The 56431-nt window shown below is 61.7% G+C and carries 50 protein-coding genes, 9 tRNA genes and 1 riboswitch (1 of these 60 cut by a window edge); of the genes, 27 read left to right on the top strand and 32 right to left on the bottom strand.

Annotated features, from left to right (window positions below; all coding sequences use genetic code 11):
* Both OKB87_RS13655 and OKB87_RS13650 read right to left on the bottom strand, forming a co-directional pair.
* Window positions 1–736, bottom strand: partial view of a methyl-accepting chemotaxis protein gene (locus OKB87_RS13655; protein ID WP_270827749.1) — the 5' end (the start) only. The gene continues 911 nt to the left of window position 1, outside the view; only the first 736 of its 1647 coding nucleotides appear in the window; it begins with the start codon at window positions 734–736; its stop codon lies off the left edge, out of view.
* A 132-nt stretch (window positions 737–868) separates the two neighbouring features.
* Entirely contained in the window at window positions 869–2776 is a 1908-nt protein-coding gene (locus tag OKB87_RS13650) for a methyl-accepting chemotaxis protein (protein ID WP_010635967.1), read from the bottom strand.
* Window positions 2777–3023: 247 nt separating this feature from the next.
* Between OKB87_RS13650 and OKB87_RS13645 the strand changes: the two genes are divergently transcribed.
* The gene (locus OKB87_RS13645) at window positions 3024–5282 is read left to right on the top strand and encodes a patatin-like phospholipase family protein (protein WP_270827748.1); all 2259 of its coding nucleotides are present in this window, start codon (window positions 3024–3026) and stop codon (window positions 5280–5282) included.
* 228 nt (window positions 5283–5510) lie between these two features.
* Window positions 5511–8108 carry a bifunctional aconitate hydratase 2/2-methylisocitrate dehydratase gene (acnB, locus tag OKB87_RS13640; RefSeq protein WP_045788912.1) on the top strand — a complete coding sequence of 866 codons (2598 nt, stop codon included), beginning with the start codon at window positions 5511–5513 and terminating at the stop codon, window positions 8106–8108.
* A 98-nt stretch (window positions 8109–8206) separates the two neighbouring features.
* On the opposite strand, the gene OKB87_RS13635 is transcribed toward acnB, so the two are convergent.
* Window positions 8207–8998, bottom strand: a complete 792-nt coding sequence (locus OKB87_RS13635) for a hypothetical protein (RefSeq protein WP_270827747.1) — start codon at window positions 8996–8998, stop codon at window positions 8207–8209.
* 168 nt (window positions 8999–9166) lie between these two features.
* Here OKB87_RS13635 and OKB87_RS13630 point away from each other — a divergent pair, with 168 nt between their 5' ends.
* A complete protein-coding gene (locus OKB87_RS13630) occupies window positions 9167–10099 on the top strand; it encodes an IS5-like element ISKpn13 family transposase (protein ID WP_004235553.1) in 933 nt (310 codons plus the stop codon).
* Between the two features lie 135 nt (window positions 10100–10234).
* On the opposite strand, the gene OKB87_RS13625 is transcribed toward OKB87_RS13630, so the two are convergent.
* A complete protein-coding gene (locus tag OKB87_RS13625; RefSeq protein ID WP_270827745.1) occupies window positions 10235–10885 on the bottom strand; it encodes a hypothetical protein in 651 nt (216 codons plus the stop codon).
* 623 nt (window positions 10886–11508) lie between these two features.
* Between OKB87_RS13625 and OKB87_RS13620 the strand changes: the two genes are divergently transcribed.
* The 3 genes from OKB87_RS13620 to mdtD all read left to right on the top strand — a co-directional run bounded on the left by OKB87_RS13620 (window position 11509) and on the right by mdtD (window position 15552).
* Window positions 11509–12903: a D-arabinono-1,4-lactone oxidase gene (locus tag OKB87_RS13620; RefSeq protein ID WP_270827742.1), complete on the top strand. Its 1395-nt coding sequence runs from the start codon at window positions 11509–11511 to the stop codon at window positions 12901–12903.
* Between the two features lie 71 nt (window positions 12904–12974).
* Entirely contained in the window at window positions 12975–14102 is a 1128-nt protein-coding gene (locus tag OKB87_RS13615) for a CobW family GTP-binding protein (RefSeq protein WP_270827741.1), read from the top strand.
* Between the two features lie 61 nt (window positions 14103–14163).
* Entirely contained in the window at window positions 14164–15552 is a 1389-nt protein-coding gene (gene mdtD / locus OKB87_RS13610; protein ID WP_029302083.1) for a multidrug transporter subunit MdtD, read from the top strand.
* Window positions 15553–15561: 9 nt separating this feature from the next.
* Here the strand turns inward: mdtD and OKB87_RS13605 are convergent, their stop codons facing one another.
* The 3 genes from OKB87_RS13605 to folB all read right to left on the bottom strand — a co-directional run bounded on the left by OKB87_RS13605 (window position 15562) and on the right by folB (window position 17046).
* On the bottom strand, window positions 15562–16044 hold the full coding sequence (locus OKB87_RS13605; protein ID WP_270827739.1) for a YbaK/EbsC family protein: 483 nt from the start codon (window positions 16042–16044) through the stop codon (window positions 15562–15564).
* A 121-nt stretch (window positions 16045–16165) separates the two neighbouring features.
* The gene (gene folK / locus OKB87_RS13600; RefSeq protein WP_270827738.1) at window positions 16166–16675 is read right to left on the bottom strand and encodes a 2-amino-4-hydroxy-6-hydroxymethyldihydropteridine diphosphokinase; all 510 of its coding nucleotides are present in this window, start codon (window positions 16673–16675) and stop codon (window positions 16166–16168) included.
* A complete protein-coding gene (gene folB / locus OKB87_RS13595; protein ID WP_270827737.1) occupies window positions 16675–17046 on the bottom strand; it encodes a dihydroneopterin aldolase in 372 nt (123 codons plus the stop codon). The genes folK and folB overlap by 1 nt, the downstream gene beginning before the upstream one ends.
* Before the next feature lie 176 nt (window positions 17047–17222).
* Here folB and plsY point away from each other — a divergent pair, with 176 nt between their 5' ends.
* The 6 genes from plsY to OKB87_RS13565 all read left to right on the top strand — a co-directional run bounded on the left by plsY (window position 17223) and on the right by OKB87_RS13565 (window position 19939).
* Complete coding sequence (plsY, locus tag OKB87_RS13590; protein ID WP_016352149.1) at window positions 17223–17885, top strand: glycerol-3-phosphate 1-O-acyltransferase PlsY; 663 nt, start codon at window positions 17223–17225, stop codon at window positions 17883–17885.
* 47 nt (window positions 17886–17932) lie between these two features.
* A tRNA-Phe gene (locus tag OKB87_RS13585) sits at window positions 17933–18008 on the top strand.
* A gap of 52 nt (window positions 18009–18060) precedes the next feature.
* Window positions 18061–18136 (top strand) — tRNA-Thr (locus OKB87_RS13580).
* A 3-nt stretch (window positions 18137–18139) separates the two neighbouring features.
* A tRNA-Phe gene (locus tag OKB87_RS13575) sits at window positions 18140–18215 on the top strand.
* 45 nt (window positions 18216–18260) lie between these two features.
* A tRNA-Asn gene (locus OKB87_RS13570) sits at window positions 18261–18336 on the top strand.
* A gap of 259 nt (window positions 18337–18595) precedes the next feature.
* Entirely contained in the window at window positions 18596–19939 is a 1344-nt protein-coding gene (locus tag OKB87_RS13565; protein ID WP_270827736.1) for a potassium channel family protein, read from the top strand.
* A 27-nt stretch (window positions 19940–19966) separates the two neighbouring features.
* Here the strand turns inward: OKB87_RS13565 and OKB87_RS13560 are convergent, their stop codons facing one another.
* On the bottom strand, window positions 19967–20299 hold the full coding sequence (locus OKB87_RS13560; protein ID WP_270827735.1) for a hypothetical protein: 333 nt from the start codon (window positions 20297–20299) through the stop codon (window positions 19967–19969).
* 111 nt (window positions 20300–20410) lie between these two features.
* Here OKB87_RS13560 and OKB87_RS13555 point away from each other — a divergent pair, with 111 nt between their 5' ends.
* Window positions 20411–20926 (top strand): ClbS/DfsB family four-helix bundle protein, encoded by a 516-nt coding sequence (locus OKB87_RS13555; protein WP_270827733.1) that lies wholly within the window; start codon window positions 20411–20413, stop codon window positions 20924–20926.
* Window positions 20927–21269: 343 nt separating this feature from the next.
* Window positions 21270–22442, top strand: a complete 1173-nt coding sequence (locus tag OKB87_RS13550) for a CD0519/CD1768 family membrane protein (protein ID WP_270827731.1) — start codon at window positions 21270–21272, stop codon at window positions 22440–22442.
* A 60-nt stretch (window positions 22443–22502) separates the two neighbouring features.
* Here the strand turns inward: OKB87_RS13550 and OKB87_RS13545 are convergent, their stop codons facing one another.
* Window positions 22503–23516 (bottom strand): chemotaxis protein, encoded by a 1014-nt coding sequence (locus tag OKB87_RS13545; protein WP_011707542.1) that lies wholly within the window; start codon window positions 23514–23516, stop codon window positions 22503–22505.
* Between the two features lie 206 nt (window positions 23517–23722).
* Between OKB87_RS13545 and OKB87_RS13540 the strand changes: the two genes are divergently transcribed.
* On the top strand, window positions 23723–24442 hold the full coding sequence (locus tag OKB87_RS13540; protein WP_270827730.1) for an SDR family NAD(P)-dependent oxidoreductase: 720 nt from the start codon (window positions 23723–23725) through the stop codon (window positions 24440–24442).
* Here OKB87_RS13540 and OKB87_RS13535 read toward each other — a convergent pair.
* Both OKB87_RS13535 and OKB87_RS13530 read right to left on the bottom strand, forming a co-directional pair.
* On the bottom strand, window positions 24429–26495 hold the full coding sequence (locus OKB87_RS13535) for a tRNA(Met) cytidine acetyltransferase TmcA (RefSeq protein ID WP_270827729.1): 2067 nt from the start codon (window positions 26493–26495) through the stop codon (window positions 24429–24431). The two genes, OKB87_RS13540 and OKB87_RS13535, sit on opposite strands and share 14 nt — an antisense overlap.
* Window positions 26492–26803, bottom strand: a complete 312-nt coding sequence (locus tag OKB87_RS13530) for an HlyU family transcriptional regulator (RefSeq protein WP_011707539.1) — start codon at window positions 26801–26803, stop codon at window positions 26492–26494. Before OKB87_RS13530 ends, OKB87_RS13535 begins: the two co-directional genes overlap by 4 nt.
* Window positions 26804–26940: 137 nt before the next feature.
* On the opposite strand from OKB87_RS13530, the gene OKB87_RS13525 reads away from it, so the two are divergent.
* The 4 genes from OKB87_RS13525 (at window position 26941) to OKB87_RS13510 (ending at window position 30624) form a co-directional block, all read left to right on the top strand.
* On the top strand, window positions 26941–27147 hold the full coding sequence (locus OKB87_RS13525) for a bacterioferritin-associated ferredoxin (RefSeq protein WP_016352142.1): 207 nt from the start codon (window positions 26941–26943) through the stop codon (window positions 27145–27147).
* A gap of 142 nt (window positions 27148–27289) precedes the next feature.
* On the top strand, window positions 27290–27769 hold the full coding sequence (bfr, locus tag OKB87_RS13520; RefSeq protein WP_011707537.1) for a bacterioferritin: 480 nt from the start codon (window positions 27290–27292) through the stop codon (window positions 27767–27769).
* Window positions 27770–27971: 202 nt separating this feature from the next.
* Window positions 27972–30077, top strand: coding sequence for a DUF885 domain-containing protein (locus tag OKB87_RS13515; RefSeq protein WP_270827728.1), 2106 nt, complete (start codon window positions 27972–27974; stop codon window positions 30075–30077).
* A gap of 88 nt (window positions 30078–30165) precedes the next feature.
* The gene (locus OKB87_RS13510) at window positions 30166–30624 is read left to right on the top strand and encodes a methylglyoxal synthase (RefSeq protein WP_010635987.1); all 459 of its coding nucleotides are present in this window, start codon (window positions 30166–30168) and stop codon (window positions 30622–30624) included.
* A gap of 60 nt (window positions 30625–30684) precedes the next feature.
* Here OKB87_RS13510 and OKB87_RS13505 read toward each other — a convergent pair whose 3' ends face one another.
* The gene (locus OKB87_RS13505; protein ID WP_010635988.1) at window positions 30685–31272 is read right to left on the bottom strand and encodes a superinfection exclusion B family protein; all 588 of its coding nucleotides are present in this window, start codon (window positions 31270–31272) and stop codon (window positions 30685–30687) included.
* Between the two features lie 195 nt (window positions 31273–31467).
* Window positions 31468–31575: riboswitch (yybP-ykoY riboswitch) on the top strand.
* Window positions 31576–31663: 88 nt separating this feature from the next.
* Between OKB87_RS13505 and OKB87_RS13500 the strand changes: the two genes are divergently transcribed.
* Window positions 31664–32650, top strand: coding sequence for a sodium:calcium antiporter (locus OKB87_RS13500; RefSeq protein ID WP_043126998.1), 987 nt, complete (start codon window positions 31664–31666; stop codon window positions 32648–32650).
* Window positions 32651–32740: 90 nt separating this feature from the next.
* Here the strand turns inward: OKB87_RS13500 and ansB are convergent, their stop codons facing one another.
* The 3 genes from ansB to OKB87_RS13485 form a co-directional block, all read right to left on the bottom strand.
* Entirely contained in the window at window positions 32741–33799 is a 1059-nt protein-coding gene (gene ansB, locus OKB87_RS13495) for an L-asparaginase 2 (RefSeq protein ID WP_270827726.1), read from the bottom strand.
* A gap of 132 nt (window positions 33800–33931) precedes the next feature.
* Entirely contained in the window at window positions 33932–34126 is a 195-nt protein-coding gene (locus OKB87_RS13490; protein WP_011707532.1) for a heavy-metal-associated domain-containing protein, read from the bottom strand.
* 67 nt (window positions 34127–34193) lie between these two features.
* Window positions 34194–35144: an AEC family transporter gene (locus OKB87_RS13485; protein ID WP_077095217.1), complete on the bottom strand. Its 951-nt coding sequence runs from the start codon at window positions 35142–35144 to the stop codon at window positions 34194–34196.
* A gap of 139 nt (window positions 35145–35283) precedes the next feature.
* Here OKB87_RS13485 and treR point away from each other — a divergent pair, with 139 nt between their 5' ends.
* From treR to OKB87_RS13465, 4 genes are all read left to right on the top strand, one after another.
* A complete protein-coding gene (gene treR, locus OKB87_RS13480; RefSeq protein ID WP_043160588.1) occupies window positions 35284–36231 on the top strand; it encodes a trehalose operon repressor TreR in 948 nt (315 codons plus the stop codon).
* Window positions 36232–36422: 191 nt separating this feature from the next.
* Complete coding sequence (gene treB / locus OKB87_RS13475) at window positions 36423–37853, top strand: PTS trehalose transporter subunit IIBC (RefSeq protein WP_270827725.1); 1431 nt, start codon at window positions 36423–36425, stop codon at window positions 37851–37853.
* Window positions 37854–37921: 68 nt separating this feature from the next.
* Window positions 37922–39583 (top strand): alpha,alpha-phosphotrehalase, encoded by a 1662-nt coding sequence (treC, locus tag OKB87_RS13470; protein ID WP_270827724.1) that lies wholly within the window; start codon window positions 37922–37924, stop codon window positions 39581–39583.
* Window positions 39584–39586: 3 nt separating this feature from the next.
* Window positions 39587–40192: a sugar O-acetyltransferase gene (locus OKB87_RS13465; RefSeq protein ID WP_270827723.1), complete on the top strand. Its 606-nt coding sequence runs from the start codon at window positions 39587–39589 to the stop codon at window positions 40190–40192.
* 119 nt (window positions 40193–40311) lie between these two features.
* Here OKB87_RS13465 and OKB87_RS13460 read toward each other — a convergent pair whose 3' ends face one another.
* The gene (locus tag OKB87_RS13460; protein WP_215783410.1) at window positions 40312–40770 is read right to left on the bottom strand and encodes an Lrp/AsnC family transcriptional regulator; all 459 of its coding nucleotides are present in this window, start codon (window positions 40768–40770) and stop codon (window positions 40312–40314) included.
* A gap of 103 nt (window positions 40771–40873) precedes the next feature.
* On the opposite strand from OKB87_RS13460, the gene OKB87_RS13455 reads away from it, so the two are divergent.
* Both OKB87_RS13455 and OKB87_RS13450 read left to right on the top strand, forming a co-directional pair.
* Entirely contained in the window at window positions 40874–41740 is an 867-nt protein-coding gene (locus tag OKB87_RS13455; protein ID WP_270827722.1) for an EamA family transporter, read from the top strand.
* A 335-nt stretch (window positions 41741–42075) separates the two neighbouring features.
* A complete protein-coding gene (locus OKB87_RS13450; RefSeq protein ID WP_016352131.1) occupies window positions 42076–42408 on the top strand; it encodes a hypothetical protein in 333 nt (110 codons plus the stop codon).
* Window positions 42409–42564: 156 nt separating this feature from the next.
* Here the strand turns inward: OKB87_RS13450 and OKB87_RS13445 are convergent, their stop codons facing one another.
* The 7 genes from OKB87_RS13445 to nhaC form a co-directional block, all read right to left on the bottom strand.
* Window positions 42565–43995, bottom strand: a complete 1431-nt coding sequence (locus tag OKB87_RS13445; protein WP_270827721.1) for a gamma-aminobutyraldehyde dehydrogenase — start codon at window positions 43993–43995, stop codon at window positions 42565–42567.
* A 29-nt stretch (window positions 43996–44024) separates the two neighbouring features.
* A complete protein-coding gene (locus OKB87_RS13440) occupies window positions 44025–44840 on the bottom strand; it encodes an ABC transporter permease (RefSeq protein ID WP_019840685.1) in 816 nt (271 codons plus the stop codon).
* Window positions 44841–44847: 7 nt separating this feature from the next.
* Window positions 44848–45816, bottom strand: coding sequence for an ABC transporter permease (locus OKB87_RS13435; RefSeq protein ID WP_270827720.1), 969 nt, complete (start codon window positions 45814–45816; stop codon window positions 44848–44850).
* The gene (locus OKB87_RS13430; RefSeq protein ID WP_270827719.1) at window positions 45813–46826 is read right to left on the bottom strand and encodes an ABC transporter ATP-binding protein; all 1014 of its coding nucleotides are present in this window, start codon (window positions 46824–46826) and stop codon (window positions 45813–45815) included. The genes OKB87_RS13435 and OKB87_RS13430 overlap by 4 nt, the downstream gene beginning before the upstream one ends.
* A gap of 72 nt (window positions 46827–46898) precedes the next feature.
* The gene (locus tag OKB87_RS13425) at window positions 46899–48044 is read right to left on the bottom strand and encodes an ABC transporter substrate-binding protein (RefSeq protein ID WP_024944803.1); all 1146 of its coding nucleotides are present in this window, start codon (window positions 48042–48044) and stop codon (window positions 46899–46901) included.
* 199 nt (window positions 48045–48243) lie between these two features.
* Window positions 48244–49167: a LysR family transcriptional regulator gene (locus OKB87_RS13420; RefSeq protein ID WP_043127025.1), complete on the bottom strand. Its 924-nt coding sequence runs from the start codon at window positions 49165–49167 to the stop codon at window positions 48244–48246.
* Window positions 49168–49272: 105 nt separating this feature from the next.
* Window positions 49273–50682 carry a Na+/H+ antiporter NhaC gene (gene nhaC / locus OKB87_RS13415; RefSeq protein ID WP_017409482.1) on the bottom strand — a complete coding sequence of 470 codons (1410 nt, stop codon included), beginning with the start codon at window positions 50680–50682 and terminating at the stop codon, window positions 49273–49275.
* A gap of 300 nt (window positions 50683–50982) precedes the next feature.
* On the opposite strand from nhaC, the gene OKB87_RS13410 reads away from it, so the two are divergent.
* A complete protein-coding gene (locus OKB87_RS13410; RefSeq protein ID WP_011707516.1) occupies window positions 50983–51192 on the top strand; it encodes a hypothetical protein in 210 nt (69 codons plus the stop codon).
* On the opposite strand, the gene OKB87_RS13405 is transcribed toward OKB87_RS13410, so the two are convergent.
* From OKB87_RS13405 to rsmC, 9 genes are all read right to left on the bottom strand, one after another.
* Window positions 51187–51459 (bottom strand): late competence development ComFB family protein, encoded by a 273-nt coding sequence (locus OKB87_RS13405; protein WP_181014716.1) that lies wholly within the window; start codon window positions 51457–51459, stop codon window positions 51187–51189. The genes OKB87_RS13410 and OKB87_RS13405 overlap by 6 nt on opposite strands.
* Before the next feature lie 109 nt (window positions 51460–51568).
* Window positions 51569–51654 (bottom strand) — tRNA-Leu (locus OKB87_RS13400).
* Window positions 51655–51698: 44 nt separating this feature from the next.
* Window positions 51699–51784, bottom strand: a tRNA-Leu gene (locus tag OKB87_RS13395).
* A 55-nt stretch (window positions 51785–51839) separates the two neighbouring features.
* Window positions 51840–51925: transfer RNA gene (locus tag OKB87_RS13390), tRNA-Leu, on the bottom strand.
* Between the two features lie 44 nt (window positions 51926–51969).
* Window positions 51970–52055: transfer RNA gene (locus OKB87_RS13385), tRNA-Leu, on the bottom strand.
* A gap of 55 nt (window positions 52056–52110) precedes the next feature.
* Window positions 52111–52196 (bottom strand) — tRNA-Leu (locus OKB87_RS13380).
* A gap of 116 nt (window positions 52197–52312) precedes the next feature.
* Complete coding sequence (glgA, locus tag OKB87_RS13375; RefSeq protein ID WP_270827717.1) at window positions 52313–53773, bottom strand: glycogen synthase GlgA; 1461 nt, start codon at window positions 53771–53773, stop codon at window positions 52313–52315.
* Window positions 53763–54980, bottom strand: a complete 1218-nt coding sequence (gene glgC, locus OKB87_RS13370; protein WP_011707513.1) for a glucose-1-phosphate adenylyltransferase — start codon at window positions 54978–54980, stop codon at window positions 53763–53765. Before glgC ends, glgA begins: the two co-directional genes overlap by 11 nt.
* Before the next feature lie 149 nt (window positions 54981–55129).
* Entirely contained in the window at window positions 55130–56158 is a 1029-nt protein-coding gene (gene rsmC / locus OKB87_RS13365) for a 16S rRNA (guanine(1207)-N(2))-methyltransferase RsmC (RefSeq protein ID WP_270827716.1), read from the bottom strand.
* Window positions 56159–56431: the final 273 nt, after the last annotated feature.

Raw genomic sequence — 56431 nt, 5'->3', positions numbered from 1 at the left:
GCTGGGCACGGGAATCCAGCGCCAGGTGTTCGGCGGCATAGCCAATGTACTGCTGCAGGAAGCTGACGCGATTGCGCAGGCCACGCAGTACCAGAAAGGAGACCAGCAGGCAGATGACGAGTGCGCCTCCTATGATGGCGAGCATCTGGCTTTCGCCCCGTGCGAAGCTCTGCTGACTGATGGCGTGACGCTGCTGGGCCAGCTTCATCAGTTCGTCGAGCTGGGTATTGGCACTCTTGCGCATGGTGCCGTAGGTCACCGCGTAGCGCTCCTTGTAGATGCGCCGTGCACTCTCCATGTCACCCTGTTCCATGGCGGCCAGCATGGGCTGCAACTCACTCTTTTCCATCGCTTCGAATTGTTCGAACAGCTGCTGGGCATTTTGCCGCGCGGCAGGATCGACCTGGGCGTTGACCGCCAGCTGCATGGCCTGGCGCATCTCGGGGATGTCCTCTTCCCGTGTCTCCTTGACCCGGGTCAACACCCCTTTTTCATCCTTGAGCGAGGTTTCTTGTAACAGCATCATGTCGAGCCCCACCCGCATACGGGGGATGCGCGACACTACCTCTGCCATGGCCCGCATCGGGGTGGCGGTGTTCTCGTAGAGCTCGGTGGCCTGTCGTTCGATAGCGCCCATGCTGCGAAGGCTGGCGGCGCCCACCAGCAGCAGCGCCAGACAGGGCACGGCGACAGCCAGTATCAACTGGCTCTTGATTGTCAGTTTACCCTCTAGCATGGGCTCTCCTCGCTGATCATGACGATGTGAATTATCACAGTATAAATCGACGGATCTGGCGCCAACTTGAGCCTTTGTTAACAAACGGCCAACAAAAAGGGGCGCCATGCGCCCCTTGTGATGTCAAAAGCCTCAAAGTCGGAAGTTGCCGACCAGCTTGTCCAGCTCGCCGGAGAGGTGCTGCAGGCTGCGGCTCGACTCGGTCAGCTGGTGGGCGATGTCGGCGGTCTCCATGGTGAGCTGGTTGATGTCCTCTACGTTGCGATTGATCTCGCCCACCACGCTGGACTGCTCCTCGGTGGCGGTGGCAACCTGGATGTTCATGTCGCTGATCTGGGTGATGTGGGCGGTGATCTGGCCGAGAGCGCCGTTGGCGGCATCGGCCTGGGTGACCACTTCCAGGCTCTGGTTGCGGCCCTGGGCCATGGCGCTGACGGCGCGGGCGCTCTGCTCCTGCAGCCGGTTGATCATGCCCTGGATCTCGGCGGTGGAGGCGGCGGAGCGGCTGGCGAGGTTGCGCACCTCGTCGGCCACCACCGCGAAGCCGCGGCCCTGCTCGCCGGCACGGGCCGCCTCGATGGCGGCGTTGAGCGCCAGCAGGTTGGTCTGCTCCGAGATGCTGCGAATGGTGTCGAGGATGCTGCCGATGGAGTCGGTCTGGCTGGCCAGCGACTCGATGACCCCGGCCACCCCTTCAATCTCGCCGGAGAGGCCGACGATGCCGTGGCGGGCCTGGGCTACAACCACGGCGCCGGCGTCGGCCTGCTCGTTGGCCTGCTTGGCCACGTCAGCCGCCAGCGAGGCATTGCCGGCGATTTCACTCACGGTGGCCCCCATCTCGTGGATGGCGGTGGCTACCTGCACGGTGCGATCCCGCTGGGCGGTGCAGTTGTGCTGGGTGAGCTGGGCCTTGGCGGCCACCTCGTTGGCGGTGGCGGCGAGCTGGCGGGAGTTGTCGGCCACCTGCTCGATGGAGCCGTGGATCTTGGCGACGAAGTTGTTGAAGCCGGTGGCCACCTGGGCCAGTTCATCCCGCCCTTCCACCTTGAGGCGCTGGGTCAGGTCGCCGTCACCGCTGCCGAGTTCGCGGAACAGGCGGGCCAGCTGGTTGAGCGGGCGGCTCACCGAGCCGGCCAGCAGCATGCCGAGCAGGCCCATGCCGGCGGCGATGGCCAGGCTCACCAGCAGGATGTGCAGGCGGGCCCGATCCAGTTCGGCATAGATCTCCGCTTCCGGTACCTGGGCCACCAGGTACCAGTCGAGCAGGGGGATGTAGCTGCTGGCCAGCACCACCGGCTGACCATCCACCTCGGCGTGGGTGGCGGCAAAGGGCTGCTTGGCCAGCAGGTTGCCGCTGTCGCTTGCCAGCTGGGTCAGGCTGTCCCGGTCGATGCGGCTGGCGTCGGGGTGCAGCTTCACCTTGCCGCTGCCATCGGTCATGAAGACGAAGCCGCTGTCACCGATGCGGAAGTTGGCGAGCATGCTGACCATGCTGTCGAGGGACTTGGCGAGACCGGCGAGGCCGCGGCCATTGAGTTGCTGGAAGTTGACGAACAGCTTCACCTCGCCGTTGCTCTCGCGAAAGATGCTGAGCATCAGGTCTTGCTGGCTCTTGGTGTAGCCGTAGAACCAGGCGTCCTGCTCCGGGGTGAGGTTGCGCAGGAAGCCATCCTGGTTGTAGTAGGCTGCGCTCTGGCGATCGGCGAAGGAGGCGGTAACCAGACCATACTGGCTCGTCATGTCCTTGAGCTGGTTGATGAGGATGGACTCCTGCTCCTTGGGCATGCCGCGCTCGACCCAGTCCAGCACGAAGCGATCGTTGGCCAGTTGCCTGGCGGCACCGGCGACCGAGGTGAGATCCTTCTCGATCTCCTTGCCGATGCGCTGGGTCAGGTTGGGCAGCTCCTGCTCGAACATGCGGGTTTCGATCAGTTGCTGGGCCGAGCGCTGGCTGAAGTAGCCTACCAGCAGGCAGGAGAGCACCACGGCGAGGGTGACCGTGGCCAGGATTTTCTGTTTGAGTGTCAGGCTTGCAAGCATAAGAGTGACTCGGATGGATGAACGCGGGATTGAGCACATATTAGCGGCAGCCCGGCGCCACCCTTGATAGGCCGGCCCACTTTATTGATGGATTACGTTTGCGCTCACATCGCTGCCTGGCTGGGTCGTACCCGCCTGCGTCGGAATGCGCATCGATAACCCCTGCCAACTGTTGCGGTTCGCTTTGCGCACCTTATAGTAGGCTTCACTGCCTAGCTGGCTCGCCCTGGATTCAATGGAAAATCATATGCGCATCTTTCGTCGAGGATGGAACCCACTGTTCCTGATTTTGCTGGCCTGTCTGCCGCTGATGGCGGCGGCCCAGCCCGAACGGCCCAAAATTGCCCTGGTACTCAGCGGCGGCGGCGCCAAAGGGTCGGCCCACATCGGCATCCTCAAGGTGCTGGAGCAGAAGCGCATCCCGGTCGACATCATAGTGGGCACCAGCATGGGCTCCTACGTGGCGGGCATGTACGCCATGGGGCTCAGCGCCGAAGAGGTGGAGCGCACCACCCTGGCCATCGACTGGAACAAGGGCTATCAGGACAAGGTAGGGCGCGACGAACTCTCCCTGCGCAAGAAGCAGCAGAGCGAACAGTACCAGCTGCGCACCGACATCGGCATCAACGGCGACTCGGTCCAGTTCCCCGACGGCTTCTTCCAGGGCCAGTCCATGGCCAGCCTGCTGCGCCACGCCACCTCCAACCTGCCGGTACAGAAGAGCTTCAACGATCTGCCCATTCCCTACCGCGCCATGGCCACCGACATGGAGACGGTGACCCCCTTCGTGCTGGACCACGGCAGCCTGGCCAAGGCGATGCAGGCCTCCATGTCCATTCCCGGCGCCCTCAAGCCGGTGGAGTGGGAGGGGCACATCCTGGCCGATGGCGGTACCGTCAACAACATGCCGGTGGACGTGGCCAAGGCGATGGGGGCCGACGTGGTGATCGCGGTGGACATCAGCGCCAGGCTGCGCACCCGCGAGTCTCTGAAATCGGGGCTCGCCATGATCGACCAGCTCACCACCTACATGACCCAGGTCGGCACCGAGAAACAGAAGGCGTTGATGGGGCCAGACGACATTCTGCTGACGCCCGAGTTCGGCAACATGGGCATTGCCGACTTCGCCCTGATGCCGGAGGGGATCAAGCTCGGGGAGGAGGTGGCCAACCGCGCCTCGGCCCGGCTCGACAAGCTCTCCCTCTCGCCGGCCGCCTATGCCGCCTATCGCAACCAGAAGTTGAGCCGGCGTGCCGAGCGCAGCGGCCAGCCCGCCTACTACATCGACAAGGTGGAGATCATCAACAAGTCCCGTCTCTCCGACGAGACGGTGCGCGCCATGCTGAAAGTGCGCCCCGACAAGATCCAGACCAACGAGAGCCTGGAGGCGGGCATTCGCCGGCTCTATGCGCTGGAGTCGTTCGATCGCATTACCTACGAGGTGGTGGAGCGGGGTGGCGAGAACGTGCTGGTGGTCGACGCCAGCGAGAAGAACTGGGGGCCGGGCTACCTCAACTTCCAGTTCGGCTTCTCCGATGACTTCGAGAGCAGCTCCAACTACAACGTGGGCATGTCCTACACCCTCACCAACGTCAACGACTGGGGGGCCGAGTGGCTGACCGAGGCATCGCTCGGTACCGCCAAGCACTTCAAGACCGACTTCTACACCCCGCTGGAGCCCTCCCAGACCTTTTTTGGCGAGGCGAGCCTGGCCTACGACAAGACCCAGCGTCGCATCTTCATTCCCGAGGAGACGCGGGCGGCGAATGAGGTGAGCTATGTCGACGCCGAGTACAACTTCACCAACGTCGATCTGGCGGTGGGCTGGAATCGTCAGCCCTGGAGCCGCCTCTCGCTCGGGCTGGAAGGGAAGGTGGGCGACATCGACGTGCGCAACGTGGCGGATGCCAAGGTGGATGCCTCCTCCTGGGGCCCCTATGTCCGCTTCGAGCACGATACCCTCGACAGCCGCTACTTCCCCTATCAGGGCGTCTACTGGGACATCAAGGGGGGGTACTCCGCCGTCCGGCTGGATGACAACGACACGCTCAACGAGCGCTATGAGGGGGTCAACTACCACCTGGCGATGGTCAAGCCCTGGTCCTGGGACAGACACAGCCTGAACCTGTTGCTGGAGGGCGGGGGCTCCACCTCCCAGGAAGAGCTGCCGCTGTTCGTGCAGGATCTGGGCGGGTTGTTCCGCATGTCGGGCTTCCAGCGCTATCAGCTGAGCGGCCGCTACAGCCTGTTTGGCGGGCTGCGCTACATCTACCGGGTGGCGGACAACGACTTCGGCGCGCTGCGGGCGCCACTCTATCTGGGGGGCTCCCTCGAGCAGGGCGGGGTATGGGACAAGGGTGAAGACATCAGCATGGAGAGCTCCTTCACCGCCGGCTCCGTCTACGTGGGGGTGGAGAGCTTCCTCGGCCCCATCTTCCTCGGCTACGGCATGGCGGAGGGGGGCAACGACATGTTCTATCTGCAATTGGGCAGCACATTCGAATAACGGCCAAATGATGCCTTTTTGTTAACTTATTTTTGGCGCGCCATTTATCTGTTTGTAAAACACCAGCAACTTTAGATGGTTATGTTGTTTTGATGAATATCTGTACAGGCTTTGGATTTTAATTAGTCGTTAAAACTTATATAGTGGGGGGCACCCTACGGGTGTCCCGCAAGGACGATCGCCGCGAGCGTGGGCGAACCCCAAAAAAAGACCAAAGAGGAATTAGTCGTGCTTGAAACATACCGTAAACACGTCGCAGAACGTGCCGCCGAAGGCGTGGTTGCCAAACCTCTGGACGCAGAGCAGGTCGCCGCCCTGGTTGAGCTGCTCAAGAACCCGCCCGCCGGCGAACAAGACTTTCTGAAAGAGCTGTTGTCCTCCCGTATTCCCCCTGGTGTTGATGAAGCGGCCTATGTCAAAGCCGGCTTCCTCACCGCCGTCGCCAAGGGCGAAGCCCACTCTCCCATCCTGAGCGCTGCCGAAGCCGTCGAGCTGCTGGGCACCATGCAGGGTGGTTACAACATTCAGCCGCTGATCGACCTGCTGGACCACGCGACCCTGGCTCCTCTTGCCGCCAAGGGCCTCTCCCACACCCTGCTGATGTTCGACTCCTTCCACGACGTGGAAGAGAAGGCCAAGGCGGGCAATGCCCACGCCAAGCAGGTGATGCAATCCTGGGCCGATGCCGAGTGGTTCCTCTCCCGCCCTGAACTGGCCGAGAAGATCACCGTCACCGTGTTCAAGGTGACCGGCGAAACCAACACCGACGATCTGTCGCCGGCGCCGGACGCCTGGTCCCGCCCGGATATTCCGCTGCACGCGCTGGCCATGCTGAAGAACGCCCGTCCCGGTATCACCCCGGACAAGGATGGCGTCATCGGCCCCATCAAGACCATCGATGCGCTGAAAGAGAAGGGTTTCCCGCTGGCTTACGTGGGTGACGTGGTCGGTACCGGCTCTTCCCGCAAATCTGCCACCAACTCGGTGCTCTGGTTCATGGGCGACGACATTCCGCACGTGCCGAACAAGCGCGCCGGCGGTGTCTGCCTCGGTGGCAAGATTGCCCCGATCTTCTTCAACACCATGGAAGATGCCGGTGCTCTGCCCATCGAAGTGGATGTCTCCAAACTGGAGATGGGCGATGTCATCGACATCTACCCGTTTGCCGGCAAGATCTGCAAGCACGGCACCGACCAGGTGCTGGCGCAGTTTGAACTGAAAACCGACGTGCTGATCGACGAAGTGCGCGCCGGTGGCCGTATTCCGCTGATCATCGGCCGCGGCCTGACCGACAAGGCCCGCGAAGCGTTGGGTCTGCCGTTCTCCACCGTGTTCCGCCGTCCGCAGCCGGTGGCCGATACCGGCAAAGGCTTCACCCTGGCCCAGAAGATGGTGGGTAAGGCGTGCGGCGTTAAGGGCATTCGCCCCGGCACCTACTGCGAGCCCAAGATGACCACGGTCGGCTCCCAGGACACCACGGGTCCGATGACCCGCGACGAGCTGAAAGACCTGGCCTGCCTTGGCTTCTCCGCCGATCTGACCATGCAGTCCTTCTGCCACACTGCGGCCTATCCCAAGCCCATCGACGTACAGACCCACCACACCCTGCCGGACTTCATCATGAACCGCGGCGGTGTCTCCCTGCGTCCGGGCGACGGCGTCATCCACTCCTGGCTGAACCGCATGCTGCTGCCGGATACCGTGGGCACCGGTGGTGACTCCCACACCCGTTTCCCCATCGGCATCTCCTTCCCGGCGGGCTCCGGTCTGGTGGCCTTCGCCGCCGCCACCGGCGTGATGCCGCTGGACATGCCGGAATCCGTACTGGTGCGCTTCAAGGGCGAGCTGCAGCCGGGTATCACCCTGCGTGACCTGGTCCATGCCATCCCCTACGCCGCCATCCAGAAAGGGCTGCTGACCGTCGAGAAAGCGGGCAAGAAGAACATCTTCTCCGGCCGCATCCTCGAGATCGAAGGTCTGCCGACCCTGAAAGTGGAACAAGCCTTCGAGTTGGCTGACGCCAGCGCCGAGCGTTCCGCCGCCGGTTGCACCATCAAGCTGGATAAAGAGCCGATCATCGAGTATCTGAAGTCCAACATCGTGATGCTCAAATGGATGCTCTCCGAAGGCTACGGTGACGTGCGCACCATCACCCGCCGCATCAAGGGGATGGAAGAGTGGCTGGCCAACCCGGTGCTGATGGAAGCGGACAAGGATGCCGAGTACGCCGAAATCATCGAGATTGATCTGGCCACCATCAAGGAGCCGATCCTGTGCGCGCCGAACGATCCGGACGATGCCCGTCTGCTGAGCGACGTGGCTGGTGACAAGATCGACGAGGTGTTCATCGGTTCCTGCATGACCAACATCGGCCACTTCCGCGCCGCCGGCAAACTGCTCGAGAAGTACCAGGGCGAGCTGCCGACCCGCATGTGGATCGCGCCGCCCACCAAGATGGACAAGGATCAGCTGACCGAAGAGGGCTACTACGGTATCTTCGGCCGGGTCGGTGCCCGCATCGAGATCCCCGGCTGTTCCCTCTGCATGGGCAACCAGGCGCGGGTTGCGGAAGGGGCCTCCGTGGTCTCCACCTCCACCCGCAACTTCCCGAACCGTCTGGGCAAGGGTGCCAACGTCTATCTGGCCTCTGCCGAGCTGGCTGCGGTTGCCGCCATCATCGGCAAGATCCCGACCGTGGCCGAGTACCTGCAGTACGCCAAGACCCTGGATGCCACTGCGGCCGACACCTATCGCTACCTCAACTTCAACGAGATCGCCTCCTACACCAAGAAGGCCGATGCGGTGATCCTGCAGCAAGCGGTATAAGGGTCGGCGCCGCCATGGCGCTCCCGTGCTGATGCAAAGCCCCGGCCCGTGCCGGGGCTTTCTTGGTTCTATATTATTTATAAAATATTCACAGTTGCTTAATCTGTATAAATGTCTAAGTCACGTTCTACAACTCTTTTGGCCCGAGGCTCAGATATGATAAATTCGTCAACGGGCTTTACTCTATCCCCTGCATGTACTTGACCATTCTTTCTTGCTAGACCAGAAGTAATCCACTTCTCAATTTTCTGTCTAGCACCTTGCTGACCAATAGAAAATGCTTTAGCAACATCTTTTGTAACAAAAGTAGTTCTATTCAGTTTTTTAAGCTGCGCAATAGTGTCTGGACTGTAGTCATTTAATATGGATATTCTCGCGTAATTATCCAATCCATTATGGACTGCTTGCATGCTCAATGGTGTGACAATACCCTCATGGGTATGAATGTGATCTGTTAATATGTTGTTTAACACTGTCACTAAAATTCTTGGCGATAATCCAGAAAGCGCAAGAATTTGTTTGTAGACATCAGATTCAGTAGTTTCCTGATCAAATAGCTCTGATATTTTATTTAATGCACCATTAGAGAAGAAATTTATCCTTCGCTCAACTAAACGTTGTAAGTGTTTAGCATCCCATTTTATTTTATCATTGGGGAGCTTATCCCACCTAACTGGCATGCCATATTCAGTTATTAGATACCCTCGAACACGATCCCATAGAAAAAATGACCATGAGAGACCATCAATTTCGTGTAACTGGACATTTGAAAATATTGGCCAAACTAGTTTGGCTGCTGTTTCAGCATCATTGGTTGTCCAGTCGGTCTCATCAATCTTATCAACTTGTATTAATAATCCACTAAATCCCATTATTCTTGCAAATTCCACTGCTTTTTTGAGGGTAAATAGAGGGTCTGATATTATTTCTTCAGGTGGATTTGCGCTAGAAAGAAGTTTTTTATATTGCTCTGTATCACCTAACTCTACGTTAAGGAAGGTGCGATTTAATCGTCATATGTGAGAACATAAAGCTTTCTTTATCATGAGCTGTTTACAATGCCTGCCATTTCCAGCTATTCCTCCCGTAAATCCCGTTTTCTTGACCGTATGAATGTTCTGGTGCCGTGGCAGGATATTGCTGATAAGCTGCTTCACGTCTATCCGTCATCCCGTCGCGGCCGACGGCCTTTCCCCCTGGTGCTTATGCTCCGTATCCACTGCCTGCAACTCTGGTTTGACCTCAGTGACGGAGCGGCTGAAGACGCCCTGCATGATGTCCTGCCGTTCCGTCAATTTGCGGGGATCTGTGACACGGTGCCAGATCGCACAACCATCATGAATTTCCGCCATTTTCTGGAGAAACATCATGCAGGAGAACAGATACTGGCACTGATTAACCAGAAACTGAAGCAGGCCGGACTGATGTTACGTCAGGGCATCATTATCGATGCGACCATTATTTCCGCTCCCTGTTCCGTAAAAAATAAAGCCGGTCAACGGGATCCTGAAATGCATCAGACCCGCAAGGGAAATCAGTGGTACTTTGGTATGAAAGCTCATATTGCTGTTGATGCGGCCACAGGCTTGACGGAAAAAGTAGTGACCACGGCGGCAAATGTGCATGACCTGAATGCGGCGGATAGCCTGATTACGGAGCCGGTAGCAATTGTCTTCGCCGATGCCGGATATCGCGGGGCAGAAAAACGGGACTCTCTGACACATCGGGTTAAAGAGTGGTTTATTGCCAAAGGTCCTCATGCCGTAAAAAAGCTCAGACAGCATCCCCGGCTGAATAAGCAGGCGCTGCATGATGAATATGTGAAAGCAGGTATTAGGGCAAAGGTTGAGCATCCTTTCCGGATACTGAAGTGCCAGTTTGGTTTCAGCAAAACACGATTACGGGGACTGATGAAGAACCACAACCGGCTTTCAATGCTGTTTGCAATGTGCAATTTGGTGCGGGCGGGACAACTGGCGGGGATGTCGTGAAAATCATTGTAATATCAGTGGAGCAGTGACATTTTGCTTACCCTGAGTTGATGGGGGAGATTAAATATTGTCCAAACTGGGGTGCTTACTTTGCCGCGTAAGGAGGATATCCAGGCTCTGGATCGTCATGACTGATTAAATCGCACCTTCCTTAAATGTCCTTGCAATTGCATCCGCAATATTTATAAGAGATGCCGTAAGAGTATCCCATCTCTTTTCTGCCCAAAGTTTGCTTTGCCGTGCAAATGACACAGAAAAAGTATCAAAGCATTCTTGAGCAGATACATCACGTTCATTTTGTGGTCTATTTAAATAATAGTTCTTTATAGCCCAGTCTATAAATCTTTTTGAGTCGCTATCAAATGATAATAGATGTTGGTCTGCTGCATCAGAATCTAACGATGTTAGATAAACTAGGCATGCCTCTATAGTAAGAAAAAATATTTGTTTGGCAAATGAATCTAACAAATCGTTTGTTTTTCTTATCCCTCTCATTCTTTCAAAATTTGTGAGTGCTATAGGGAGTTTATGAGGTAAGTCAGAGTTTAATATATTTCTATGGACTGTAATTCTCGTGGCACTTTTACCTGAACCACGAGATCCGGATAGTGTATAACTACCAGTATGTTTTGATGCATCTTCTATAGGGTCAAGATAAGGCGGTCTTACAACATACTTTTCAATTTCAGGCTCTCTTTCTGCCGTATTTGTTTCAAAAGGATTTCGGTAAAACCCTAGTTTTTTATAATACTCAGATACTATATCTATCTTTTCTGGTAAGTGCATATGAAGTTACTCCTGACGGTGGAGCATGATTTTATCAAAAAGCGTTAGGTTGGTGTTCATTTTTTGATAAAGATTGATGCTTATCTCACAAATTATTTAGGGTGAGACTTTTAGTTTGTTACGTTTTTTGAACATTATTTATAGTGCATAGCTAAGCTATGCCGCAGGAGTTTAGTCGGAGAATAACGACATTTCACCGGTCTGTGGACTAGGTTTTACCATAAAAAAGCGTCTTTAACTGTGCATGTTTATGAGTGATGCTCGAAATGTTGAGTAAGGATGATATGCTATCAAAGTTCCTTTTTATGGCATCATTTCTTATCATCCTAAATTTAAGCCACCTAGTTTTATTAATGGCAATTTTTACATAGATGTGAGACCGGTCTCAACCTAGAGGATCCTCCTTTAGAGACCGTTTTTGATGTAACCCTATTGTCGTAGGTTCGTCAGCTTTTCGTGGGGTCGGCATGCTGCTGGCACTGACCCAGCAGACGCGCTGAGGCGAGGGGAGAGGCGCTCTCCCCTATCCACCCCCGACTGTAGGGGCTTGTTTTTCATGCCTTGCGCCCCGCTTTTCGGTAGAATTGGCGCTCATTTTGACGTCAATAAAGATGAGGGGCGGTATGACGGTCAGGTTCCAGGCATTTCACAGCATCAAGGCGATAGGTCAGCGGGAGGTGCTGTTCAACTGGTCCAGGACCAATCCGCTCGGCGCACTGGAGCAGGTGTGGCGTCCGAAGAATCGCGACGAACTGCAGCAACTGCTGCGGGAAAACCCCGAGCGCAAGCTGCGCCTCATCGGCTCCGGCCTCTCCTTCGAACCCATCCACAGCGTCTATGCCGAGGGCAGTCAGGCGCTGCTGGTGGACTTGCACCACCTGCGTGGCCAGTTGGCGCAGACCGCCGACACCGTCACCTACCAGGCGGGCACCCCGCTTGACACCGTCTACGCCGATCTCATCGCCATGGAGCGGATGCTGCCGGCTTCCCCCGGCGTCATCGGCATCCAGACTCTGGGCGGTGCGCTCAGCACCGGCACCCACGGCCAGGGGTTGCACCAGTCCGCCCTGTGCGATGCGGTGGCGGCCATGACAGTGATGCTGGCGAGTGGCGACATCATCCGGGTGGATCGCACCGACTCGCGCTTCGGCGCCTTCGTGATGGGCATGGGGATGCTCGGCATTCTGCTCGACGTCACCCTGCAGACCGTGCCGAATCGCATCATGCGCTGCACCAAGTTCACTACCGACTATCCCTTCCTGCTGGCGCACAACGGGCGGCTCAACCGCGAGCACGCCTTCGTGAAGAGCTGGTGGTTCGCCTGGACCGGCGAGAGCCACATCTGGCTGGTGGATCCGGCCTCCGAGGAAGAGGTGGCCCGCTACCGCGCCGGTGGCAGCGAGCCGCTGCTGCTGGAGGGCGACATCGACGCCCGCATGAATGCCACCATTGACGCCACCTTGCAGAAGATGGCCAAGGACACCAAGGATGAGGCGCTGGCCGGCGAGCACTTCGAGACGGTGCGCCGCTTCAAGGATGCCTCCGATCTGGTGGGCAACGTCTACCAGATCCTCTGCAAGGGGATCCCGGCGCCCCAGATCAACTGCGAGGTGGCGGTGCCGCTTAATCGCATGAACGAGGCGCTGGAGACCCTGCAGGCGTGGCAGCAGGCCAACCCCGGTGTACTGCACTATCCCTTTATCCTGCGCTGCACCGGCCCCTCCAAGGCCTGGCTCAGCGCCGCCTATGATCAGTCGGTGTGCTGGATCGGGTTCCTGGTCTATCTGGCGGCGGACGGCACCTTCGTCAACGGCTCCATGGAGCAGATGCGCGAGCTGCAGCAACTGCTGGTGCCGCTCGGCGGCATCCCGCACTTCGGCAAGCACCTGGCGATGGATCTCTACGACTTCCCGGCGCTGCTGCCGCGCTGGCACGACTTCCTGGCCCTCAAGGGCGAGCTCGACCCCCACGGCCGTTTCGAAAACCGCTGGCTCGCCGACCTGTTTGCCAACCGGTAAGGATCTGACATGACCGATATGCAAGACACTCGCTTACTCATCACCCTGCCGACCAGAGGGGAGTCATCCCTATGACGGACATGCAAGATACTCGTATCCCCGTGACCCTGCTGACCGGCTTTCTCGGCAGCGGCAAGACCACCTTGCTCAACCACTGGGTCAAGCAGCCCGAGCTTGGCGAGTGCGCGGTGCTGATCAACGAGTTCGGCTCGGTGGGGCTGGATCACCACCTGGTGCAGCAAGTAGACGAGCAGGTGGTGCTGCTCGATTCCGGCTGCATCTGCTGCTCGGTGCAGGGCTCCCTGGTGGAGGCGCTGCAGGGGCTGTTTATGAAGGCCATTCAGCGCAAGATCAAACCGTTCAAGCGACTCATCATCGAGACCACAGGCCTCGCCGATCCGGCCCCCGTGCTGTTCACGTTGAGGGAAGAGGGCTTTATCGCCCAGCGTTACCGCTTCGACGGCACCGTCACCGTGGTGGATGCCGGTCATATCGAGCAGCAGTTGGCAGCCCAGTATGAAGCGGTGAAACAGGTGGCGCTGGCGGATCTGCTGGTGGTGAGCAAGGGCGACCTGGTGGATGGCGAGCAGCTGGAGCGGGTCGAAGCCCAGCTGGCGGCCCTCAATCCGGCGGCCCCCATCAAGCGAGTCAGCAACGGCGAGCTGTCGCCCGCCGTGCTGGAGAAGCTGGGTGCCTACAACGAGGCGGCCGGGCGCGACGTGCGCCAGCTGCTGGCCTGGCTGCGTACCGAATCCCCGAAACAGGGGCTGGCTTCGCCAATGCAGCCGAAGATGAAGCCGTTCGCCGCCAAGGTAGGCACGGCGGCGCCGACCCACTTCGAGCACGGCAATATCGAAAGTTTCGCCCTGCGCATCGGCGAGCCGCTCAAGCCCTCCCGCCTGCTGGCCGCCATCGATGCGGTGCAGGCGCAATACGGCGATGCGCTGCTGCGGCTCAAGGGTATATTGCAGCTGGAAGGCGAGAGCCAGCCGGTGGTGATCCACGGCGTCCATGGCCAGCTCTATCCACTGCAGGCGCTGGGAGAGTGGCCGGAAGGCAAGGCCCAGTCCCGGCTGGTGTTCATCGTGAAAAGCCAGGACAAGGCGGGCATAGAGCGGTTGTTCCTTGCTACGCTCAAGGCGCCCGAGCCCAGCCTGGAAGAGCAGCTCAGAGCCATGCTCGGCCAGCCTGATGCCTGATGTAATGAGATGACCCGCGCTTGTGCGGGTCTTTTTTTGTCTGAAGAGGAGGTGGCTGCAGATGCCCGATAGCACACACATGGTGACCCCTGCCCAGCGCAAATGGCTGCCGCCGCTCACGGCGGTCGGTTTCTTCATGCAGACGCTGGATGGCACCATCCTCAATACCGCCCTGCCGAGCATGGCCGAGACCCTGGGCGAGAGCCCGCTGCAGATGCAGTCGGTGATCATCGCCTACATGCTGACGGTGGCGCTGCTCATTCCCGCCTCCGGCTGGCTGGCGGACCGATTCGGCACCCGCCGCATCTATCTGGCCGCCATCCTGCTGTTTACCTTGGGTTCTTTGGCCTGCGCCGCCGCCAACTCCCTGCCGCTGCTGGTGGCGGCGCGGGTGCTGCAGGGGATTGGTGGTGCCTTGCTGATGCCGGTGGGCAGGCTGGCGGTGCTGCGGGTCTACAGCAAGCACGAGCTGCTGCGGGTGATGTCGTTCGTCACCATTCCCGGCCTGGTGGGGCCGCTCATCGGCCCGGCACTGGGTGGCTGGCTGGTGGAAGTGGCGAGCTGGCACTGGGTGTTTCTCATCAACCTGCCGGTGGGGTTGCTCGGCTTTATCGCCAGCTGGTACTTCATGCCGGACTTGCGCCAGAGCACGGCCAAGTTCGACTGGCAGGGATTCGTGATGTTCAGCGCCGGCATGGTGCTGGTGTCGGTGGGCCTGCAGGGGTTGGGGGAGCACAGCATCTCCACCGGCTGGGCGCTGTTTGCCCTGCTGTTCGGGCTGGCCGCCATGGCGAGCTACTGGCTCTATGCCGCCAATGCCGAGGAGCCGCTGTTCGGGCTGGGCTTGTTCAAGACCAGCACCTTCGCCATCGGCATCTGGGGCAACCTGTTTGCCCGGCTCGGCAGCGGCGCCATGCCGTTTCTCACCCCGCTGTTTCTGCAACTGGGGCTCGGCTTCTCGCCGAGCAAGGCGGGGATGACCATGATCCCCACCGTGCTGGGGGCCATGCTGACCAAGACGTTGGTGAACAAGCTCATTCCGCGCATCGGTTATCGCCGCATCCTGATCGGCAACACCCTGGCGCTCGGGGTGATGATCGCCAGCTTCTCTCTCATCGACAACCAGCTCCCCTATGGGGTGCTGCTGGGCTGGCTGATGGTGTTCGGCGCCATCAACTCGCTGCAGTTCTCCGCCATGAACACCCTGACCCTGCAGGATCTCAGCCCGGAGTTTGCCAGCAGCGGCAACGGCCTGCTGTCGGTGGTGATGCAGCTCTCCATGAGCCTGGGGGTGGCCATCGCCGCCAGCCTGCTGGGGCTCTTCTCTGCCGGCTCGTCAGCGGCGGATGGTCAGTGGCTGGGGGGCTTTCACCTCACCTACCTCTGCATCGGCCTGATGTCGATGCTGGCGGCGCTGATCTTCGCCCAGCTGGCGCGGGACAAGCGTTGAGCTGCGGGCTCAGGGGGCCGGCAGGTAGCTCACCTGGCAGGGCAGCTGGGTCAGCAGCCCGGCCAGGTGGGTGGTTTCCAGCAGGAAGGTCTGCTCGGGGTGGCCCGGGGTCCAGGTAAAGGCCTGGCGGGCCATGAGAGCGGGATCCACCAGCAGCGGGATGTCGGCGCGGGGCAGGAAGGGGCAGACCGCGCCCGGCAGGCAACCGATCTGGGCCTGCATCTCGTCGGCGGTGCAGATGGAGGGTTTGGCGCCGAGCGCCGCCTTGACAGCCTTGTTGTCGAGCCGCCCGTCCCTGTGGGTCAGCAGCAGGGCGAAGCGGCCATCCTTGAACTTGAGAAACAGGGTCTTGCTGAACTCGGCCTGCCAGCCGAGACGGGCTCTCACCTTTTCATCGGTGGCGTAGTCGAGGATGGGTTCGTGCTTGAAGCGCTGGTGGGGCAGCCCGGCCAGCAGCCGGCAGTTGAAGTCGTGAATGGTATCGAGTCGCATGGGGTTCTCCTGTGATGGCGGCCATCCTGCCACTTGCACCGGCGCAGGCCCAATCACGGTTTCTTATCCGTTATCAGCTCCGTCCATCAACGACAAGGGCACCGCGAGGTGCCCTTGTTGTTCAGTGGTGCTGCAATTCGCCCGCTGCCCAGTGAAAGGGGATGGGGCAGAGCCGTTGGGAGGCCTTGTCGTAACGCTCCCACAGCTCACCGAGAGTACGGCCATCCAGCGGATGGCGCAGGGTGGGTGCCAGTTCGACCAGCGGCCAGAGCACGAAGGCGTTGCTGAGGATCTCGCCGCGCGGCAGCACCAGCGGCGTCTCGCAGACCAGCTCGCCGTAGAGCAGCAGATCGAGATCCAGGGTGCGCGGGGCGAACTTCTTGGCGTCCGGCTCGCGGCCGTGGGCGAACTCCATGGCGCGCAGTCGCTGACACAGGGTCGCCAGCGGCAGCTCGGTGTCGGCACCCACCACAAGGTTGTAGAAGGGGCGGCCGTTGAAGCCCACCGCCTCGCTCTCGAACACCCGGGAGACCTGCAGCTCGCCAAACTCGGCCTGCAGCGCATCGAGGCCGGCGCGGATATGGCGTTCCCGCTCGATGTTGGATCCCAGGCTGACATAGATGCGGGTCATCAGTTGGCGCTCGCGGCCGGGGTGCGGTGACGCAGGATCTCGACGCCGACACCAGCGGCATTGGGGACGGCACCCGGCTTGGTCAGGATGACCTTGACCCACTGCACCCGTTCGTCTGCCAGCACCAGCATGGCGACCTGTTCGGCCATGGTTTCGACCAGCTCCACCACCTTGCTGGAGGCGTGATCACAGATCTTGCGAGAGAGGGTGGCGTAATCCAGTGCCAGATTGATATCGTCGGTTGCGGCGGCGGGGCGGTTGTCGAACCCCATCTCGAGGTCGAAACAGAGCTTCTGGCGAATGCCTTTCTCCCACTCGTATACACCGATAGTGGTCAAAACCTCGAGTCCGCGAATAAACACCTTGTCCATGACAGTACTTCTTCTTTACTCTTGATGGGCTGTGATGACAGCGCAGGGATGCAGGCCTGGCCAGCGGATGAGTGCCGGCGGCCGGTTTGGGCGACACGCGGTGGGCAACCCCACGTCGGCGCCAGAGAATGTGGCCCGCATCATACCCCATTCATATCGTGGTAAAAACGACCAAGATGACGGCCCTGACGATTTTGATGATTATTCTGGCCTACCTGGGCGGCTCGCTGTCCAGTGCGGTGCTGGTTTCCCGCATCACGGGTCTGCCGGATCCCCGTGATCACGGCTCCCACAACCCGGGGGCCACCAATGTGCTGCGCCTCGGTGGCCGGCTGGCGGCCGTGGTGGTGTTGCTGCTCGATGTGCTCAAGGGCACGGCTCCCGTCTATCTCGCCTGGTATCTGCAGATCAAACCCGTCTACCTCGGCTTTATCGGGGTGGCTGCCTGTCTCGGCCACATGTACCCCATCTTCTTCCACTTTCGTGGCGGCAAGGGGGTGGCCACGGCGCTCGGCACCATGATGCCCATCGGCTTCACCATGGGGGGCGCGGTGATCGGCACCTGGCTGCTGGTGCTGCTGGTGAGCGGCTATTCGTCGCTGGCCTCGATCATTACCGTGTTGCTGACCCCGCTCTTTACCTACCTGCTCAAGCCGGAATACACGCTGCCGGTGTCGCTGCTCTCCTGCCTCATTCTGATCCGCCATCACGAGAACATTGCCCGCCTGCTGAAGGGGGAGGAACCCAGAGTCTGGGGCCGCCAGAACCGCGCGGAGCAGGAAGAAGTGCTGGAAATGGATGATCCTGAGCAAAAAAGAGACGAACGAGACAAAAAGTGAAATTTCCCGTTGACCACCTGCCTTAAAATCCGTTTAATAGCGCCCACGCCCAGATAGCTCAGTCGGTAGAGCAGGGGATTGAAAATCCCCGTGTCGGCGGTTCGATTCCGTCTCTGGGCACCAAATTTTGGTGCCATGAAATAAAAACTTGTTCATGCACAATGGTTTAAAGTGTGCCGGCTTAGCTCAGTAGGTAGAGCAACTGACTTGTAATCAGTAGGTCACCAGTTCGATTCCGGTAGCCGGCACCATTTGCCCAGATAGCTCAGTCGGTAGAGCAGGGGATTGAAAATCCCCGTGTCGGCGGTTCGATTCCGTCTCTGGGCACCACCATAAAGGCGATGAGATAGCGATATCTGGTCTCCAAAGTACAATTCCTCCTTAGTTCAGTCGGTAGAACGGCGGACTGTTAATCCGTATGTCACTGGTTCAAGTCCAGTAGGAGGAGCCAATTCAAAAGCCCAGCAGCAATGCTGGGCTTTTTCTTTGCCCGTTTGCCGCTGTTTGGCATCCACTGCGGACAATAAATGGGCCAACCGGCGCCAAGTTGTCGCATTGCTCACCCTGTCCCCTCCCCATCAGTGACTTCGTCGGCTCGGCTAGTATGATGGCTTGCTGAGTCCGTCTCCTGCCCGGTTCGGGTCATGCAGGCTTATCGGGTACCAGGCCCGGTGCAGGCAAACGGAACCGTTTCTTGAGCGAGGTCATCCATGAATGCAACAGAGCTTTGGCAGCTTTCCCCCGAACAGTTCAACGAGTGGCGCCGGGCCAACGACTATCCCCTGATCTGGGATCTGCTGGTGGCGTCGCTGCCCCATTTCGACGACTGGATGATGGAGCAGAAGATCGACAAGCAGGTGATCTTCCAGATCGGCATCGCCCGCTTCATCAGCTCCCGCTGCGTGCTGAGCCTGTGCCTCTACATGAGCGACGACAAGATCAGGCTCTATGAGACTGCCTCGAGCGCGCTGGAGTCCCTGCGCAAGAGCGGGCTGATCCGCGCCGAGACGCGCTTTGAACCCTACTGCATGTGGCTGGCCGGCAAGCACGGCAAGGACGAGGTGAAGCGGGTGCAGAGCCTGCTGTCGGTCTCCGAGAACAACAAGGGGGAGGCCCAGGTACTGGGCAAGCACCGGCTGCTCAACATCGGCGGCGTCGAACTCAAAAGCCCCATCATCTCCGGCCGGCTGCTCGACTTCACCTGCCTGGACGAACTCTCGCTGGATGGCGCCGTCAACAACTCCAAGGTCTATCTGTGGCACTGCTCGGCCAAGGGGGTGAGGGTCAACGGCGGAGTGATCGGGCTCGATCTGTTCGACTCCCTGCTGTGGGACCACAGGGCCTGGGCCAAGAAACGTGAGCTGGCGCTGGAGGACGGGGTGTTTCAGGACTTCACCATCGAGTGCGAGGAGATCCGCTTTCACTCCTCCCGGGCGGTGCTGAAAAACTTCAACGTACGGGCCAAGAACTTCGACGCCACCATGGAACACACCAACCTGGACAAGGTGCAGGTGGCCTACAACGAGAATGGCCGGGTCGATCACAGCGAGGCCAGCAAGCTCTACCGCAACGCCAAGCGGCTCTTCTCCAGCGTGGGGGATACCGTCGATGCCGGCGAGTGCTACTACAAGGAGAAGCTGCACGAGATGAAGTCGCTGGCGAGCCCGAGGGAGCTGTTCAAGGAGTGCTGGCTGCGCAGCGGCTTGCTCAAGAAAGGCTGGCTCACCCTGCTGTGCTACCTGAAGTGCGCCGCCAAGTTCATCAGCTTCATCACCTGGGGCTTTGGCGAGCGGCCGATCCGCAGCCTGCTGCTGTCGATGGGGGTGATCCTGCTGGCGACCCTGACCTATTTTCTGGCGCCGGCCTCGGTTACCTACCACCACCTGGGCCGCTCGCTCTACTTCAGCATCGTCACCTTCGTGACGCTCGGCTATGGCGACATCTCCCAGACCTCCTCCCCGCTCCAGCTGCTGTCGGCCATCGAGGCCTTCTGCGGCATGTTTCTGACCGGGCTGTTCCTGGCGGGGTTTGCCTCCAAGACCAAGCAGTATTGATGGGGCGTCGGCGGCCGGTCGAGCGGGTCAGCCGGCTGGCGTGATCTCCTGCATCTTGAGCCAGAAGGCCTCCTGGCAGGGGTTGTGGAACAGCTTGCGCGCAGGTGTGATGGGAATGGGGCTGACGACCACCCGGTAGCTGATCCAGCACTCCGGACAGAGCTGCGGGGAGGGCTCTTCGTCCAGCTCCAGCTGGTGGCAGATGACTACGCCGTTGGCAAACCAGTAATGGGTCTGCCGGTGATGAGTCAGGGTGCCGCTCCCGTCCTGCTCGCTGTGTTGTTCACTCTGCTGGCGGACGATGATCGCCGGCCCCGCCTGGCGATGGATGGCCCTGATGTAGGTCACGAGGTCGTTCATGGTGCTGCTGGATGAGTAGATGGATGGCCGATGGGGCGAGCTTACCCGCGCCGGCCGTGGACGGCAATCTGCCCGCCGCTTGTCGGGTGGCGGGCATTCAGGAGAAAAGTGATGGGGATCCCTGCTGACAAGGCTGAGCTGCTGCTCGCCATCGAGACGAATTTCGGCAAGCTGTTCAAGGCCTTGCAGGCCGTCCCCGAGGGCCTGACACAAGAGCCGGTGATGGAGGGGCACAGCAAGAGCACCCGCATGAGCGTGGCCAATCTGGTGGCCTACCTCATCGGCTGGAATGAGCTGGTGATCAAGTGGATCGAGCGGGATGCGGCGGGTCTGCCGGTGGATTTTCCCGAGACCGGTTTTAAATGGAACGAGCTGGGCGGGCTGGCTCACAAATTCTATCGGGACTATGAGGAGCTGACCTACCCGCAGCTGCTGACCCGGCTGGTGGCGGCCAGGGCCAGCATCGTCGAGCTGATCGGGCAGCGCAGCGACGATGAGCTGTATGGCCACCCCTGGTATGAACGCTGGCCGCTGGGACGAATGATCCAGTTCAATACCGCCTCGCCCTATCACAACGCCGACGGCCGGCTGCGCAAGTGGTTGAAGAGCGAAGGGGTGAAGCCGTAGGGTTCGTTGGCGGCCAGCACAGGCGAGGGGGTGGCAAGGCGCAGGTCTCCCCCCTTGTTTCGCTGACTGGCCCCAGTTGTTATACTGCCGCCCCGTTTCGTCGCCGGGCTGGCCGTGGGCCGGCGCGCTGACGCGAGACGGGCAGACTGGACAGGATCGTCCGGCCACCCGTGTTTCCTCCCCGGTTCAGCCGCTAGCGCGGCGAAGCGTCAATCCGTATGGCACGGGTTCGCGGCCGGCAGGAAGAGTCATTCAAGGAGCCCTTGTCGCAAGACAAGGGCTCCTGCTTTATGGGTGCCATAACAACAATACTTACCACACAGCGACAGATTTCAGGATTGGTATGGAAAATCAAGCAGTTAAAGAATCTCACCAGGGGGCGGCCTCCCTTCGCCGCTGGCTGGAGCCGGTATTGGTGCTGGTTATCCTCGGCAGCCTGTTTGGCTACCTCGGCAGCCAGATGGGGCTCTCCGCCCTGGTCAACACCCTGTTCAACACCGCCCATCAGCTGTTGCTCAATACCGTGCTCTTCATCATGGGCATTACCGTGCTGTCTGGCGCGCTCAGCCAGCTGCTCAGCGAGTTCGGGGTGATCCGCCTTTTGGAGGTGCTGCTGGCACCGCTGATGAAGCCGGTGTTCCGGCTGCCGGGGCGCACCGCATTGGCAGCCCTGATGACCTTCTTCTCCGACAACCCGGCGGTGATCAGCCTCGCCAAGGACAGCCGCTTTCGCAAGGGCTTCACCCCCTGGCAGCTGGTGTCGCTCACCAACTTCGGCACCGCCTTCGGCATGGGGCTGATCGTGGTGACCTTCATGGCGACCTTGCAACTGCCGGGCGGCGAGTCCACCGCCAGCGCGGCGCTGATCGGTCTGCTCGGCGCCCTCATCGGCTCCGTGGTGTCGACCCGGCTGATGCAGCGGATGATCCGCCCGCTGGTGGGGGAGACTCCGATCACCGACGAGGTGGCAAGCGTGGGGGCCAAACCGGGTCTTAGCCAGGAAGCCGCCCCGACCTGGCTGCGGGTGCTCAACGCCCTGCTGGACGGTGGCAAGTCCGGGGTGGAGCTGGGGATGGCGGTGATCCCCGGGGTGCTCATCATCAGCACCTTCGTGATGCTGCTCACCTTCGGCCCTGGCGAGCAGGGCTACAGCGGTGAGGCTTTCCAGGGGGTGGCGCTGCTGCCGGTGCTGGCGGCCAAGGTGGGCTGGCTGTTCGAGCTGCTGTTCGGCTTCACCCACGCCGAGCTGGTGGCCTTCCCGGTCACCTCACTGGGGGCGGTCGGGGCTGCCATGTCGCTGGTGCCCCCCTTCATCGGCAAGGGCTGGATCACCGGCAACGAGGTGGCGGTGTTCACCGCCATGGGCATGTGCTGGAGCGGTTTCTTGAGCACCCACACCGCCATGCTGGATGCGCTCGGCTATCGCCATCTCATCTCTCGCGCCATCGTGGCCCACACCATCGGCGGCCTGTGCGCCGGGGTGGCGGCTCACCAGCTCTATCTCTGGCTGGGCTGAGCCATCAAGCAGCAAAAGGGCGCCTCGGCGCCCTTTTGCTTGGGTGGCCGACCGGCGGCCTCACAGGTTGCCGGGTCTGGGGATGGGGATGCCGAGCAGGAAGTTGTCCATCATGCCGACCATGCGGCCCAGCTCGGGTTTGGTGATGGTGTCGTTGGCGCCCAGCTGCAGCGCCTTGTGGCGGTTGTCATCGCTCATCAGCGACGAGAACATGACGATGGGGGTGGTCTTGAAGGCGGGGGTATCGCGCAGCCGCTTGAGCAGGTGCATACCGTCCATGCGGGGCATCTCCACGTCGGTGATGATGCCGCTGACAAACTCGGCCACCGGGATCTTCTCTTCCTGCGACAGGCGATCGAACTCCATCAGCATCTCCAGCCCGTCGCCCCCGTCCTTGGCGGTCACCACGTTGTAGCCCGCGGTGCGCAGGGTGGTCTCGATCATCTTGCGGATGAAGGCGGAGTCGTCCACCACCAGAATGGTTTTGGCCTGGCGCATGGCCATCATGCGATCGTCGATGATGACCTTGCGATCCTGGGTCACATCGTACTTCTCCATGCTCAGTTCGGGGTTGATGTCGGCGATGATCTTCTCGAAGTCGAGGATCATGATGAGGTTGCCGTCGCGCCTGACCACCGCCACCACGCAGTCATTCTCGCCCGCCTCCAGGAACTGGCTGGGGGACTCCACATCCTCCCAGGAGACCCGATGGATCCTGCTGACACTGTCGATGAGGAAGCCGTTTGCCATCTTGTTGAAGTCGGTGACGATGACCACCTTGTTGCTGTTGTCCGGGTTGGTACGGATGCCGAGCCAGCCGGCCAGATCTACCAGCGGGATCAGCCGCTCGCGCAGGGAGAAGACCCCCACCATGTGGCGCTGGGCATTGGGGTAGTCGGTGGTCTCCGGCACCCGGATCACCTCGCGCACCTTGGCGACGTTGATGCCGTAATAGGCTATTTTCTCGCGGCCATCGGGCAGCTGCTTCTTGAGGTGGAATTCGATGATCTCGAGCTCGTTGGTGCCGCTCTCGGTCAGGATGGATTTACGCTCTTCCCCGTCTTTGGACATCATGGTCACTCTCGTGCTTCTGGTTGCGCTGGCAGCACCCGCTGCGGTTTTCCCTCAGTATAGGAATGGATCCGCCGCTGACGGCGGGATCCACACAAGATCGCCTCCATAACCGCTTGATCCCGCAGGCTGGAAGGCGCGTATCAGCCTATCAGGAAAAGCGCGGGGCGATGGAGAAGGCCATCACACTCGCCACAAGGGGGCTCGTCATGGAAGAGAGTGTCGTGGTGATCGGCGCCGGTGGGGGGCTGGGAAGCGCCTTGGTCGAGCACTGGCTGGCGGCGGGCGCCGCGCCCGTCATCGCCGTCAGTCGCCAGCCGCAATCGGCGGAGCTCAACAGCAGCAGGCTGCACTGGCTACGCTGCGATTACAGTGATGAACAGCTGGCAGAGGTGGTGGCCCGCATCGGCGAGCTGGCGCCGAGGCCGCGCTGGCTGGTGATCTGCAACGGCCTGCTGCAGCAGGGAGGCATCCGGCTGGAGAAGCGGCTCGAGGCGCTCAACCTCGAGGCCATGACCCAGCTCTACCAGACCAACGCCCTGCTGCCGCTGCGCTGGATCAGCCAGCTGCTGCCCCTGCTGGGGTCGAGCCCCTGTACCCTGGCGGTGCTCAGTGCCCGGGTCGGCAGCATCGGTGACAACCGCGCCGGGGGCTGGTATGGCTATCGCGCCGCCAAGGCGGCTCTCAACATGCTGCTCAAGTGTGCCGCCATCGAGCTCGCCAGACGGGCGCCCGGCGTCAAGTTGCTGGCGTTTCATCCGGGTACGGTGGATACCGCGCTCTCGCGCCCGTTTCACGGCAACCTGGCCGCCGGCAGCCTGCACAGCCCGCAACAGGCTGCCGCGCATCTGGTGACGCTGATGGCGCGGCTGAGGCCGGATGGCGAGCTGAGTTACCTCGACTGGCGAGGCGAGCCTATCGAGTGGTAGCGGGCGGCAGCAGCCGGGCCAGCAGGCTGCGCAGCGCCTTGATGACCGCCGGCTTGCCTGCCAGTTGCAGCCTGGCTGCCAGCACTCCCCAGTCGGCATATTGCCAGATGGTGGCGATCAGCAGTTGCCGCTCGGCGGGGTCAAGCTTTGCCAGTTGTGTCAGGTTGCCCGCCAGCCAGCGCTGCAGGCTGGGCTGGCACAGCTCGAACGGTTTGTGGTGGTGGGCAAAGCAGGCCAGCTCATCCTGATCAAAACCATCGAGCCCGCTCAAGCTGGCCTCACCATCCCGCAGGCACTGCCAGACCAGCTCGGATTCAAGATTTTTCAGCTCGCCCGCCAGCAGGGTGGGCAGCTGGCGCACGAAGCGTTGGTGCCAGTCGGCCAGCTCGGCGGTGCGGGCCGGTTGCAGCGCCTTGAGCAGCAGGGCGGCGTGGCTGCCGCTGGCGGCATCTCGTTGCAGGCCGATGCGCAGCACCTTGAGCCCGGCCTTGCGCCAGAAGGGCAACAAGTCGGCGCTGGCCGAGAAGGCGGAGCCCAGATAGTCGAGCCCGGCCGCCTGATAATGCTGTTCGAGGTGGGCCAGCAGGAGCGACCCCAGCCCGTGGCGATGGAGCGCTGGATGGATGGCAATGCGCATCACCCGGGCGTAGCTGCGCGCGCCTGCGGTTTTGAAGCCGGCGTGCGCCAGCAGCGACTGGGGCAGCAGATGGCCGCGCGGGCGCCGCCGCCCGGCCCAGATCGCCTCGGCCAGCTCGTCTGCTATCTCTCCTTCCCGGGCCACCAGCGCGACCCCGAGCAGATGCGGGCCCTGCTCCAGCAGGTGGATGTCGAGGGCCGGACTCTCCAGCAGGTAACGCAGATCGCTCGGCGTGGTCTGGTAGTGAGCCAGCACCAGCAGGCCGAACACCCGATGGAGCAGCCCCTCGTCGGCAGCCAGCGCATCCTGCTCGAGCCGGCGCCAACCAGGCTGGGTGGGCGCTGGCGGCGTCTCGACCTCGGCGTTGAGGCCGAGTAGCCGGAACACCAGCGGCTCCAGCGGATCCCGGCTACTCCAGCGGATCGGCTCGGCCAGGTGGATCTCCTGCCAGCCGGGCGTCTCGCGATCGAGCACCCGCTTGAAGCGCAGGTGAAAACCGCGCCCGGTGCCCTCGTAGCCGTGCTCTGTGGTGGCGAAGACGATGCGGCCGTGCCGGGCCAGCATGGCTTCCAGCAGCGGGGTCGGAATGGCGGCCGCTTCGTCCACCAGCAGCAGGTCGGGTTGCAGCGGTTCGTGCACCAGCCGATCTGGCGAGCAGTAGCTGAGCCCTGTCAGCAGTTGCGGCGCGTCTTCAAGGGCACGGGCTGCGTGGGCAAACAGGGTGGCGACCGTGGCCTGGGAGGGCGCCGTCACCACGATCTGCAGATCGGGTTGCTGGCGCAGCAGCTCGGCGGCGGCCAGCCCCAGCAGGCTGCTCTTGCCGCGGCCCCGATCCGCGCTCAACACCAGCGGGCGGCGGCGGTGACCGTGCAACACCTTGTGGATGGCGGGCAGGGCGCGGGCTTGATCACAGCTCAATGGCCGCGCTGGCCCAACCGGCTGCCACGGGGTCGGCGTGGCTGGGGGCGTCAGCTCGAGGGCGGGGTCACCCGCCACCAGCCGCACCAGCCGGGCGAGAAAGCCGTGACCCGCCAGCACCATGTCTTCCGGTTGTGCCACCAGCCGCACCCGATCCGGATCTGGCCAGGTTGGCCATTCGGCCCGCGGCGGAGTCAGCAACAGCAGCAGGCCGCCTGCCCGCAAGGTGCCCGCCAACGCCCCGAATGCGTCGGGGTGAAAACCGCTGAACGCATTGAACACAAGCGTGTCGCACTCCTGACCGAGCCGCTGCAACGCCTTGGCCGCCGGTTGCGGGTGGTGCTCGCTCGGGCCATTCCCCAGCCAGTAGCTGGCACCGCTCAGCAGCGCCTCGGCTCGGGCGATGCAATCGGCCTCATCACCTTCCAGCCAGATCAGCCGCCGTTCGCCGGTACGGGCCAGCGCCTGGCGCAACTCGTCGAGTGCCGCCGGCATCATGAGGCGGTGCTGTCGGCCGGTTTGCGGGGCTCGAACATGCGATCCCCCATCTGGTCGATGAAGGTGTGTGCCTTCTGCACCATGAAGCGCTCCGCGTCGGCGGGGTTGGCAAACAGATCGGAGCGGATGAAGCGGTGGGTCTGCAGCACGCCATCCAGCTCCTTGGTGATGCGGCCAGCCAGTCGATACTGACCCCCTTCGGCCATGGGCTCGGGATAGATGAGGTAGCCGGCGTATTCGGTGGGAGTGACTTCGGCGACCGCAGCGGGCTGGCCGCCAAACAGGGCAGTGAACAGTTTCTTGAGCATGATGTTTCCCTCAGTGACAGGGCATTGTCACCAAGGGGTTGATGGCTGGCAAGCGGGGGATCTTATTACCAATCGTTATTTGCACTACGAACTATTCTCATTTAGATTTCATGGCAATCCAGTATGAGGTAAACACTATGTACGTCTGTTTGTGCCGCGGCATCACAGATTCCCAGATCCGCAAGGCGGTACAGGCAGGCAAGACCGAGTTTCGCCAGCTCAAGCAGTCGCTCGAAGTGGGTGCCCAGTGTGGCAAATGTGTGCGCATGACCATGGAGATCATCGCCGCCGAACTCGACAAGGCCGAGCTGGAACAGGCGCCGCTCTACTACGAGGTGGCCTGAGCAGGGCCTGTCGCCGGTAAAACCGGCCCGTCTTCTCAATCCCTTCCCGCAGGCGAGCTGGCTCGCCGGACCTCTTGTTGTCACTTTTCTGGACTAAGCTCTAAGGATCTCAGCCTCAGGCACGAACCAAGGAGCACTGTCGATGAAAGGAGATCCCAAGATCATTGCCCACCTCAACAAGGTGCTGGCCAATGAGCTGATAGCCATCAACCAATATTTTCTGCATGCCCGCATCTACGATGACTGGGGCCTCAAGGCGCTCGGTCACAAGGAGTATCACGAGTCCATCGATGAGATGAAACACGCCGACGAGCTGGTCAAGCGGGTGCTGTTTCTGGAAGGGCTGCCCAATTTGCAGGATCTGGGCAAGCTGCGCATCGGTGAAACGGTGGAGGAGATGCTGCGCTGCGACCTGTCGCTGGAGATGGATGCCATCCCGGATCTGAAGGTGGCCATCGCCTACGCCGAGTCGGTGCAGGACTACATCAGCCGCGACCTGTTCCAGGAGATCCTGGAAGACGAGGAGGAGCACGTGGACTGGCTGGAGACCCAGCTCGATCTCATCGATCGCATCGGGCTGGAGAACTACCAGCAGTCCCAGCTGCATCACGGCGGCTCCTGAATAGTTATGGCATGAAAAAACGATTAAAAAACCCGCTGCGGCGGGTTTTTTAATGTCTGGCTGCATAGCTTTTCATGAGGCTTATCACCATGAAAAGTAAGCTTATTTTTGTTAATCAGGTCGCAAAAAAGTACGCGGGAGAGATGCACTATTGGAACCCCTTATTGGGGACAAACAATAACAACGGTTAAAGGACTACACCATGCACTTCTTGCCCAACAAGCTGGCGCTGGCTTGCGCCATCGCACTCTCGCTCGCTGCCTGCAACGACAACAGCTCCAACGCCCCGGCGGATCCCGCCGCCACCAAGGCCTCTCTAATGCAGACCATGGACGAGGCCCTGCGCGAAGGCCAGGCGCTCGACCCCTACGGTTTTGCCATCGATGCCGCCAGCATCGCCAAGCGCAAGGCCCTCGACAGTTCTCTGCTCAAACGGCTGGATGCCCTGGACTCGAGCGTGCTGAGCGAACGGGACCGGTTGTTCTACGACATGATCCGCTGGGATCTGCAGATCAATCTGGCGGGTTACGATCTGCCCCAATCCCAGATCCCGATCCATCACTTCCGCAACCGGGTGGTGGATCTGACCGATGAGGTGGGGGCCGCCCCGGCCAGTGGCAGGGCCGCCCGCACCGTCGAGCGCGGCTTCGACTATTTCGAGCAGAGTTCGGCCGAGCGGGTCGCGCCGGGGGATGCCGCCTGGCGGCGCGATATCGATCGCCCGGCCGCAGCACCGGTTCCGGCGAGCAAGGCGAGGGCCGCCACCGCACCATTGGCCTGGTATCAGGAGCACCTCACCTGGCTCAAGGCCTATGACGGCTACCTTGCCGAGGTGAAGCACCAGTTCGAACTGGGCAGCGCCCAGGGCAACACCCTGCCGGACGAGCTGGTGGACCGGCTGCTGGCCCAGCTCAACAGCAAGCTGGATGGGGAGGCGATCGCCGGCGCCTATCTCGGCTGGCAGCAACTGCCGGGAGAGGCGGACGAGGCGCTGCGCAGCGAGTACAAGGGGGTGCTGGACAGCATCAACGGCCGTTATCTGGCGCTGCGCGACTACCTGGATTACCAGCACGGCGGCGCCTATGCGGTGCGCCTTGGCAGCGGCGAGTGCGACGACGGTTTCTGCGGCATGACCAACGGGCGCGACTGGTATCGCTGGCTGCTGAAGAAGCACACCACTACCGACATGACGCCGGAGCAGGTGCATGCGCTGGGGCTGAGCGAGGTGGAGCGGATCTTCGGCGCCATGGTCAAGGTGTGCCATACCGTTGGCAAGTGTGACAGCGACGATGTGAGCCAGACCAAGCTGAGCGGCCAGATCTACGCCTTCTTCCGCTATCTGAACGAGCCGGCCTTCTTCTATCAGAACCCGCTGGCGGTCTGGTCGGCCGGCCTCAACCCGGACAATGCAGCCGGGGCGACCCTGAGCGGGCCGCAGCAGCAGGCGCTGGCCGAACACGAGCGGGCACTGCAGGAGTACAACGCCTTCAAGAGCAAGGCGACACTGGTACTGCCAGACTTCTTCGATGCCGAGCGCACCATTCCCAAGCTGGATTACGAGGTGGTGCCCGTCTCCTATGCGGATGCGCCATACGGCGGGGTCGCCTGGTATCAGGACGGCAACCCCCAGACCGGTCGCAAAGGGCAGTTCTTCCTCAACACCTACTACCCCTATGGTCTGCAGAGCTGGAACATCAGCACCCTGCTGGCCCACGAGGCGGCGCCGGGTCACCACTTCCAGATCACCATCGCCCAGGAGCTGGCCGCCAAGGATCCCGACTTCCCGCAATACGTGGCAAACGCCTCCTACACCGCCTATGCGGAGGGCTGGGCGCTCTACACCGAATACCTGGCGGATCACGACATGGGGCTCTATCAGGGGCGCGGTCTCTATGATCCAGCGGTGGGGGACGTGAAGGTCGAGGGATCGTCCGCCTTCAACAACCAGCTGCAGTACTTCGGCCGCCTCAACGAGGAGATGCTGAGGGCCATGCGGCTGGTAGTGGATACCGGCATTCACTGGTATGGCTGGAGCCACGACCAGGCCGTCAACTACATGAAGGAGAACTCGGCGCTGGGGGCGGGGGACATCAGCTCCGAGGTGCCGCGCTACATGGCCTACACCGGCCAGGCGACCTCCTACAAGGCGGGCCAGCTGGCGCTGATCCGGATGCGGGAGTCGGCCGAGCAGGCGCTGGGCGGAGGCTTTGACCTCAAGGCGTTCCACCACCATGTGCTGGAATACGGCATGCTGCCTATCTCGGTGCTGGAGCAGAAGAACCAGCAGTGGATTGAACAGTCGAAGTGATCACAGTTACGGCGCCCGGCAAGGCAACGGGCGCCGCTTTCGATTAGGATACGGCTCTATTCAAACAACACTGCTACGGATGATGTCCATGGAACAGATCGCCCGTGAGATGGCGGCCCACAAGCGAGTGGCGCTGGTGGCTCACGACAACATGAAGACCCCCCTGCTGAACTGGGTGATGCGGCGCAAGGAGGAGCTCAAGCTCCACCACCTCTACGCCACCGGTACCACCGGCACCATGCTTGGCAAGCAGGCACAACTGCCCATCACCTGTCTCTTCTCCGGCCCCATGGGGGGCGACCAGCAGCTCGGCGCCCTGATCGCCGAGGGCAAGATCGACGTGCTGATCTTCTTCTGGGATCCCCTCAATGCGGTGCCCCACGATCCGGACGTGAAGGCCTTGCTGCGCCTTGCGGCAGTCTGGAACATCCCGGTCGCCACCAACGAGGCGACCGCCGATTTCATCATGGACAGCCCCCACATGCGCCAGGCGTTCAGCGTGCAGATCCCGGACTATGCCGGCTATCTCAAGGCCAGAACCCAGTAACGGGGCAGAAATGACAGAGCCGGCCATGGGGCCGGCTCTTTTTATTGGCGGGAACGAAGATCAGCGCTGGAAGCTTTTCTGCGCGAACTTGGGTCTGGCATTCATGATCTGCTCTACCTGCTCGTCGCTCATCTTGCCGCGCGACAGCCCCAGCACCTTGTAGGTGAGCAGCGGCCGGGCCGGCAGGGCGATCATCAGAGCGCGGATCTGGTTCTCGTCCTCTTTCTCGCGCACCGGTTTGCCATAGGCATAGGTCAGTACGCCGGCATCCATCAGGTTTTTGACGGCAGGCTCGGTGATCGGCAAGTTTATGACGCTTTTGCGTTGCAGCACGAACTCGCGCAGCACCGCCTTCTCGTTGAAGTCGAGAAAGGAGATCATCTGGGCCAGCTGATCCTGCTGGCGGCGGGACTGCCACTCGTCGCAGGCCCACTCCCAGGCGATCAGGAAGCCCTGACTGCAGAAGTAGGAGATGGCGATCAGCATGCCGACGCCGAGCCAGGCGGCGTGTGTGGCGGCCCACTGGCTGACGGCCCCCTTCATCAAACCGGCCGGAAACAGCAGGATGATGCTGCAGCAGAGCAGCAGCCAGACCATCAGCCAGTTGAGGCGGTTCAGTTGATAGAAATGTTGGATCCACCGTTTCATCGTTCACCCTTCCCAAATCAGTGTGGACAGTAGTCATCTCATAGCAAACGGTGTGCCAAGGCGCAGCGTTCACCGGCCGGGGAGTGGATCCGGATGGCAAAGATGGTGGAGAGGGCGGTTACATTCCCTTACAACTTGTTGAGTGAATGATCATTAGTTTGCCTTGTGAGGCGGCGCTCAACTTGGTAAAAAGCCCGCACTGTCATAGGGGAGTAGCAACCCGCCCGTGATCCGGGCAGGGCTCATGTCAACATTCTTGGATCCTCAGATCCATGGCATGGGCGGCGATGGCATCCATCGCTCTGCAAGACCTTTGGCCTCGATATGCAAGCCAGCCGGGCGAGCCGTATCGGGTCCATTGGTTGTTCTGCTCGCCTGGCGGTTACTCATCATGCTGATCACCCTGCTGTTATTTCTGCTCTCTGCCGTCACCATCTATCTGGCCTGCGAATATTTCGTCAACGGCATCGAATGGACCGGCCACCACTTCAAGTTCTCCCAGAGCGCCACCGGCTCCCTGCTGGCGGCCCTCGGCACGGCCCTGCCCGAATGCATCGTCACCCTGACCGCATTGCTGATGGGGAATGCCCCCGCTCAGCAGCAGATCGGGATAGGCGCCGCCCTCGGCGGTCCGCTGGTACTCTCCACCATTGGCTATGCCGCCGTCGGCGTGACCCTGCTGCTGTGCATGAGCCGCGAGCACAGGGCCATCGATGGCGAGGTGCAGCGCGAGATAGGCCGCGATCAGGCTTGGTTCGTCGGCATCTTCCTGGTGGCGGTGGCCCTTGGCATGGTGGCCTTCACCGGTAAAACCTGGCTGGCCCCGCTGTTCGTGCTGGTGTATCTGGTCTATGTGCGGCGCGAGCTGAAACAGACCGACAGCCACGAGGTCGAGTTGCCAGAGCCCCTCAAGCTGGATCCGGGTGCCGAGATCCCGGCGCTCGGCAAGGTGCTGCTGCAAACCCTGGTGGCGCTGGTGGTGGTGGCGCTGGCGGCCCAGCTGTTCGTTCATCAGCTGGAGAGCATGGGCGAGCTGTTCGGCCTCTCGCCGGTGCTGGCGGCCCTGTTGCTGAGCCCGGTGGCGACCGAGATGCCCGAGCTGATGAACGTGCTGATCTGGGTGCGGCAGGGCAAGCACCGGCTGGCGCTGGCCAATATCTCGGGGGCCATGATGATCCAGGGCACCATTCCCAAGGCGTTCTGCCTGTTGTTCACCCCCTGGCTGCTGGACAGCACCATGATGGTCTCCTCGCTGGTGACGTTGCTGGCGGTCGTGCTGTTGTGGTGGGGGTTCAGTCGGGAGCGGATGACGGCGGGCAGGCTTGCCTGGGTGGGGCTGATCTATCTTGGCTTCTGCGGCTGGTTGATGGCGAACTGAGGCACCAGCCACATCGCATGCAAAAGGGCGGGACCTTGTCCCGCCCTTTTTGTTGTCATCACCCCATGCCGGCCGATGCCGGCAAGGAGGTCAGAACTGCTGGAACCAGCGCTGGATCTGGGCCGGATCCTTGCTCTGGGTGAGCGAGAGCATCAACAGGATCCGCGCTTTCTGTGGGTTGAGGGTCTCGGCGGCGACGAAGCCGTATTTGGCGTCATCGATCTCGGCATCCAGGGTGGTGGAACCGGTCGGTGCACGGGCGGAGCGCACCACCCGGATGCCGTCCTTGCTCGCCTTGGCCAGGGTATCGAACAGGGTGTGGTAGAGGTTGCCGTTACCCACCCCGGCGCTGACGATGCCGTCGAACTTGGCATCCACCATCGCCTTGGCCGGCAGATCGGTGGCGTTGGCGTAGCTGTAGACGATGCCGACCTGCGGCAGCTTGTCGAGCTTGCTCACGTCAAACGGGGTCTTGCTGGTATGCAGACGGGCCGGGCTGCGCTGGTAGTCGATCTTGCCGTTGTGGATGTAGCCGAGCGGGCCGAAGTTGGGGGAGGCGAAGGTCTGCACCCCGGTGGTGTTGGTCTTGGTGACGTCGCGGGCATCCAGCACGGTGTCGTTCATCGCCACCATGACGCCACGCCCCTTGGAGGCGGGGTCAGAGGCGGTCACCACGGCGTTGTAGAGGTTCATCGGGCCGTCGGCGCTCATGGCGGTGGAGGGGCGCATGGCGCCGACCAGCACCACCGGCTTGTCGCTCTTGACAGTCAGGTTGAGGAAGTAGGCGGTCTCTTCCATGGTGTCGGTGCCGTGGGTGATGACGATGCCGTCCACGTCATCCTTGGCCAGCAGCTCGTTGACCCGCTTGGCCAGCTTGAGCCACACCTCGTCATTCATGTCCTGGGAGCCGATCTTGACCACCTGCTCACCCTGCACGTCGGCCACGTTCTTCATCTCGGGCACGGCGGCGATCAGTGTCTCGATGGCCACCTTGCCGGCCTCGTAGTTGGACTGGGTGGCGGACTGTCCCGCCCCGGCAATGGTACCGCCGGTGGCCAGGATATGGACGTTGGGCAGGGCCATGGCCATCGGGGAGAGGGTCAGGCCGAGGACGGCGGCGAGCAGGGTCTTGCGGATCGGGAGAGTCATGCAGCAAATCCTTCTGAGGTGAGAAAAATTGCAGCAAGTTTGCGCTTTCTGTTGCCGGGGTTTGTGATGACTCTCACCAAAAAACAGCTGGGTACAGAATTTTAACCTGTTTTATACCTACATAGAGATAATTTAACTCGCCGAGAAGCCCTTGGCTTCGATGAGGGCGATCAGCTCGGCCTTGCTCAGTTCGCTCTCGATGACGGCCTTGCTGCTGGCAAAGTCGACGCTGGCGGTGCTGACGGCAGGCTGGGCCAGCAGGGCTTTTTGCAGGCTGGCGGCGCAGCCACCGCAGGACATGCCGGAGACGGTGAGTTCGATGGTCATGGGATATCTCCTCTGTTGATAGGCAGTCAGCGTAAAGCTGCCGCCCGCGGCAAGGTCAAGCTGCTGGCTAGCCCATCAGTCCCAGGTAGTTCATCAGGGCGGCGCCCAGGCTGGTGCTGACCAGAGAACCGAGCGTGGTGGTGGCGATGATGTTGGCTGCCAGCACGCTGTCACCCCCCATGGCGCGGGTCATCACATAGCTGGCGGCTGCGGTGGGGGTGGAGCTGATGAGAAACAGGATACCGAGCGCCTGCGGGCTGAAGCCCAGCGCCCAGGCCCCCATCACCAGTAGCACCGGGATGCAGAACAGCCGGTTGGCGGTGGCCCAGCCGGTCAGCAGGGCGCCCCCGCGCAGGGCCTTGAGATTGAGGCTGGCGCCGGTGCAGAGCAAGGCCAGCGGCAGGGTCATGTTGGCGAAGTAGTTGCCGGTGGTGATCACCAGCTGGGGCAGCTCGATGCCGAGCAGGCCGAAGGGCAGGGCGGACAGAATGGCGATTATCAGCGGATTTTTGGCGATCCCCTTGAGGATCGGCTTGATCCCCTTGCTGCCCCCCAGGCTGCGGGTCAGGGTGATCACCGCGAGCACGTTGTAGAGCACGGTGACCGAGCCCACCAGCAGGGCGGCGGCGCCGATCCCCTCGGCACCGTAGGCGTTCTGTACATAGGCTAGCCCCATGATCCCCATGTTGCCGCGAAAGCTGCCCTGCACGAAGATGCCGCGCTGGCGCCGCTCGGGGATGAAGCGGGCTGCCAGCAGCTCCAGCACCAGAAAGCCGGTGAGGGTGCCGAGCAGGCCGTAGAGGATGAGCCAGGGGCTCGGCATGGTGGAAAAGTCGGTGCGCACCATGCTGAGGAACAGCAGGGCGGGCAGAGTGACTTGGAACACCAGGCGGGAGGCGGACTCGACGAAGCTGTCGGGCAACAGACCCAGCTGCTTGAGCCAGATGCCAAGCAGCAGCACCACGCAGATGGGGCCCGTAATGGAGAGGGAGAAGTGCAGACTGGCCAGCAGATCCATAATGCGCGTCCTGTGCGATGGCGAATGGCACGGCGTTCGCCGGGGCCAAAGGGGCATTCTAACGCCATGGGCTTGTATTCACAGGGGTTAATCACAACAATGTGGGCAATTCCACCGCCGAGCCCCTGTGAGCCACTTCATGGACAAAAAACTGACCATCCTCGATATCGCCCGACTCAGTGGTGTCGGCAAGTCGACCGTCTCCCGGGTGCTCAATCAGGATCCCAAGGTGAAGCAGGCGACGCGCGACCGGGTGGAGCAGATCATCGCCGAACACGGCTTCGTGCCGAGCAAGTCGGCGCGGGCCATGCGCAGCCAGAGCCAGCAGGTGGTGGGGATCATCGTCTCGCGGCTCGACTCCAGCTCGGAAAACCAGGCGGTGCGCGGCATGCTGGAGACTCTCTACCAGCGCGGTTACGACGCCGTGCTGATGGAGAGCAAGTTCTCCCCCGCCAAGGTGCAGGAGCATCTGGCGGTGCTGGAGCGGCGCGGGGTGGATGGCATCATCTTGTTCGCCTTCAACGATCTGGACTATGCCGCCATGGCGCCGCTCAGGGATAAGCTGGTGCTGGTCGCCCGCGATCACCCCGGCTTCTCCTCGGTCTGTTTCGACGATGCCGGTGCGGTGCACGCCATGCTGGACCAGCTTGCCGCCCGCGGCATTCGCGACATCGCCTACCTGGGGGTGGATACCAGCGACCTCACCACCGGCCAGCGCCGGCTCGACGCCTACCTCGGCTACTGTGCCGAGCAAGGGCTGGCGGCGCGCAGCGCCCTCGGCGATCTCAGCCTGCAGAGCGGCTACCGGCTGGCGGGGGAGCTACTCACCCCGACCACCGGCGCCCTGGTTTGCGCCAGCGACACCCTCGCCATCGGCGCGGCGAAATACCTGCAGGAGCAGGGGCGCAGCGAGGTGCTGGTGACCGGCCTTGGCAACAACCCCATGCTCAGCTTTCTCTTCCCCAACGCCCTCAGCCTGGATCTCGGCTACAAGGGGGCGGGCGAGCAGGCTGCCCGTCAGCTGCTCGGCCAGATCGAGCAGGATCTGCCCCCGCTGGCGACCATAGCCCCCAGCCACCCTCTGTGATTACCATCACCTAGTCCTGCACAAAAACTGTGCTTTTTGTGAGCTCGGCCACGAAATGGGAACGTTCCCATTTTGATCTGGCCAGATTGTCGGCATGCTAAATGGGAACGATACCAAAAACGCTCGGGCCCACTGACTGGCCCAAAAGGGCGACGCAGACCAATATCAATGGAGTCACAGAGGGAAGACTCATGTCCAAGATCAACGCACAACACCTGGCCACGCTCATCGACAAGATCGGTGGCAAGGAGAACATCGCCACCGTCAGCCACTGCCTGACCCGGCTGCGCTTCGTCCTCAACGATCCGGCCAAAGCCGACAGCAAGGCCATCGAAACCATCCCGGCGGTGAAGGGGAGTTTCACCCAGGGCGGCCAGTTTCAGGTGGTCATCGGCAACGAGGTGGAGCAGTGGTACAAGGCGCTGATCGAAGAGATCGGCGTCAGCGGCGGCAGCAAGGAGGCCGCCAAGCAGGCTGCGCGCCAGAACATGAATCCGCTGGAGCGGGGCATCTCCCATCTGGCGGAGATCTTCGTGCCGCTGCTGCCCGCCATCATCACCGGCGGTCTGATCCTGGGCTTTCGCAACGTCATCGGCGACATCAAGATGTTCGACGATGGCACTCATTCCCTCACCGAGATCAGCCAGTTCTGGGCGCAGGTGCATGCCTTCCTCTGGCTGCTGGGCGAGGCGATCTTCCACTTCCTGCCGGTGGGCGTCTGCTGGTCTGCGGTCAAGAAGATGGGCGGCTCCGAGATCCTGGGTATCGTGCTCGGTATCACCCTGGTCTCCCCGCAACTGATGAACGCCTATGGCATCGGTCAGCAGACCCCCGAGGTGTGGGACTTCGGTCTGTTCGTGATCCAGAAGGTGGGTTATCAGGCCCAGGTCATTCCGGCCCTGCTGGCGGGGGTATTCCTGGCCTGGGTGGAGACCAACCTCAAGCGGATCATTCCGGCCTATCTCTATCTGGTGATCGTGCCGTTCGTTTCGCTGCTGCTGGCGGTGATCGTGGCCCACGCCTTTATCGGCCCGTTCGGGCGCTGGCTGGGTGACGGCGTCGGTTTCGCTGCCAAGGCGGCCATGACAGGTTCGTTTGCCCCCATCGGTGCTGCCCTGTTCGGCTTCCTCTATGCGCCGCTGGTCATCACCGGCATCCACCACACCACCAACGCGGTGGATCTGCAGCTGATGCAGAGCATGGGTGGCACCCCGATCTGGCCGCTGATCGCCCTCTCCAACATCGCCCAGGCATCTGCGGTCGTCGGCATCATTCTGATCAGCCGCAAGGAGAACGAGCGGGAGATCTCGGTGCCTGCCGCCATCTCCGCCTATCTGGGGGTGACCGAGCCGGCCATGTACGGCATCAACCTCAAGTACAAGTTCCCCATGCTGTGCGCCATGGTGGGCTCCAGCCTTGCGGCCCTCATCTGCGGTTTCGCCGGGGTGATGGCCAACGGCATCGGGGTAGGGGGCCTGCCTGGCATCCTCTCCATCCAGCCGCAATACTGGGCCGTTTATTCCCTCGCCATGCTGGTGGCCATCGTGGTGCCTGTGGTGCTGACCCTGCTGGTCTACAAGCGCCAGCAGGCGGCCGGCAAGCTGGCCCAGGCCAGCGCCTGATCCCACGCATCAGGGCGACCCGCAGGGGTCGCCCTCTCCCTTTTTCATTCGAGACAAGAGCAAGACCCATGAGCCAAACACCCTGGTGGCAGAGCGCCGTGATTTACCAGATTTACCCCAAGAGCTTTCAGGATTCCGCTGCCCGTGGCACCGGCGATCTCAAGGGGATCATGGCCCGCCTCGACTATCTCAAGACCCTCGGCGTCGATGCCCTCTGGCTGACTCCGGTCTACGTCTCCCCGCAGGTGGACAACGGCTACGATATCGCCGACTACCTTGCCATCGACCCCACCTACGGCACCATGGCCGACTTCGAGGCGCTGCTGGCTGCCGCCCACGCGCGCGACATCCGCATCGTGATGGATATAGTAGTGAACCACACCTCCACCGAGCACGCCTGGTTCAAGTCGGCGCTGGGGGATAAAAACAGCCCCTACCGCGATTACTACATCTGGCGCGATCCGGTGGGCGGCGGCGTGCCCAACAACTGGCAGTCCAAGTTTGGCGGCAGCGCCTGGGAGCTGGATCCCGCCACCGGTCAGTACTACCTGCACCTGTTTGCCCGCGAGCAGGCGGATCTCAATTGGGAGAACCCGGCGGTACGTGCCGAGGTGAAAAACATCATCCACTTCTGGGCCAAGAAGGGGGTGGACGGTTTCCGGCTCGACGTCATCAACCTCATCTCCAAGGATCAGGCGTTCCCGAATGACGAGGTGGGTGATGGCCGCCGCTTCTACACCGACGGACCGCGTATCCACGAATTTTTACAGGACGTGAGCCGCGACGTCTTTGCCCCGGTCGGCGCCATGACGGTGGGGGAGATGTCCTCTACTTCGCTGGAGCACTGCCAGCGCTACGGCGCGCTGGATGGCTCCGAGCTCTCCATGGTGTTCAACTTCCACCACCTCAAGGTGGATTACCCCAACGGCGACAAGTGGACCAAGGCGCCGTTCGATTTCCTCGAACTCAAGCGCATCTTCAACCACTGGCAGAGCGGCATGCACGGCAAGGGGTGGTCGGCGTTGTTCTGGTGCAACCACGATCAGCCGCGCATCGTCTCCCGCTTCGGTGACGAGGGCGAGCATAGGGTGGTGGCCGCCAAGATGCTGGCCAGCACGCTGCACGGCTTGCAGGGCACCCCCTACATCTATCAGGGGGAGGAGATCGGCATGACCAACCCCGGTTATCAGCGCATCGATGACTATCAGGATGTGGAGAGCCGCAACATCTTCGCCATCAAGCAGGCCGAGGGGATGAGCGAGGCCGAGATCCTGGCCATTCTCGGCGCCAAGTCCCGCGACAACTCGCGCACCCCGATGCAGTGGAGCGCCGCGGCCAACGCCGGCTTCACCAGAGGAACGCCCTGGCTCAAGCCCGCCGCCAACTACCCGCTGATCAACGCCGAGGCGGCGCTGGCCGACCAGAGCTCGGTGTTCTGGCACTACCGGGATTTGATCCGCCTGCGCAAGACTCATCCCATCTTTACCCAGGGGGATTATCAGGAGCTGCTGGCGGGGCACCCGCAGATCTGGGCCTATGCCCGCCGCGCCAACGGCCAGACATTGCTGGTGGTGAGCAACTTCTACGGCGAGCCGGCCACCTTCGCCCTGCCGGACGAGCTGGCCACCGGCAAGGGGCGCCTGCTGCTGGGCAACTACCCAGATAGCCCGGCCCGGCCGCAGTCCTGTATGCTGCGCCCTTATGAATCCCTGATCTGGCTAGTGGAGTAGGCGATGAACGAGGTGATGACGAAGACGGCGGTGCGCGGCGCCGAGTGGCAGAAGATGGTAGCGGGGGCGCCTTATGATGCAGGTGACCCCGAGCTGAAAGCGGCGCGCGAGCGCTGCCGCAGGCTCTATCACACCTTCAACACCAGCTGGCAGGAGAAACCGGCGCGGGATGCCCTGCTCCATGAACTGCTGGGCGGCCGTGGCCAAGCGTGCGCCATCAACCCGCCGTTCTTTTGCGACTATGGCGCCAACATCTTCGTGGGGGAGAACTTCTACGCCAACGTGGGCTGCACCATCCTCGATGTTTGCGAGGTGCATATCGGTGACAACGTGCTGCTGGCGCCCGGGGTGCAGATCTACACCGCCGCTCACCCGGTGGCGGTGGCGCCGCGCATCAAGGGGGTGGAGTTCGGCAAGCCGGTGCGGATCGGCCACAACGTCTGGATTGGCGGGAGCACAGTCATCTGCCCCGGCGTCACCATAGGGGACAACAGCGTCATTGGCGCGGGCTCGGTGGTGACCAAGGATGTGCCGGCAGGTGTGGTGGCGGCCGGCAACCCCTGCAAGGTGTTGCGGCCGATGACGGAGGAGGAGCTGGCGGCGGTCTGACCTAGCCGGGGCGGGTAATCCCGCCCCGGTTGACATCTGGCGCCGCGCTCAAGGCGCCATCCTTCATCTGATTTCTTCCCAAGGGACGTGCCGGCCCGACCGGGCAGTGCGCTCTCACCTCAGGCAGGCAGCAAGGCTCCGCAGCGTTTGTGCTGTTTCATGACCACCAGGGTCTTGAAGCTGCGCACCTGCTCCCTGGCATGCAGCACCCGCCGGGTAAACAGGTCGTAGCTCTGCATGTCCCGTGCGGCGACCTGCAGCACGAAGTCCTGCTCCCCCGTGACGTACCAGAGGTCCATGACCTCCGGCTCCCCTTGCAGGCTGGCGATCATCTCATCGACGATGCGGCCGTGATCCCGCTCCAGCGTCACGAGCACCAGCATGGTGATGGGCCAGCCCATGGTGGCCGGTGCCACCAGCGCGACCTCCCGTTCGATGAGTTCCGCCTCCCGCAGCACCCGCACGCGGCGGTAACAAGCCGGTGCCGAGAGGCCGACCCGGTGGGCCAGCTCGGGGATCGGCAGGCGGGCATCCTGCTGCAGTTCGGCGAGGATAAGCAGATCGAATTTGTCGGTCATGGGGAGAGAGATAAAAATTATCGAATAGGGCCAGTTTTAGACCGAAATTATGGCCGTCGCCAGATATATTTTACTTCTCATTGTCTGCTCAGGTTTGAACAAGATGCCGCCGAACACCACTGCTTTCTCCTCCCTGCTGGCGGTCATCCTCGCCATGCTGTCGATTACCCTCGGTGCCTCGCTGGCCAAGTCCCTGTTTCCCCTGATCGGGGCCGCCGGTACCACCTTGTTCCGACTGGGATGCGCCGCCCTGCTCCTCTCACTGGTGTTTCGCATCTGGCGAATGCCCTTCGATCGACACACCCTGCTGGGGGCCATCCCCTATGGGCTGTCGCTGGGAGCAATGAATCTGCTCTTCTATCTGGCGATCGAGCGGATCCCTCTCGGCGTGGCGCTGGCCATCGAGTTCATCGGCCCCTTGACAGTGGCGCTGCTCGGCTCGCGCCATCGGGCAGACTTCCTCTGGCTGGCGCTGGCCATCGTCGGCCTGCTGTTGTTGCTGCCGCTGCGGGCGGCCGAACAGACCCTCGATCCGCTGGGGGCGGCGTTGGCGCTCGGGGCCGGGGTGTTCTGGGGGCTCTATATGCTAACCGGCAAGCGGGCCGGTGCCCTGCTGGGGGCGCAGGCGCCGACGCTGGGCATGTGGGTGGGGGCCTTGCTGGTACTGCCCTTCGGCCTCGGTGGTGCGAGTGAGGCGACCTTCACCCTGCCCGTGGTGTTGACCATCGTGGGGGTAGGGCTGCTCTCCAGCGCGATTCCCTACTCCCTCGAGATGTTTGCCCTGCGCCGGCTGCCGCTCAAGAGCTACGGCATTCTGACCAGCGGTGAACCCGCCATGGGGGCCCTGATGGGGTTGCTGTTGCTGGGGGAACAATTGCCCCCTGCCCAGTGGCTGGGGATCGCGGCGATCATCGTCGCCTCCATGGGTACCACCTGGCAAGGCGGGCGCCGGCGTACCGAGCCGGCGTGATCTGCCGGGCCCGTATGGCAGCCGGATTACGCTCATTACCCTGCCGGTGGGGGTTTGCTCTTCGCTGAACCCGGGATGTACAGCCACTTCAGATTTTTTGAACATCTAGGCCAGTTTATCTCGCTAACAATGGCGAGCCTGGATGTTTAATATTCACTCAACGCTTAGGCAGGAACGCCAAGCGGCCAAATAACTGGTCGTTCAAGGCTGTGGCACTCTCAAACAGGGTGCCGGATGTCGGTGAAAGAACAACACACTATTTGAATAACCTCTTGCAAGGATGCATTGATTCGGGCCCGTCGGCCCAGGCAATGACATAAAAACCAAGAGAGTGAATGAACATGAAAAACGTAATCAAGATGCTGGCCGTTGCAGGCCTGATGACCGCAGGTTTCGCCCAGGCTTCCGTTCCGGCTGACTTCAACGCCGCCCCGGGCGTGCTGTTTGTGAACTGGCACGCGACCGCCGCCGTCGAAGGCAAGGCCAACCCCATGCTGGAAGTGCGTGACGAGTCTGGCGACGTGGTTGCCTCCGTCCATGCCAACCTGATGGGCACCCAGCAAGTGCAGATCCCGAGCCGCACCCAGGGCAACCTGACCGTGAGCCTGGGTGATCAGAGCAGCGACTACCGCATTCCGTTCGGTATCGGCAGCGGCAAGCAGCGCTAAGCCGACGACGCCCTGGCGCGATGGCCGCAGACCGCACCGGTTCGACCGGTACCGTCCCCGGCCATGATCGCCAGCGTGGCGTGAAGATGCAGAGTGCTCAGAGAGAAGGCCCCGCCATGCGGGGCCTTCTGCTTTTCGTGTTCGGTTGGCCGAGCCTCACAGCTTGAGCATGATGTGGCGCGGCACCGTGTAGTCCTCCAGCGCGTAGAGGGAGAGATCTTTGCCGTAGCCTGACATCTTCATGCCGCCGTGGGGCATCTCGGAGGTGAGCATGAAGTGGGTGTTGATCCAGGTACAGCCATATTGCAGGTGGCTGGCCACCTTGCTGGCAAGGCCGAGATCACGGGTCCAGACCGAGCTGGCGAGGCCGTAGTCGGAGTCGTTGGCCCATTGCACCACCTGCTCGGTGTCGCTGAAGCGGGTCACCGACACCACCGGGCCGAACACTTCGCGGCGCACGATTTCATCCTCCTGACGGGCATGGGCGATCAGGGTCGGCTCGAAGAAGAAGCCGTTGCCCGGGCGGATCTTGCCCCCCGCCGTCACCTCCACGTGACCGCTGCTCTGGGCCCGCTCCACGAAGCTGGCCACCCGGTTGCGCTGCCGGTCCGAAATGAGCGGCCCCATCTCCACCCCCTCCTCGCGCGGACCGCCCACCTTGATGGAGGCGACCGCATCCGTCATGGCGGCGACAAACTTGTCGTAGATCTTGCCCTGGGCATAGATGCGGCAGGCGGCGGTGCAATCCTGGCCGGCGTTGTAGAAGCCGAAGGTACGAATGCCCGCCACCACGGCCTCCAGATCCGCATCGTCGAAGATGATGACCGGCGCCTTGCCGCCCAGCTCCAGGTGGGTTCGCTTCATGGTGCGGGCGGCGCTCTGCAGGATCTTCTGGCCGGTGGCGATGTCACCGGTGAGCGACACCATGCGCACCAGCGGGTGCTCCACCAGCGGCGCCCCCACGCTCTCGCCCCGGCCGCAGACGATGTTGATGACACCGCGCGGGAAGAGCTCGCTGGCGAGCTCCGCCAGGCGCAGGGCGGTGAGCGGGGTCTGCTCGGAGGGCTTGAGCACCACCGTATTGCCGGCGGCGAGCACCGGGGCCATCTTCCAGGCCGCCATCATCAACGGATAGTTCCAGGGGGCGATACTGCCCACCACCCCGATGGGATCGCGACGGATCATGCTGGTGTGCCCCTCGATGTACTCCCCCGCCAGCGGCCCCTGCAGACAGCGGGCCGCGCCGGCGAAGAAGCGGAAGCAGTCCACCACCGCCGGCAGCTCGTCATTGAGCACCGCCAGATAGGGCTTGCCGCAGTTGAGGGATTCGAGCGCCGCAAACTCCTCGGCGTGGCGCTCGATGGCGTCGGCCAGGCGCAGCAGCAGGGTACTGCGGCTCGCCGGGGTAGTGCGGCTCCACTGGGCGAAGGCGCGCTGGGCGCCGTTCACCGCCCGGTTCACCTGCTCGAAAGAGGCTTCTGGCACCGAGGCGAGAAGTTCCCCGGTGGCCGGGTTGAGGATGGGCTCGGCCTGGCCGTCACCGGTGACGAACTGACCGTCGATCAAGAGTTGGGTAGAGAGTTTCATGGTTGCATCCTTGCGCACGCGTTGAGTCGTTATTTGCCACTGCCTGCGACGTCCTGGCCGTCGCGAGTGAGGTAGTAGGCAAGCAGAATGGGAATGGTAGTGAAGGCCACTATGATGAGCGCCACCACGTTGGTGACCGGCCTGTCCCGTGGCCGGATCAGCTCCTGATACATCCAGATCGGCAGCGTGGTCTGCTGGCCGGCGGTGAAGGTGGTGACGATCACCTCGTCAAAGCTGAGGGCGAACGCCAGCATGCCCCCCGCCAGCAGGGCGGTGGCGAGGTTGGGCAGGATCACGTAGCGCAGGGTCTGGAAGCCGTCGGCACCGAGATCCATCGACGCCTCGATGAGGCTCTGGTTGGTGCGGCGAAAGCGCGCCAGGGCATTGTTGTAGACCACCACCACGCAGAAGGTGGCGTGACCGATGACGATGGTCCAGAAGCTGAAGGGGATCTCCATCACCCCGTAGGCGGAGCGCAGCGCGATGCCGGTGACGATGCCGGGCAGGGCGATGGGCAGCACCAGCAAGAGCGACACCACCTCCTGGCCGAAGAAGCGGCTGCGGGCGATGGCCCCCGCCGCCAGAGTGCCGAGTACCATGGCGGCCAGCGTCGCCAGCCCCGCTACCTCCAGCGACAGCTGGATGGCGCGCCACACGTCGGGGCGGTTGAGGGTCACCTCGAACCACTTGAGGGTGAGCCCGGGCGGTGGGAACTGGTAGCTCTTGCTCTCGCTGGTGAAGGCGTAGAGGAAGATGAACAGGATCGGAAAGTGCAGGAACAAGAGGCCGCCGATGGCTGCGTACTTGAGCAGGCCGGAGGGCTGGCTGCCATGGTCCCGTTTCATGGAGGTATTAGAGCGCATCGAAGGCCCCCAAGCGTTTTGCTATCGCCAAATAGATGGCGATGATAAGGATCGGCACCAGCGAGAAGGCGGCGGCGAAGGGCAGGTTGCCCGCCGTGCCCTGCTGCATGTAGACCACCTGACCTATGTACATGGTGGAGTTGCCTATGATGCCGGGGATGATGTAGTCCCCCAGCGTCAGGGAGAAGGTGAAGATGGAGCCCGCCACCACGCCGGGCAGGGCCAACGGCAGGATCAGGGTGCGAAAGGTCTGGGCCGGGGTGGCGCCGAGATCGCCGCTCGCCTCCAGCAGGGAGCGCGGGATCCGCTCCACCGCCGCCTGGATGGGCAGGATCATGAAGGGTAGCCAGACGTAGATGAACACGATGAAGGTGCCGATGCGCGAGAACGACAGCGACGGCCCCCCGATCACCGGCAGCGAGAGGACGGCGTCCAGCAGCCAGTCCAGTCCCAGAGTATCTGCCAGCCAGCTGATGACCCCCTCCTTGGCCAGGATCAGCTTCCAGGCGTAGACTCGCACCAGATAACTGGACCAGAGCGGCAGCATGATGCCGACGTAGAACAGGGCCCGGGTCTTGCCGCTGGTGTAGCGCGCCATGTAGTAGGCCACCGGAAAGCCGAGCAGGGCGCAGGCCAGCGTCACCAGCAGCGACATGCCGACGGTGCGCAGGATCACGTCCAGGTTCTCCGCCCGCAGCAGGGCGACGAAGTTCTGCAGCCCCAGCTCGTGGCGGATCTGGCCGCTGAACTCGTCCAGCCCGAAGAAGGCATTGGAGAGCAGCATCAGCAGGGAGCCGACATAGATGATGCCGAGCCAGAGCAGCGGCGGCCCGAGCAGGATGGCCAGCAACAGACCCGGCCGCCCGTAGAGCAGGGTGGAAAGGCGCCGCAGCGGCCGATAGGAGAGGGGGGCAGTGGGTTGGTTCATGGCAAGGCTCGCACTGTGGGGGGCGCTCATGGTTGAGCTCCCTGAGGGGCGGTGTGCAGGCGATGGATCGCCTGCTCCGGCCAGCTGAGGCTGACCCGGGCGCCACGGGGCAGGCGGGCCTGGCCCTCGTTGGGGTGGTTGACGATAAGCTCGAGCTGCTCGCCGAGAGCGACCCGGTAGCGCACGAAGGGGCCGAGGTACTCCACTTCGCGCACCTCCCCTGACCAGCCCGGTGTACCGGCCTCGGCGAGCCGGATCCGTTCCGGGCGCACCATCATCTGGCGAGCATCGCCGCACAGACGGCGGGCCTGCTCCCCCTCGAACAGGTTGACGGTGCCGACAAAGCGGGCGACGAAGGGGGTGGCGGGGGCGTCGTAGATGGTATCCGGCGCGGCGATCTGCTCAATCTTGCCCTGATTGAAGATGCAGATGCGGTCGCTCATGGAGAGCGCCTCCTGCTGATCGTGGGTGACGAAGATGAAGGTGATGCCGAGCTGGCGCTGCAAGGCTTTCAGTTCGAGCTGCATCTGCTCGCGCAGCTTGAGGTCGAGCGCCCCGAGCGGCTCGTCCAGCAGCAGGATGCGCGGCTGGTTGATCAGCGCCCGGGCGATGGCGATGCGCTGGCGCTGGCCGCCGGAGAGCTGGCCGGGCTTGCGGTTGCCGACGCCGGGCAGGCGCACCAGCTCCAGCATCTCGTCCACCTTGCGGTAACGCTCCGCCTTGGCGACACCCTTGAGCATCAGGCCGTAGCCGATGTTGTCGCGCACATCCATGTTGGGAAACAGGGCGTAGTCCTGAAACACGGTATTGAGGTTGCGATCATAGGGGGGCACGGTGGAGCAGGGCTCGCCGAACAGCCGGATCTCCCCCTCGCTCGGGTATTCGAAGCCCGCGATCATCCGCAGGCAGGTGGTCTTGCCGGAACCGCTCGGCCCCAACAGGGTGAAAAACTCACCGGCCGGGATCTGGAAGGAGATGTCATCGACCGCCTTCACCTCGCCATAGTGGCGGCTGACCCGGTCAAATTGTACGGCATTCATGGGGCGTCCTTGTCTGTGTGGGAAGCGGGCCGGACTCCTGTCCGGCCCCATATCGGCATTTACTGAGGCACCTCAGCGACCACCCAGGATGGCGATATAGTCCGAGACCCAGCGGTAGTAAGGAACGCAGGTTCCCTGGCTCTTGCACTGGGTGACGGGGGTACGCCAGAAGCGCACTCGATCGAAGTTGTCGATGCCGTTGGTTTTGCACCCCTCTTTCCCGAGCAGGGCATTGCCCTCGCAGGCGGCTGGCACTACGGGTACGGAGCCGAACCAGGAGGCGAGATCCCCCTGCAGCTTGTTGTTGAGGGAGTGCTCCAGCCACTGATAGGCACAGGTGAGGTTCTTCGCCTCGCTGTGCACCATGCTGGTGTCGGCCCAGCCGGTGACGCCCTCCTTGGGCACCGTGGTGGCGATGGGCTGCTTGTCGGCAATCAGGGTATTGGCCTGGAACGGCCAGGAGCCGGAGGCGACCACCCCCTCGTTCTTGAAGTCGTCGATCTGGACGAAGGCGTCGTGCCAGTAGCGTCCCACCAGCTGACGCTGCTGGCGCAAGAGATCGAGGGCGGCCTTGTACTGATCCTCGTTCAGCTCGTAAGGATCCTTGATGCCGAGCGCCGGCTGGTGGCTCATCAGATAGAGGGCGGCATCGGCGATGTGGATCGGGCCGTCGAACGCTTGCACCCGCCCCTTGTTGGACTTGCCGTCCGGCAGGGTCTGCTCTTCGAACACCACGCTCCAGGAGTCGGGCGCCTTGGGGAACACCTTGGTGTTGTACATCAGGATGTTGCCGCCCCACTGGTAGGGCACGCCGTAGTGCTTGCCGTCCACCGTGTGCCAGGGAGCATTCTGCAGGCGGGGGTCTATCTTGCCGTAGCTCGGGATGAGCGCCAGGTTGAGCGCCTGCACCTTGCCGCCGGCGATGAGGCGCAGGCTGGCGTCGCCGGAGGCAGTCACCAGATCGAAGCCTCCCTCGTTCATCAGCGCCACCATCTCGTCCGAGGTGGCGGCCGTCTTGACGTTGACCTTGCAGCCGGTCTCTTGCTCGAAGCCGGTGACCCAGTCGTAGTTCTTGTCGGTCTCGCCGCGCTCCACGTAGCCGGCCCAGGCCACGATGTTGAGCTGGCCTTCACCCTTGCCGAGGGTGGTAGGGGCTGCCTGGGTCTGGCCTGCCAGCAGGGCGGGGATCAGGGCCAGGGTGAGGGGGGTCAGTTTCATCTTGCTCTCCTTGCTGGGGCGGGCACGGTTGTGATGCCACGCTGACAATTAACATCCTGTTAACTAGTCATGAGCGTAGGAGAAGCCGTGAGCAATGAGAATTTCAATTTTTAACGTCAGAGGTATCTGCTAAATCGATATCGAGTGCAGATGAATCTGAATTTCTGCGGCAGATACCACGACAGTGCAAGGGGCGGGTTCAGCGGGCGAGGGGCTGACGGGCCCGCAGCCGGCTCTGATCCCGCACTATGTCGATGAACTCGCGGGCGGTCCACTCCAGCCGCGAGCCGCGCCGCCACACCAGGCCGATGTCGATGGCGGGGATGGGCTCCTTGATGGCGCGGGCCTCGACCCGCTCCTGCTCCAGCGACCAGGGGCGGTAGGCAAAGTCCGGCAGCAGGGCGAGCCCGAGCTGGCTCGCCACCAGGCTGCGCACCGCTTCCACCGAGGCAGTACGCAGCACGATGCGTGGCGCTATGCCGTAGCGGCGCAGGCCGCCACCGATGATCTGGTCCAGCTGGTCGGCGGTCAGCGAGATCATGGCCTCCTCGCCGAGCGCCTTGAGAGAGAGGGTCGACTCGGCGCAGAGCGGGTGGTTGGCGGCGAGCCAGACCCGTAGCGGTGAGCGGGTCAGCAGCTCGGTATCGAACGCCTCCTGGCGGATGGTGCGGTTGGTCATCAGGATCCCCACATCCACCTCGCCGTTGACGATCTGGTGCTCGAGATAGGGCTGCTCATCCTCCTTCACCTCGATCTGCACCGCCGGGAAGGCGCGGCGAAAGCGGCCGAGCGCCTCCGACAGGTAGTAGCCGGCCACCAGCGTGGTCACGCCTATGGTGAGCCGCCCCTGATCCTGCTGGGCCACCGCCTTGAGGGACTGGCCGGCTTCGGTCATGGCGCCGAGGATGCGACGGGCGTGCAGCAGAAACTGGTGACCCTGGGTGGTGAGGCTGACACCGCGCGGATTGCGCTCGAACAGGGCGGCGCCGAGCTCGGTCTCCAGCTCGCGGATGGCGCTGGTGACCGCCGACTGGGAGATGTGCAGCTCGGCGGCGGCGCGGCTGACCGAGAAGCTGTCGGCCACCGCCACGAAATAGCGGATCTGGCGAAAGGTGAAGTTCATCTGGGCGTCCTGCCGCGTGTGATCAAGGTGACTGCCAGCTTACCCTCGAATCGCGGCCAGACAAAAGGCGCCGTGCTGGCGCCTTTGTCATGGTTTTTCCGGCGGTTAGCGGGAGCTGGCCGCCTCGATCACCGGGATCCGGTTCACCGCCTTGCCGAGATAGGCGAGGGTGATGGTCACTATGATGCAGGTGAAGCTGAGCCACATGTAGGGCAGGTAGTCGAGGGTCGCCACCCCCAGTACCCCGGCCATGAAGATGCCGTTGTCGCTCCAGGGCACCATGCCGCAGGTGAGGGTGCCGCCGAACTCGGCGTTGCGGGAGAGGTTCTTGCGTGCCAGTCCCAGCCGGTCGTAGTTCTTGGCCATGATCTTGGGAGTCAGGATCAGCGACACATACATGGCCGAGCCGAACACGTTGGCCAGGAAGGCAGTACCTATGGTGTGGGTAGTCAGGCTGCCAGCACCCTTGATGCGCTTCTCGAAGGCGCTGGCGATCACTTCCAGAATGCCGACCTTCTCCAGCAGGCCGCCAAACCCCAAGCCGAAGATGATGACGGCCACCGAGCCCAGCATGGACTCCATGCCACCGCGGCCTAGGATGTTGTCGATGAAGTCGACGCCGGAGGTGATGGCAAACGGACTGTAGGCGGAGTGCATCGCCTTGACCGGATCCATGTCCTGGAACAGGATGGCCCAGACAAGGCCCAGCAGGGCGCCGAAGCTGATCACCGGGAAGGCGGGTTTGCGGTTGGCCAACAGGCCCAGCACCAGCACCACTGGGACTATGGCCAGCGGGGTGATGTTGAACTGCTTGTCGAGTGCTTCCATCACCAGATTGACCTGCTCCAGGCTGACGTTGCCGGAGTACTGCATGCCGACCACGGTGAACAGGGCGGCGGTGATGACATAGGAGAACAGGCTGATGGGCAGCATCCCCTTGATGTGTTCCATCACGTCGACGTTGGACATGGTCGAGGCCAGCACCACGGAGTCTGAGAGCGGGGAGAGCTTGTCACCGAAGTAGACGCCGGAGAGCACGGCACCCGCTACCAGCGGTGCGGGCACGCCGAGGCTGTGGCCGATCCCCATCATGGCGATGCCGGCGGTGGCAGCCGAGCCCCAGGAGGTGCCGGTGGCCAGTGAGGTCAGCGAGCAGATGATCAGGGTCGCCAGCAGGAAGATGGACGGGTGAATCACCTTGAGGCCGAAGTAGATGATGCTGGGGACGATGCCGCCGGCAATCCAGGTGCCCACCAGAGCCCCGACGGAGACCAGGATCAGGATGGCCCCCATCCCCTTGGCGACGCCGTCGACGGCCGCCTGCTCCAGGGATTTGTAATCATGACCGAGCTTGATGCCGAGCCCCATGATGACGAACCAGGCGATGAACAGTGCCAACTGGATTGGCAGGTCGAGCACGCTGGTGAAGGAGAAGGCCAGGGCCAGGAAAATGGCCAGGCAGGCAAACACCTGCGACATGCCCGGCAATCGGATGTGGTTTTGTTGGTTTTGCATAGATACTTCCTAAACTCTTGCTCGCCAAGGTCAGTCCCTCTCGTCCTGTGGATACACGTATCCCGAGGGGCCCACCCAAAAAGAGGCCGCAATCTAACACAAACCTGGGGGGGCAAATCCCAACTGATTTAGCAAAAATGCAGTTTTGATTGAAAAACTTACAAATTAGTTGATCTCATAACCCGTTTTTGAGTGCTCTGTTTGCCCCGATGGGACATTCGACTCCGATAGAAAAGTCCGATTGCATACTCCTAAAATACAAATGATAATTGTTATCAATTGTTGAGAGGGGAGTGTGTCATGAGATGGATAGTGAGAGCCATGCTGCTGATCGGGCTGCTGGCGATCCTGATCTGGGGTCAGGACAAGGCGTACGGTATGTGGAGCCTGGGCTTCTTGCTGGCCGCCTGGGTCATGCTGGAACCCAGGCTGAGGCCTGCGCTGATCCTGCTGCCGGTGGCCGGTATGACGGGCGTCGCGGCCCTGATCTGGCAACAGCCCTGGTTATGACGAGGTGGCCGGGGCGCTTTGCACCTTCTCTTGCGCCAGCTTGAGCGATTCGATGACGTTTTTCTCCATCTCGGTACGCTTGGCATCGGTCAGGAAGTAGATCATGTCGACGTCGTGACGAATGTAGTGGGAGGGCAGCTGGTTCAGGGTCAGACAGCAGAGATCGGCCATCTGGTTGGCGCTCAGCTTCTGGTTGAGCCCCTGTTTCTCAATCTCCTTGAGCACCAGATGCTCGTAGAAGTTGTGAATGTCGGTATCCAGTATCATATGCGTTCCTTGGCATGACGATGGGCGGTGAGTCGTCAAAAGCATAGTCATAACAAGGGCTAAAAACAAAAGGCCCATCACTTTCGTGATGGGCCTTTTGCATAATGAATGGTGCGAAGAGAGGGACTCGAACCCTCACATCCGTGGGACACTAACACCTGAAGCTAGCGCGTCTACCAATTCCGCCACCTTCGCACATTGTGTTACCAGTTTTGATTTACATGCTGTCTGGAGAAGCATGGTGCGAAGAGAGGGACTCGAACCCTCACACCCGGGGGGCACTAACACCTGAAGCTAGCGCGTCTACCAATTCCGCCACCTTCGCACATTCGGGTTATCAGTCTGGATTGACATGCTGTCTGATAAAGCATGTTGCAGTATGGTGCGAAGAGAGGGACTCGAACCCTCACATCCGTGGGACACTAACACCTGAAGCTAGCGCGTCTACCAATTCCGCCACCTTCGCACATTGTGTTACCAGTTTTGATTTACATGCTGTCTGGAGAAGCATGGTGCGAAGAGAGGGACTCGAACCCTCACACCCGGGGGGCACTAACACCTGAAGCTAGCGCGTCTACCAATTCCGCCACCTTCGCACATTCGGGTTATCAGTCTGGATTGACATGCTGTCTGATAAAGCATGTTGCAGTATGGTGCGAAGAGAGGGACTCGAACCCTCACATCCGTGGGACACTAACACCTGAAGCTAGCGCGTCTACCAATTCCGCCACCTTCGCATCACTGCGGTGGGGGATTCTATAGAGTTTTGAAGGAGCGTCAACAGCCAAAGGGGACTTTTTTCGCTGTTGACGTTCAAAGCAGCATCAAGGGGACAAAACTTCAGCAATCTGCCTCAGTGGGGGGCCAGTGCATCCTGATACATCTGCTCGTATTGAGTGACCGAATCCGGCCAGTTGAAGCGGGTGTTCATGGCATTGCGCTGCACCCGGGCAAACTGCTCGGGATCCTGCAGGTAGTAGAGCAGGCTGCGGCGCATGGCATCGAGCAAGATGTTGGCGGTCGGATCGTTGAAGCAGAAGCCGGTGGCGTGCTCCGGGTCGGCATCCCAGTCTACCACTGTATCTTTCAGGCCGCCGACGGCCCGCACCAGCGGCAGGGTGCCATAGGCCAGGCTGTACATCTGGTTGAGTCCGCACGGTTCGAACAGGGAGGGCATCAGGAAGAAGTCGGCACCCGCTTCCACCAGATGAGCGAGCCGGTCGTCATAGGTGTTGATGAAGGCGAGCCGGTCCGGGAATTGTTGCGCCAGGGTCTGCAGCTGAGCTGCGAGGGAGGGATCTCCCGAGCCGACGATCACCACCTGCACCTTGTGATGCAGAAACTTGTCCAGCACCGGCAGCAGCAGATGAACACCCTTCTGCTCGGTCAGCCGGCACACCATGCCATAGATAGGCAGATTCACCACCGGCAGGCCGGTCTCCTGTTGCAGGCTCTGCTTGCAGATGCGCTTGCCGGCGAGGTCGTCGACGTCATAGGTGGCCGGCAGGAAGTCGTCAAACGCCGGATCCCAGTCCTGATAGTCACAGCCGTTGAGGATGCCGCGCAGATCCGCCGCCCGTTGCTGGAAGATGCTGGCCATGCCGTGGGCACCCAGGTGAGTCAGCAATTCGCTGGCATAGTTGGGGCTGACCGCGTTTATCTTGTCGGCATAGAGCACGCCGCACTTGAGCAGGTTGACGTGGCCGTAGTCGTAACTGATGCGCTGTTCATAGTCGGCAATCTCGGGCACGGCCCAGAACTGCTGGCGCTCGAATACCCCCTGAAAGGCCGCGTTGTGAATGCTGATCACGCTGCGGGTGTGCTGGAAGAAAGGGTTGTGGGCGTGACGGGTTTTCAGCAGCAGCGGCAGCAGGCCGGTGTGCCAGTCGTTGCAGTGCACTATGTCGGGGGCAAAGGCGAGCTGTTCGCTGGCGTGCAGCGCAGCCGCGGCCAGAAAGGCAAAGCGCTCGCCGTTGTCCGGATAGGCCTGGTTGTTCTCGGCGTAGAGCTGGGGGCGATCGAAGTACTGCGGGCAGTCGAGCAGGTAGACGCAGACTCCCTCCAGATCCATCTGATAGATGCGATAGCCGATATCCGGCAGGCCCGGGTGGGTTGGCAGCCAGCGCGAGACCAGCAGTTTGGCCTCATCCCGTCGCTTTATCGTCTTGTAGAAGGGCAGCATGATCCTGACATCATGCCCCTTCTGGGCCAGGTACAGCGGCAGGGCTCTGGCCACGTCAGCCAGGCCCCCGGTCTTCACAAGCCCCTCAACTTCCGAGGCAACGAACAGGATTTTCAGTGGGTTAATAGCCAACTCTTGCTCCCTTAGGTACCACGACGATACCGCCTTCGGACACGGTAAATCGTTCTCTGTCATGGTCCAGATTTTCACCGATCACGGTGCCGGGCGCAATTTCAACGTTCTTGTCGATGATGGCACGGCGAATGGAGCAGCCCTCGCCGATCTTCACGTCCCCGAGCAGGACCGACTCGCTGATGTGGCTGCAAGGCCCCACGTTGCAGCGAAAACCCAGGATGGAGCGCTGGATCTGGCTACCCTGAATGAAGCAGCCGCCGGAGATCAGCGAGTTGGCAATCTTCACCTTGCAGTCGTCGGTGTCGACGAAGGTGGCGGGCGGCAGCGGCGGGTAGTGGGTGTGCAGCGGCCACTTGCGGTTGTAGAGAGAGAAGGGGGCATCATCGGCCACCAAATCCATGTGCGCCTGCCAGTAAGAGTCCAGCGTCCCCACGTCGCGCCAGTAGACGTTGGGCTTCTCGCCCGGAATGACGTTGGTGCTGTAGTCATAGACATAGACGGGGGCGCGCGGGAACAGGCTGGGGATGATGTCCTTGCCGAAATCGTGGCTGGAGTTCTCCTCGGCGGCATCGCGCTTGAGTTCGCGATAGAGCGCCTCGGTCTCGAAGATGTAGTTGCCCATGGAGACCAGCGCCTGGGTGGGATCGCCGGGGATGTGCTTGGGTCGCTTGGGCTTCTCTTCGAAGCCGATCATCCGGCCCTCCTGATCCACCTCGATCACCCCGAAGGCGCTCGCCTCCTCGATGGGCATGCGCAGGGCGGCGACGGTCAGGGCAGCGGCCTTCTGCTTGTGGAAGGTCACCATCTGGCTCACGTCCATCTTGTAGATGTGGTCGGAGCCGAAGATGCAGACGTGCTCGGGGTCGGAGATCTCGATGAAGCGCAGGTTCTGGTAGATGGCGTCGGCGGTGCCGTCATACCAGCGTTTGCCCATCCGCATCTGGGCCGGGATCGGGTCGATGAAGCGATCCGTGATGCCGACGATGTTCCAGCCCTTCTTCATGTGCAGATAGAGGGACTGGGACTTGAATTGGGTCAATACGTAGATGCGCAGGAAGTCGGCGTTGACGAAGTTGTTGAGGACGAAGTCGATCAGTCGGTAGCTGCCGCCGAAGGGAACCGAGGGCTTGCTGCGGGTGGTGGTGAGTGGCTGGAGGCGAGTACCTTCGCCGCCGGCCAGGATCATGGTGAGTATGCCTGCCATCGTATTTCTCTCCCTGAATTCATACTATGAAAAGGTTTTCAGCTTGATGCAAAAAAACACCCCTAAAGGGGTGGTTTGAGGTGTGACAATTACCTTATCAGATCCCGTATGGGGCTCTCTACCTGTTTCCGGTGACTGGTTACACTTATTTACACTTTGCTCAGATAGACCTTGAATTTGGCATCGCTGCTGATCACTTCAGTCCGTTTGAAGTGCGTCTCCAGTATAGGCTGATATCGCAGGAAGGCGTTGGCAACTATCGTCAGCGAGCCCTGGGACTGCAGATGATCCGGCGCCTTGGCCAGGAAGGTCTCGGTGGCCGCGTAGAAGGTCTTGAGACCGGCGTGGAACGGCGGGTTGGAGACGATCCGGTCAAATTTCCCCTGAATGTCTGAATAGACGTCGGATGCCCGCACCTCGCCCTGCAGGCCGTTGATGGCCAGAGTGCGGCGGCTGGACTCCAGCGCCAGCGCGTTGATATCCACCATGGTGACCTTGAGTTCGGGATTGCGCTTGGCCAGCACCGAGCCAATCACCCCGGCGCCGCAACCGAAATCGAGCAGCGATCCCTGCATGGCCGGCAGGCTGGCCAGCAGCATCTGGCTGCCCAGATCCAGTTCGGATGCACTGAACACACCGGGCAGCGCCAGCACGGTCAGTTCAGTCTCGCCAGCCTGGCACTGGTAGCGGCCAAACCAGCCATCCAGCTCGAACGGTTCAACCGGTTTGCTCAGCTCGCCGTGATAGAGCGAGCAGCGGCGGGCCGAGTCGCGTTTGACCGGTTTGTCGCCATAAGGGGCCAGCAGCTTGTCGGCCCCATTGATGCCACCGCGGTTTTCACCGGCGAGGAACAGCTCGGCACCGGCCTCCAGCAGTGGAGTCATCATGGCCAGCAGATACTGGGCCTCGGCCTTGGCCTTGGGCATCAGCAGCAGCAGGGCATCGAAACGGGGGGCACCGCCGAGCTGATGGTCGAACAGGATGGCATCCCCCAGCGCGGCCTGCTGGCTGCGGTAGTAGCAGTAGTCCGTGGTAAAGACGGTGAGGGAGTGGGTCAGGGTCGCCAGCTGACGGGGATAGTCATCCTCCAGCGCGCCGCACACCAGCAGCCGCTTGCCGACAAAGAGGGCTTGGTTTCGTTCCAGCATCTGGCTGACGGCACTGATCGGGCTGCTCATCGGGTCTCTCCACGCAATTTTGGGAGGACATTATACATAGCCGCTTTCGCCTTGACATTTATGCCGTGTTCCCGAAATATGCCCAGACACCATTTTTTGAGCAGAGATGACGCAATGCGGTTCAACGGGTTGAAACGAAAGCATAAAAAAAGCCTGACATTCGGGCCTGCCGACGTTCGCGCGTAACCTCTCATCCCTGAGCAGATTCAAACCCCGGTTGCGCACATCGTACCGGGGTTTTTTATTGCCACATTCATGAGTCAACGGAGAAGG

Source organism: Aeromonas sp. Y318-1, from assembly GCF_027706125.1.
Classification (GTDB): Bacteria; Pseudomonadota; Gammaproteobacteria; order Enterobacterales; family Aeromonadaceae; genus Aeromonas; species Aeromonas hydrophila.
Note: the sequence above shows the minus strand (reverse complement) of the source record. Positions and strands in the feature narration are given on the sequence as shown.

Bases quoted from the DNA above. Each gene is read 5' to 3' on its own strand.
- OKB87_RS13550 (WP_270827731.1), top strand. From the start codon at position 21,270: ATGGAAAATCAAGCAGTTAAAGAATCTCACCAGGGGGCGGCCTCCCTT.
- OKB87_RS13450 (WP_016352131.1), top strand. From the start codon at position 42,076: ATGAACATGAAAAACGTAATCAAGATGCTGGCCGTTGCAGGCCTGATG.
- OKB87_RS13425 (WP_024944803.1), bottom strand. From the start codon at position 48,044: ATGAAACTGACCCCCCTCACCCTGGCCCTGATCCCCGCCCTGCTGGCA.
- OKB87_RS13650 (WP_010635967.1), bottom strand. From the start codon at position 2,776: ATGCTTGCAAGCCTGACACTCAAACAGAAAATCCTGGCCACGGTCACC.
- OKB87_RS13535 (WP_270827729.1), bottom strand. From the start codon at position 26,495: ATGATGCCGGCGGCACTCGACGAGTTGCGCCAGGCGCTGGCCCGTACC.
- OKB87_RS13560 (WP_270827735.1), bottom strand. From the start codon at position 20,299: ATGAACGACCTCGTGACCTACATCAGGGCCATCCATCGCCAGGCGGGG.
- treR (WP_043160588.1), top strand. From the start codon at position 35,284: ATGGACAAAAAACTGACCATCCTCGATATCGCCCGACTCAGTGGTGTC.
- OKB87_RS13500 (WP_043126998.1), top strand. From the start codon at position 31,664: ATGCTGATCACCCTGCTGTTATTTCTGCTCTCTGCCGTCACCATCTAT.
- glgC (WP_011707513.1), bottom strand. From the start codon at position 54,980: ATGGCAGGCATACTCACCATGATCCTGGCCGGCGGCGAAGGTACTCGC.
- OKB87_RS13605 (WP_270827739.1), bottom strand. From the start codon at position 16,044: ATGCGACTCGATACCATTCACGACTTCAACTGCCGGCTGCTGGCCGGG.
- OKB87_RS13435 (WP_270827720.1), bottom strand. From the start codon at position 45,816: ATGAGCGCCCCCCACAGTGCGAGCCTTGCCATGAACCAACCCACTGCC.
- OKB87_RS13430 (WP_270827719.1), bottom strand. From the start codon at position 46,826: ATGAATGCCGTACAATTTGACCGGGTCAGCCGCCACTATGGCGAGGTG.
- OKB87_RS13510 (WP_010635987.1), top strand. From the start codon at position 30,166: ATGGAACAGATCGCCCGTGAGATGGCGGCCCACAAGCGAGTGGCGCTG.
- OKB87_RS13645 (WP_270827748.1), top strand. From the start codon at position 3,024: ATGCGCATCTTTCGTCGAGGATGGAACCCACTGTTCCTGATTTTGCTG.
- OKB87_RS13540 (WP_270827730.1), top strand. From the start codon at position 23,723: ATGGAAGAGAGTGTCGTGGTGATCGGCGCCGGTGGGGGGCTGGGAAGC.
- treB (WP_270827725.1), top strand. From the start codon at position 36,423: ATGTCCAAGATCAACGCACAACACCTGGCCACGCTCATCGACAAGATC.
- OKB87_RS13460 (WP_215783410.1), bottom strand. From the start codon at position 40,770: ATGACCGACAAATTCGATCTGCTTATCCTCGCCGAACTGCAGCAGGAT.
- ansB (WP_270827726.1), bottom strand. From the start codon at position 33,799: ATGACTCTCCCGATCCGCAAGACCCTGCTCGCCGCCGTCCTCGGCCTG.
- OKB87_RS13620 (WP_270827742.1), top strand. From the start codon at position 11,509: ATGACGGTCAGGTTCCAGGCATTTCACAGCATCAAGGCGATAGGTCAG.
- OKB87_RS13530 (WP_011707539.1), bottom strand. From the start codon at position 26,803: ATGCTCAAGAAACTGTTCACTGCCCTGTTTGGCGGCCAGCCCGCTGCG.
- OKB87_RS13485 (WP_077095217.1), bottom strand. From the start codon at position 35,144: ATGGATCTGCTGGCCAGTCTGCACTTCTCCCTCTCCATTACGGGCCCC.
- OKB87_RS13455 (WP_270827722.1), top strand. From the start codon at position 40,874: ATGCCGCCGAACACCACTGCTTTCTCCTCCCTGCTGGCGGTCATCCTC.
- nhaC (WP_017409482.1), bottom strand. From the start codon at position 50,682: ATGCAAAACCAACAAAACCACATCCGATTGCCGGGCATGTCGCAGGTG.
- OKB87_RS13625 (WP_270827745.1), bottom strand. From the start codon at position 10,885: ATGCACTTACCAGAAAAGATAGATATAGTATCTGAGTATTATAAAAAA.
- OKB87_RS13525 (WP_016352142.1), top strand. From the start codon at position 26,941: ATGTACGTCTGTTTGTGCCGCGGCATCACAGATTCCCAGATCCGCAAG.
- OKB87_RS13615 (WP_270827741.1), top strand. From the start codon at position 12,975: ATGACGGACATGCAAGATACTCGTATCCCCGTGACCCTGCTGACCGGC.
- folK (WP_270827738.1), bottom strand. From the start codon at position 16,675: ATGACCCGCATCTATGTCAGCCTGGGATCCAACATCGAGCGGGAACGC.
- OKB87_RS13410 (WP_011707516.1), top strand. From the start codon at position 50,983: ATGAGATGGATAGTGAGAGCCATGCTGCTGATCGGGCTGCTGGCGATC.
- rsmC (WP_270827716.1), bottom strand. From the start codon at position 56,158: ATGAGCAGCCCGATCAGTGCCGTCAGCCAGATGCTGGAACGAAACCAA.
- OKB87_RS13555 (WP_270827733.1), top strand. From the start codon at position 20,411: ATGGGGATCCCTGCTGACAAGGCTGAGCTGCTGCTCGCCATCGAGACG.
- treC (WP_270827724.1), top strand. From the start codon at position 37,922: ATGAGCCAAACACCCTGGTGGCAGAGCGCCGTGATTTACCAGATTTAC.
- OKB87_RS13490 (WP_011707532.1), bottom strand. From the start codon at position 34,126: ATGACCATCGAACTCACCGTCTCCGGCATGTCCTGCGGTGGCTGCGCC.
- mdtD (WP_029302083.1), top strand. From the start codon at position 14,164: ATGCCCGATAGCACACACATGGTGACCCCTGCCCAGCGCAAATGGCTG.
- OKB87_RS13440 (WP_019840685.1), bottom strand. From the start codon at position 44,840: ATGAAACGGGACCATGGCAGCCAGCCCTCCGGCCTGCTCAAGTACGCA.
- OKB87_RS13465 (WP_270827723.1), top strand. From the start codon at position 39,587: ATGAACGAGGTGATGACGAAGACGGCGGTGCGCGGCGCCGAGTGGCAG.
- OKB87_RS13545 (WP_011707542.1), bottom strand. From the start codon at position 23,516: ATGATGTCCAAAGACGGGGAAGAGCGTAAATCCATCCTGACCGAGAGC.
- OKB87_RS13505 (WP_010635988.1), bottom strand. From the start codon at position 31,272: ATGAAACGGTGGATCCAACATTTCTATCAACTGAACCGCCTCAACTGG.
- OKB87_RS13445 (WP_270827721.1), bottom strand. From the start codon at position 43,995: ATGAAACTCTCTACCCAACTCTTGATCGACGGTCAGTTCGTCACCGGT.
- plsY (WP_016352149.1), top strand. From the start codon at position 17,223: ATGACGGCCCTGACGATTTTGATGATTATTCTGGCCTACCTGGGCGGC.
- OKB87_RS13565 (WP_270827736.1), top strand. From the start codon at position 18,596: ATGAATGCAACAGAGCTTTGGCAGCTTTCCCCCGAACAGTTCAACGAG.
- folB (WP_270827737.1), bottom strand. From the start codon at position 17,046: ATGGACAAGGTGTTTATTCGCGGACTCGAGGTTTTGACCACTATCGGT.
- OKB87_RS13515 (WP_270827728.1), top strand. From the start codon at position 27,972: ATGCACTTCTTGCCCAACAAGCTGGCGCTGGCTTGCGCCATCGCACTC.
- bfr (WP_011707537.1), top strand. From the start codon at position 27,290: ATGAAAGGAGATCCCAAGATCATTGCCCACCTCAACAAGGTGCTGGCC.
- OKB87_RS13405 (WP_181014716.1), bottom strand. From the start codon at position 51,459: ATGATACTGGATACCGACATTCACAACTTCTACGAGCATCTGGTGCTC.
- OKB87_RS13630 (WP_004235553.1), top strand. From the start codon at position 9,167: ATGCCTGCCATTTCCAGCTATTCCTCCCGTAAATCCCGTTTTCTTGAC.
- OKB87_RS13420 (WP_043127025.1), bottom strand. From the start codon at position 49,167: ATGAACTTCACCTTTCGCCAGATCCGCTATTTCGTGGCGGTGGCCGAC.